Source organism: Actinoplanes sp. NPDC051475 (assembly GCF_040689425.1).
Lineage (GTDB): Bacteria > Actinomycetota > Actinomycetes > Mycobacteriales > Micromonosporaceae > Actinoplanes.
Genome location: NZ_JBFAZZ010000002.1, coordinates 227,542 through 285,212 on the forward strand (window position 1 = coordinate 227,542; position 57,671 = coordinate 285,212).

42 protein-coding genes and 1 tRNA gene (2 of these 43 only partly in view) are annotated in these 57,671 nt (G+C 69.7%); 14 read left to right on the forward strand and 29 right to left on the reverse strand.

Features of this window, described 5'->3' with window-relative positions:
- From AB0368_RS05590 to AB0368_RS05610, 5 genes are all read left to right on the forward strand, one after another.
- On the forward strand, positions 1 to 5,736 hold the 3' portion of the coding sequence (locus tag AB0368_RS05590; RefSeq protein ID WP_366152587.1) for a neuraminidase-like domain-containing protein. 4,602 nt of this gene lie to the left of the window's left edge; only the last 5,736 of its 10,338 coding nucleotides appear in the window; the start codon falls outside the window, past its left edge; its stop codon occupies positions 5,734 to 5,736.
- Positions 5,737 to 5,950: 214 nt separating this feature from the next.
- Entirely contained in the window at positions 5,951 to 13,822 is a 7,872-nt protein-coding gene (locus tag AB0368_RS05595; protein ID WP_366152588.1) for a SpvB/TcaC N-terminal domain-containing protein, read from the forward strand.
- Between the two features lie 34 nt (positions 13,823 to 13,856).
- Entirely contained in the window at positions 13,857 to 14,108 is a 252-nt protein-coding gene (locus tag AB0368_RS05600) for a hypothetical protein (protein ID WP_366152589.1), read from the forward strand.
- 14 nt (positions 14,109 to 14,122) lie between these two features.
- Positions 14,123 to 14,254 carry a hypothetical protein gene (locus AB0368_RS05605; RefSeq protein WP_366152590.1) on the forward strand — a complete coding sequence of 44 codons (132 nt, stop codon included), beginning with the start codon at positions 14,123 to 14,125 and terminating at the stop codon, positions 14,252 to 14,254.
- Positions 14,224 to 14,658, forward strand: a complete 435-nt coding sequence (locus tag AB0368_RS05610) for a hypothetical protein (protein WP_366152591.1) — start codon at positions 14,224 to 14,226, stop codon at positions 14,656 to 14,658. Before AB0368_RS05605 ends, AB0368_RS05610 begins: the two co-directional genes overlap by 31 nt.
- 83 nt (positions 14,659 to 14,741) lie before the next feature.
- Here the strand turns inward: AB0368_RS05610 and AB0368_RS05615 are convergent, their stop codons facing one another.
- Both AB0368_RS05615 and AB0368_RS05620 read right to left on the reverse strand, forming a co-directional pair.
- Positions 14,742 to 15,275 (reverse strand): hypothetical protein, encoded by a 534-nt coding sequence (locus AB0368_RS05615; protein WP_366152592.1) that lies wholly within the window; start codon positions 15,273 to 15,275, stop codon positions 14,742 to 14,744.
- A 10-nt stretch (positions 15,276 to 15,285) separates the two neighbouring features.
- Positions 15,286 to 15,849 (reverse strand): hypothetical protein, encoded by a 564-nt coding sequence (locus AB0368_RS05620; RefSeq protein WP_366152593.1) that lies wholly within the window; start codon positions 15,847 to 15,849, stop codon positions 15,286 to 15,288.
- An 18-nt stretch (positions 15,850 to 15,867) separates the two neighbouring features.
- Here AB0368_RS05620 and AB0368_RS05625 point away from each other — a divergent pair, with 18 nt between their 5' ends.
- Positions 15,868 to 16,833 carry a hypothetical protein gene (locus AB0368_RS05625; protein WP_366152594.1) on the forward strand — a complete coding sequence of 322 codons (966 nt, stop codon included), beginning with the start codon at positions 15,868 to 15,870 and terminating at the stop codon, positions 16,831 to 16,833.
- A 61-nt stretch (positions 16,834 to 16,894) separates the two neighbouring features.
- On the opposite strand, the gene AB0368_RS05630 is transcribed toward AB0368_RS05625, so the two are convergent.
- The 4 genes from AB0368_RS05630 to AB0368_RS05645 all read right to left on the reverse strand — a co-directional run bounded on the left by AB0368_RS05630 (position 16,895) and on the right by AB0368_RS05645 (position 21,211).
- Positions 16,895 to 18,088: a restriction endonuclease gene (locus tag AB0368_RS05630; protein ID WP_366152595.1), complete on the reverse strand. Its 1,194-nt coding sequence runs from the start codon at positions 18,086 to 18,088 to the stop codon at positions 16,895 to 16,897.
- Positions 18,089 to 18,131: 43 nt separating this feature from the next.
- Entirely contained in the window at positions 18,132 to 19,781 is a 1,650-nt protein-coding gene (locus AB0368_RS05635) for a hypothetical protein (protein WP_366152596.1), read from the reverse strand.
- Positions 19,735 to 20,376 carry a hypothetical protein gene (locus AB0368_RS05640; RefSeq protein WP_366152597.1) on the reverse strand — a complete coding sequence of 214 codons (642 nt, stop codon included), beginning with the start codon at positions 20,374 to 20,376 and terminating at the stop codon, positions 19,735 to 19,737. The genes AB0368_RS05635 and AB0368_RS05640 overlap by 47 nt, the downstream gene beginning before the upstream one ends.
- 758 nt (positions 20,377 to 21,134) lie before the next feature.
- Positions 21,135 to 21,211 (reverse strand) — tRNA-Thr (locus AB0368_RS05645).
- A gap of 190 nt (positions 21,212 to 21,401) precedes the next feature.
- Between AB0368_RS05645 and AB0368_RS05650 the strand changes: the two genes are divergently transcribed.
- The gene (locus AB0368_RS05650) at positions 21,402 to 23,105 is read left to right on the forward strand and encodes a metallophosphoesterase (RefSeq protein WP_366152912.1); all 1,704 of its coding nucleotides are present in this window, start codon (positions 21,402 to 21,404) and stop codon (positions 23,103 to 23,105) included.
- A gap of 38 nt (positions 23,106 to 23,143) precedes the next feature.
- Here AB0368_RS05650 and ricT read toward each other — a convergent pair whose 3' ends face one another.
- Entirely contained in the window at positions 23,144 to 23,980 is an 837-nt protein-coding gene (ricT, locus tag AB0368_RS05655) for a regulatory iron-sulfur-containing complex subunit RicT (protein ID WP_366152598.1), read from the reverse strand.
- A gap of 136 nt (positions 23,981 to 24,116) precedes the next feature.
- Here ricT and AB0368_RS05660 point away from each other — a divergent pair, with 136 nt between their 5' ends.
- Entirely contained in the window at positions 24,117 to 25,847 is a 1,731-nt protein-coding gene (locus AB0368_RS05660) for a hypothetical protein (protein WP_366152599.1), read from the forward strand.
- A 95-nt stretch (positions 25,848 to 25,942) separates the two neighbouring features.
- Here the strand turns inward: AB0368_RS05660 and AB0368_RS05665 are convergent, their stop codons facing one another.
- From AB0368_RS05665 to tmk, 5 genes are all read right to left on the reverse strand, one after another.
- Entirely contained in the window at positions 25,943 to 26,557 is a 615-nt protein-coding gene (locus tag AB0368_RS05665; protein WP_366152600.1) for a hypothetical protein, read from the reverse strand.
- Positions 26,557 to 26,853: a type VII secretion target gene (locus AB0368_RS05670; RefSeq protein ID WP_366152601.1), complete on the reverse strand. Its 297-nt coding sequence runs from the start codon at positions 26,851 to 26,853 to the stop codon at positions 26,557 to 26,559. The genes AB0368_RS05665 and AB0368_RS05670 overlap by 1 nt, the downstream gene beginning before the upstream one ends.
- Positions 26,853 to 27,179, reverse strand: coding sequence for a YbaB/EbfC family DNA-binding protein (locus tag AB0368_RS05675; RefSeq protein ID WP_366152602.1), 327 nt, complete (start codon positions 27,177 to 27,179; stop codon positions 26,853 to 26,855). Before AB0368_RS05675 ends, AB0368_RS05670 begins: the two co-directional genes overlap by 1 nt.
- A 107-nt stretch (positions 27,180 to 27,286) precedes the next feature.
- Positions 27,287 to 28,477, reverse strand: a complete 1,191-nt coding sequence (locus AB0368_RS05680) for a DNA polymerase III subunit delta' (protein ID WP_366152603.1) — start codon at positions 28,475 to 28,477, stop codon at positions 27,287 to 27,289.
- Between the two features lie 19 nt (positions 28,478 to 28,496).
- A complete protein-coding gene (gene tmk, locus AB0368_RS05685) occupies positions 28,497 to 30,767 on the reverse strand; it encodes a dTMP kinase (protein ID WP_366152913.1) in 2,271 nt (756 codons plus the stop codon).
- A gap of 243 nt (positions 30,768 to 31,010) precedes the next feature.
- Here tmk and AB0368_RS05690 point away from each other — a divergent pair, with 243 nt between their 5' ends.
- Positions 31,011 to 32,216: an amino acid deaminase/aldolase gene (locus AB0368_RS05690; protein WP_366152604.1), complete on the forward strand. Its 1,206-nt coding sequence runs from the start codon at positions 31,011 to 31,013 to the stop codon at positions 32,214 to 32,216.
- 4 nt (positions 32,217 to 32,220) lie between these two features.
- On the opposite strand, the gene AB0368_RS05695 is transcribed toward AB0368_RS05690, so the two are convergent.
- Positions 32,221 to 32,850 carry a TetR family transcriptional regulator gene (locus tag AB0368_RS05695; RefSeq protein WP_366152605.1) on the reverse strand — a complete coding sequence of 210 codons (630 nt, stop codon included), beginning with the start codon at positions 32,848 to 32,850 and terminating at the stop codon, positions 32,221 to 32,223.
- A gap of 194 nt (positions 32,851 to 33,044) precedes the next feature.
- Between AB0368_RS05695 and AB0368_RS05700 the strand changes: the two genes are divergently transcribed.
- The gene (locus AB0368_RS05700; RefSeq protein WP_366152606.1) at positions 33,045 to 34,358 is read left to right on the forward strand and encodes a D-arabinono-1,4-lactone oxidase; all 1,314 of its coding nucleotides are present in this window, start codon (positions 33,045 to 33,047) and stop codon (positions 34,356 to 34,358) included.
- Positions 34,359 to 34,382: 24 nt separating this feature from the next.
- On the opposite strand, the gene topA is transcribed toward AB0368_RS05700, so the two are convergent.
- The 6 genes from topA to AB0368_RS05730 form a co-directional block, all read right to left on the reverse strand.
- Positions 34,383 to 37,196, reverse strand: coding sequence for a type I DNA topoisomerase (topA, locus tag AB0368_RS05705; protein ID WP_366152607.1), 2,814 nt, complete (start codon positions 37,194 to 37,196; stop codon positions 34,383 to 34,385).
- Positions 37,197 to 37,393: 197 nt separating this feature from the next.
- On the reverse strand, positions 37,394 to 38,092 hold the full coding sequence (locus tag AB0368_RS05710) for a hypothetical protein (RefSeq protein ID WP_366152608.1): 699 nt from the start codon (positions 38,090 to 38,092) through the stop codon (positions 37,394 to 37,396).
- A gap of 116 nt (positions 38,093 to 38,208) precedes the next feature.
- Positions 38,209 to 38,739 (reverse strand): hypothetical protein, encoded by a 531-nt coding sequence (locus AB0368_RS05715; RefSeq protein ID WP_366152609.1) that lies wholly within the window; start codon positions 38,737 to 38,739, stop codon positions 38,209 to 38,211.
- A gap of 74 nt (positions 38,740 to 38,813) precedes the next feature.
- A complete protein-coding gene (locus AB0368_RS05720; protein ID WP_366152610.1) occupies positions 38,814 to 41,180 on the reverse strand; it encodes a sodium-translocating pyrophosphatase in 2,367 nt (788 codons plus the stop codon).
- A 264-nt stretch (positions 41,181 to 41,444) separates the two neighbouring features.
- A complete protein-coding gene (locus tag AB0368_RS05725) occupies positions 41,445 to 41,885 on the reverse strand; it encodes an ATP-binding protein (RefSeq protein ID WP_366152611.1) in 441 nt (146 codons plus the stop codon).
- Complete coding sequence (locus tag AB0368_RS05730) at positions 41,882 to 42,253, reverse strand: STAS domain-containing protein (RefSeq protein WP_366152612.1); 372 nt, start codon at positions 42,251 to 42,253, stop codon at positions 41,882 to 41,884. The genes AB0368_RS05725 and AB0368_RS05730 overlap by 4 nt, the downstream gene beginning before the upstream one ends.
- A 163-nt stretch (positions 42,254 to 42,416) precedes the next feature.
- Here AB0368_RS05730 and AB0368_RS05735 point away from each other — a divergent pair, with 163 nt between their 5' ends.
- Entirely contained in the window at positions 42,417 to 44,711 is a 2,295-nt protein-coding gene (locus AB0368_RS05735) for a DEAD/DEAH box helicase (protein ID WP_366152914.1), read from the forward strand.
- Between the two features lie 26 nt (positions 44,712 to 44,737).
- Here the strand turns inward: AB0368_RS05735 and AB0368_RS05740 are convergent, their stop codons facing one another.
- The 8 genes from AB0368_RS05740 to ssd all read right to left on the reverse strand — a co-directional run bounded on the left by AB0368_RS05740 (position 44,738) and on the right by ssd (position 51,935).
- Positions 44,738 to 45,100 carry an Rv3654c family TadE-like protein gene (locus AB0368_RS05740; RefSeq protein WP_366152613.1) on the reverse strand — a complete coding sequence of 121 codons (363 nt, stop codon included), beginning with the start codon at positions 45,098 to 45,100 and terminating at the stop codon, positions 44,738 to 44,740.
- Positions 45,097 to 45,492 carry a TadE family protein gene (locus AB0368_RS05745; RefSeq protein WP_366152614.1) on the reverse strand — a complete coding sequence of 132 codons (396 nt, stop codon included), beginning with the start codon at positions 45,490 to 45,492 and terminating at the stop codon, positions 45,097 to 45,099. Before AB0368_RS05745 ends, AB0368_RS05740 begins: the two co-directional genes overlap by 4 nt.
- Positions 45,489 to 45,665: a DUF4244 domain-containing protein gene (locus AB0368_RS05750; RefSeq protein WP_366152615.1), complete on the reverse strand. Its 177-nt coding sequence runs from the start codon at positions 45,663 to 45,665 to the stop codon at positions 45,489 to 45,491. Before AB0368_RS05750 ends, AB0368_RS05745 begins: the two co-directional genes overlap by 4 nt.
- Positions 45,666 to 45,750: 85 nt before the next feature.
- Positions 45,751 to 46,341, reverse strand: a complete 591-nt coding sequence (locus AB0368_RS05755) for a type II secretion system F family protein (RefSeq protein ID WP_366152616.1) — start codon at positions 46,339 to 46,341, stop codon at positions 45,751 to 45,753.
- 193 nt (positions 46,342 to 46,534) lie between these two features.
- Positions 46,535 to 47,380, reverse strand: coding sequence for a hypothetical protein (locus AB0368_RS05760; protein WP_366152617.1), 846 nt, complete (start codon positions 47,378 to 47,380; stop codon positions 46,535 to 46,537).
- The gene (locus AB0368_RS05765; protein ID WP_366152915.1) at positions 47,377 to 48,639 is read right to left on the reverse strand and encodes a TadA family conjugal transfer-associated ATPase; all 1,263 of its coding nucleotides are present in this window, start codon (positions 48,637 to 48,639) and stop codon (positions 47,377 to 47,379) included. The genes AB0368_RS05760 and AB0368_RS05765 overlap by 4 nt, the downstream gene beginning before the upstream one ends.
- A gap of 244 nt (positions 48,640 to 48,883) precedes the next feature.
- Positions 48,884 to 50,773: a hypothetical protein gene (locus AB0368_RS05770; protein WP_366152618.1), complete on the reverse strand. Its 1,890-nt coding sequence runs from the start codon at positions 50,771 to 50,773 to the stop codon at positions 48,884 to 48,886.
- A 124-nt stretch (positions 50,774 to 50,897) separates the two neighbouring features.
- On the reverse strand, positions 50,898 to 51,935 hold the full coding sequence (gene ssd / locus AB0368_RS05775) for a septum site-determining protein Ssd (protein WP_366152916.1): 1,038 nt from the start codon (positions 51,933 to 51,935) through the stop codon (positions 50,898 to 50,900).
- A gap of 437 nt (positions 51,936 to 52,372) precedes the next feature.
- Between ssd and AB0368_RS05780 the strand changes: the two genes are divergently transcribed.
- Both AB0368_RS05780 and AB0368_RS05785 read left to right on the forward strand, forming a co-directional pair.
- A complete protein-coding gene (locus AB0368_RS05780) occupies positions 52,373 to 52,729 on the forward strand; it encodes an STAS domain-containing protein (RefSeq protein ID WP_366152619.1) in 357 nt (118 codons plus the stop codon).
- A gap of 439 nt (positions 52,730 to 53,168) precedes the next feature.
- Complete coding sequence (locus tag AB0368_RS05785; protein ID WP_366152620.1) at positions 53,169 to 53,969, forward strand: HAD family hydrolase; 801 nt, start codon at positions 53,169 to 53,171, stop codon at positions 53,967 to 53,969.
- A gap of 296 nt (positions 53,970 to 54,265) precedes the next feature.
- Here the strand turns inward: AB0368_RS05785 and AB0368_RS05790 are convergent, their stop codons facing one another.
- Together AB0368_RS05790 and AB0368_RS05795 are read right to left on the reverse strand one after the other, a co-directional pair.
- The gene (locus AB0368_RS05790) at positions 54,266 to 54,739 is read right to left on the reverse strand and encodes a PH domain-containing protein (RefSeq protein WP_366152621.1); all 474 of its coding nucleotides are present in this window, start codon (positions 54,737 to 54,739) and stop codon (positions 54,266 to 54,268) included.
- 58 nt (positions 54,740 to 54,797) lie between these two features.
- Positions 54,798 to 55,541: an oxidoreductase gene (locus tag AB0368_RS05795; RefSeq protein ID WP_366152622.1), complete on the reverse strand. Its 744-nt coding sequence runs from the start codon at positions 55,539 to 55,541 to the stop codon at positions 54,798 to 54,800.
- Between the two features lie 160 nt (positions 55,542 to 55,701).
- Between AB0368_RS05795 and acs the strand changes: the two genes are divergently transcribed.
- Positions 55,702 to 57,671 carry the 5' portion of an acetate--CoA ligase gene (gene acs, locus AB0368_RS05800; RefSeq protein WP_366152623.1) on the forward strand. Its footprint extends 16 nt past the window's final position, so 1,970 of the gene's 1,986 nt are visible here — the first part of the coding sequence; its start codon is at positions 55,702 to 55,704; the stop codon falls past the right edge of the window.

Here is a 57,671-nt window from a genome sequence, read left to right on the forward strand (position 1 = left end):
CCGGCAGTGACGCGACACCTGGGGACCGACTATTCACCGGCGCTGCTGCACCACCTGACCGGCGCGCTCGCCTCCAGCACCGGCGTCGTGGACCACGCAACCCTGCCGGACGTCTTCGACGCCTGGTATTGGGCCGACCGGGTTGCCACCATCTGGCGCAAGGGCAAGCTGACGCTGACCGAGCTGCGAAGCATCGGCAGCCTCGCCACCGCGGCCAACCTGCTCGACGTCGGCGCGCTGCCGCTGACGGAGGCGGCAGGCGTGGCCTCGCTGGACCGGTTCCTGCGACTCGTCCGGCTGCTCCGGCTCCGCGACACCCTGCCCGAGCCGCGGCTGACTCTCTTGGAACTGCTACTGCGGTTGAAGAACAACGAGTACGGCGCCGAGACCGACGTCACCGGCCTGCCCGCGGGATTCGCCTTCCCACCGGCACTGCCCGTCCGGTACGACGCAGCAAACCAGACACTCCGGCTGACCGGGGTGATGAGCACCGACCAGCGATCCACCCTGCTGACCGATCCCGGCCTGGCCGCCGTGACCGGCATCCCGTCCTACCGCCAGGCCATCGAGTCGCTGTACCACTCGGTGATCGAAGCCTTCACGGCCGACGTCGAGCTGGTGGCCGGCGACTGGACCGCTGAGGACGTCTCGGCGCTGATTCTGCAGCTCGAGCTGCGCTGGCCCGCCGACTACCTTCTGCCCGAATCCTGGGAGAGGTTGGCTGGGGCGCTCACCCTCGCCGGAAATCTCAACGCCGGCGCCGCCACGCTGGCGCATTTCGCCGCGCCGGCGATGGGCCCCGCGGAGGCCCGGTCCATCCAGGAGTTGCTGCGCTCGAAGCTCGGCACGGAGACGTGGCTGACGCTGTGCACGGAGATCCAGGACGCCCTGCGTGAACGCAAGCGAGATGCGCTGGCCGCCTACCTGCTCACCCAGCCCAAGCCCGCGGACGCGCCGACCGGCAAATGGGAGAACACCAACGACCTGTACGCCTACTACCTGCTTGACGTCGAGATGGGCGCCTGCCAGCTCACCAGCCGGATCGTGCAAGCGTCCGGCTCGGTGCAACTGTTCGTACAGCGTTGCTTCATGGGACTCGAGCCGACGATGCCGGTCAGCGAGGACGGTGACAGCGGCGACAGTGCGTGGCGCTGGTGGTCGTGGATGCGCAAGTACCGGGTATGGGAGGCGAACCGGAAGATCTTCCTCTGGCCGGAGAACTGGATCGAGCCGGAGCTACGGTTCGACCGATCTCCGTTCTTCCGCGACCTGGAGAACGAGCTGATCCAGAGCGAGATCAGCCAGGCAGGCGCGGAAACCGCTTTGGGCCACTACCTGGAGAAGCTGGACGGTGTCGCGCACCTCGAGATCGCCGGCTTCTACCAGGAGGACGACGACTTGGACACCGTCGTCCACGTCTTCGCCCGGACGCCCGGCGGCGAGCCCCACGTGTACTACTACCGGCGTTTCGACTATCGCCAATGGACACCGTGGGAGCGGGTCGACCTGGAGATCCAGGGCGACTACCTGATCCCGGCCGTGGTCGGCCGGCGTCTCTTCTTGTTCTGGCCGGTGTTCAAGGAGGTGCCCGACGAGACCGGCAACAGCAAGGTGACACTGCCGGCCGCTCCCGGCACCAACACCAGTCAATTCACGCCCGACAAAACCGCCAAGATCCTGCAGATGCAGATGGCGATGAGCGAGTACCGCGGCGGCCAGTGGACGCCGAAGCGGGTTTCCACGGGCTTCGCCGCGAGCCAGCCGTACAACATGGAGATCGTCAACCACTACTACAGGTTCTCCGCCGTCGATCGCACCGGGACGGACGGCCGCTTCTTCATCAGCTACGAGGGCAACAGCCACGGAAAGACGCCTTACACCGCGGCGGCGCGCCTGAAGGGCGAGGCGGAGATGGCCGGTTGCGGCGTCCCTGACTTCACCTTCACCCCCAAGTTCTACACACAAGCCCCGGTGGTTCCTATGACCTGGCCGGATGAGCTGTCCACCGGGCCGGATCCGGTGGACCTGCGGTGGCAGGAACTGCCGGCACGCAACGACGCGCCGGACAACGATCTCTCGCTCCTGAACTACAGCTTCCCCCTCGAGTACGGCGGCTTCCCGATCAGCACCCCGGTGCTGGGTGAGACGCCCGGGCTGTTCCAGCTCTCGCCGGGCTGGCACCAGTCGTACCTCAATCGGCTGACCGAGAAGACCGGCACCTGGTACCGGGACTCCGCGATCATCATCAACGGCTGGCTACCGTTCTTCTATCGCGACGGCGGGCGCAGCTTCTTCGTCCTCCCCACCACTCAGCGCGGAGCTCCGACCAACCAGCCGGAGGGCCAGTACTACCCCATGGTCAAGGCCGAGATGCGGTCCTGGGAGCGCTACTTCGCCACCCAGATCGACGGCTGGCTGGACGGGTTCCTGTTGATCCTGACGCCGGCCGAACGGACCAACCTGGCCGACTGGCTGGCGAGTCAGCTGCACGTGCCGGTGCCGGTGACGGACGACGAACTGAAGGCCGTCATCCGCACGGACCCGCAGCAGGCGGTGTACTTCTGGATGGTCGGCCTGGCGGATCAGTTCGTCGCCGGGTCACGGTTCCACTTCCGGTCCTTCTACCACCCGCTGGTCTGCGAGTTCGGCAAGCTACTCAACAATCCGCTGAAGGGCGTCCCGGCCCTGATGAGCCGCTCCACGCAACTGACCCAGACGGCGTTCCGATTCAACGACACGTACCAGCCGACGGCGTCGGTGGTGCTGTCCACGAATACCTCGTTCCACCCCCGCGAGGACGTCGACTTCAGCCCGGCCGGGGCGTACGCGCCCTACAACTGGGAACTCTTCTTCCACGTACCCCTGCTCATCGCCAACACGCTCAGCCGCAACCAGCGCTTCGAGGAGGCGAGGGACTGGTACCACTTCATCTTCAATCCCCTCGGCGTGGCGCCCCCGAGGCCCGGCGGCTCGGCGATGAGCAAGTACTGGATCACCAAGCCGTTCTTTGAAACCACCGACGCCCAGTACCTGCAGCAGCGCATCGACAGCCTGCTCCGACTACTCGCCGGCGACCCGAATGCACCCGGCTACCCGAACCTGGTCGGCGCCGTCATCCAAGCCGTCTACGACTGGCGGACCCATCCCTTCGAGCCGCACCGCATCGCCGCGTACCGCACCGTCGCCTACCAGAAGAACGTCGTTCTGAAGTACGTGGAGAACTTGATCGCGTGGGGTGACCAGCTCTTCCGCCAAGACACGATGGAGAGCCTCAACGAGGCGACCCAGCTCTACGTGATGGCGGCGGAAATCCTCGGGCCCAAACCCAAGACCGTGCCTCCGCCGGCCAGACCGGTCGACCAGACGTACAACGAATTGGAGCAGCGGTTCGACGACCTCGCCAACGAGTTGGTTCAGGTGGAGAACCTCGTTCCGCGCCTTGCCGGCAACGGCGGGTCCGGCGCCAACCAACCGCCGATGCCCATGCTCTACTTCTGCATCCCGACGAACGAGAAGATGCTCGAGCACTGGGACACGGTCGCCGACCGTCTCTACAAGATCCGTCACTGCCTGAACATCGAGGGTGTGGCACGGCAGCTCGCCCTCTTCGAACCGCCGATCAACCCGGCGGCGCTGGTCAAGGCAGTGGCCGGCGGGATCGATCTGAGCGCCGCGCTCGCCGATCTGAACGCCCCGCTGCCGCTCTACCGCTTCGCCGTGCTGCTGCAGAAGGCCAACGAAGTCTGCAACGACGTGAAATCGCTCGGCGCCGCTCTGCTCTCGGCCCTGGAGAAGAAGGACGCCGAGGCACTCGGGCTCCTCCGGCAGACGCAGGAGATCCGCACCCTGGAAGCGGTGAAGTCGCTTCGCGAGAAACAGATCGAGGAGGCCAAGGAGAACCTCGAGGGACTCAAGCGCTCCAAGACCGTGGTCGAGACCCGGCGCGACTACTACCGCGACATCGCGCGGCTGAACGCGCAGGAAAAGCTACACCTGGACAAGATGGCCTTGGCGAACCTGGAGGCGCAGATCGCCCAGGGCATCAAGCTGGGCGCATCGATCATCTCGTACCTACCGGCCATCGACCTGGGCGCCTCCGGCTTCGGAGGGTCCCCGATCGCGAAATTCAAGATCGGCGGCCTCGAGCTGGGCCAGGCCGCCAGCCTCGCCAGCGACGTGCTGAGCTTCCTGTCCCAGATCGCGAGCGGCGACGCCGCGATGGCCGCCGCCAAGGGTGGTTTCGACCGCCGCTGGGACGACTGGAAACTGCAGGAAAGCCTGGCAGGCAAAGAGCTGGACCAGCTCGACACCCAGATCGCAGCCGCCGAGATCCGGGTCACGCTGGCGCAGAAGGAACTGGACAACCACCTTCTGCAGATGGAGAACGCCAAGGCCACCGACGCGTTCATGCGCGGCAAATACACCAGCCAGGACCTGTATCAGTGGCAGACCGGCCAGATCTCCGCCGTCTACCTGCAGAGCTACAAGCTGGCGTACGACCTGGCCAAGCGGGCCGAGCGCGGCTACCGATTCGAACTCGGGGTCGCCGACAGCAGCTACATCAGCTTCGGCTACTGGGACAGCCTCAAGAAGGGCCTCCTCGCCGGCGAGCGGCTGCAGCTCGACCTGCGCCGACTGGAAACCGCGTACCTCGAGCAGAACCGGCGGGAGTTCGAGCTGACCAAGCACGTGTCACTGGCGATGCTCGACCCCCTCGCTCTCGTCCAGCTCCGCGAGACCGGGCGCTGCTTCTTCTCTGTGCCGGAGGAGGCGCTCGACCTCGACTATCCCGGACACTACTTCCGGCGCATCAAATCGGTCAGTGTATCCCTGCCGTCGGTCGTAGGCCCGTACACCACGGTGTCCTGCACCCTGCGCCTGGTGGGCAACAGCATTCGCATCAGCACAGCCAAAGGCGACGGCTACGCCCGCAACCGGGACGACCAAGGCCTCCCTGCCGACGACGACCGGTTCATCCAGAACAACATTCCGGTACGCGCCGTGGCCGCAAGCAGCGCCCAGAACGACAGTGGCGTCTTCGAACTGTCCTTCCGCGACGACCGCTACCTCCCCTTCGAGGGCGCCGGGGCGATCAGCCAGTGGTCACTGGAGCTGTTCAGCGACACCCCGTCCAACAATCCCGATCCGGCCAACCCCGACTTCGGGAAGCCGCTGCGGCAGTTCGACTACGGGACGATCACCGACGCCATCGTGCATCTTCGCTACACGGCACGCGAGGACGGCGGCCCGTTCAAGAACGACGCCATCGCCAATCTCCGCGCGTCCCTGGCGGAGGACGGCGCCACACCATCTCTGCGCTTGTTCGATGTACGCCACGAGTTCCCCACCGCCTGGCACCGCTTCCTACGCCCGGCGACACCGACCACCGGGAACCTTCTCGACCTGGAGATGCGGCCGGAACTCTTCCCCTGGCGGGACGGTGGAAAGACCCTGAAGATCCACACGATCTGGTTGCTTGCCCGCTCCGACGAACCTGGAAGCTACACGGCGACGTTGTCGCCCACGGGCTCGGACAACTTCGTCCTCACCCGCGTCAACCACTACGGCGGCCTGCACCTGGCCCGCAAGGACGTCTCGGCGCAGGCTGTGACCCTCTCACCCAACGATCCCCCAACAATCTGGAAGATCCGCATGACCCGCCCCGATGGTGGCGACCTGCGACCTCACGAGCTCACCGACTTGATGATCGTCTTGCGCTACGCATGGGAGTCCTGAATGTCGTCAGCCAAAGTCGCACCACAGCACGGTCCGCACCCTCGTTCTCCCACCCATAGGCAAGCCGGATCGCGGTAAGAACGACGTCGAAGTTTGTGGCCGTTTCGGCGCATCTACTTGCAGCAGTTCCCATCAGCGAGTGCAGACCCACGCCGACATTGGGGTGCAAGAAATGACTCTCCCCGGACGAAGCTCCAAGACCCTGCCTTCTGACGTGGGCGTCTCTACACGGCCGCACGGCGGGCCGACGGCGCCACCGCCGATCACGCTGCCCAGTGGTGGTGGGGCGATCCGCGGGATAGGGGAGAAGTTCGCCACGAACCCGGTGACCGGCACCGCCTCCGTTTCGGTGCCCCTGCCCGCCAGCGCGGGACGGTCCGGATTCGGGCCGCGGCTGAATCTCGCGTACGACTCGGGGACTGGCAAGAGCGCATTCGGCTTCGGCTGGACAGTCGCCCTGCCGGCCATCAGCCGCAAGACCGACAAGGGCCTGCCCACATACGACGACGACCACGAGTCCGACGTGTTCCTGCTCGCCGGTGCCGAGGATCTGGTACCCGTGCTGCGGACCGACGGCATGCCGGACCTCCGGGAGCGCACGATCGGCACCGACAAGTACGAGGTCCGGCGCTATCGGCCCCGGATCGAGGGCACATTCGCGCGCATCGAGCGCTGGACCCACACCCACAGCGGTGACACCCACTGGCGCTCGATCAGCCGGGACAACGTCACCACCCTCTACGGCTGCACGGACGAGTCCCGCGTCTTCGGGCCAGCCGACCCGGCTACGGGCGGCATTAAACAGATCTTCACCTGGCTCGTCAGCGAGAGCTTCGACGACAAGGGCAACGCCGTCGTCTACGGCTACAAGCCCGAGGACGACGCGAACGTCGACCTCGCGCAGGCGCACGAAGGCAACCGTCCCGCCGGGGCCCGCACGGCGAACCGGTATCTGAAGTCGGTCCGGTACGGCAACGTGGCCAGCCGGCTGAATGCCCAGGCGTTCGCCACCACGAAGTGGCTGTTCGAGCTCGTCCTCGACTACGGCGAGCACCACGCCACCCGGCCCCGGCCCGGCGACACCGGCGCGTGGCTGTGCCGGCGCGACCCGTTCTCGTCCTACCGGTCCGGCTTCGAGGTCCGCACCTACCGGCTCTGCCAGCGGATCCTCATGTTCCACCACTTCCCCAAGGAGCCGGACGTCGGCGACGACTGCCTGGTCCGTTCCCTCGACCTGCGTTACCGCCCGCCCGCCCGGCCGAACGACACCCGGCACGGCGACCCGCTCGCGTCGTTCCTCGCCTCCGTCACCCTGACTGGCTACCGCCGCAAGGGCGGTGGCCACCTCGCGCGGTCGCTGCCGCCGCTGGAGTTCGAGTACGCCGTCCCGACCATCGACCGAACGCTGCGGACCGTCGACGACGTGGACAACCTGCCGGTCGGGGCGGACGGCCGGGAGTACCAGCTGGTTGATCTCGACGGCGAGGGGGTGGCCGGCGTCCTCACCCAGCAGGTCGGCGCTTGGTACTACAAGCCCGGCCTCGGCGATGCCCGGTTCGGGCCGCTGCGACCCGTGGCCGCCATGCCGTCGACCGCCGCGCTGGGCCGGCCGCAGCTGCTCGACCTGGCCGGCGACGGCCAGCTCGACCTGGTGGAGTTCGCCGGCCCGACGCCGGGATTCGCGGAACGGACCGACGACGGCGGCTGGGCCAGCCCGGTCCCGTTCCGGTCGCTGCCCAATATCCGCTGGGACGACGGCAACCTCCGCTTCATCGATCTCAACGGCGACGGCCACGCCGACGCGCTGCTCACCGAGAACGAAGCCCTCGTCTGGTACCCCTCGCTCGGCGAGGACGGCTTCGGCGAGGCCCGGAAGGTGCCCCAGAGCCACGACGAGGACACCGGCCCGCGGCTGGTCTTCACCGACGGCACCCAGTCGGTCTACCTGGCGTCGATGTCCGGCGACCTCACCGACCTGGTCCGGATCCGCAACGGCGAGGTGTGCTACTGGCCCAACCTCGGCTACGGCCGGTTCGGGGCCAAGGTCACCATGGACGACGCCCCGCTGTTCGACCGCGTCGACGGCTTCGACCAGCGGCGCGTCCGGCTGGCCGACGTCGACGGCACCGGCTCCGCGGACCTGATCTACCTCGGCGTCGACGGTGTGCGCATCTGGTTCAACCAGTCCGGCAACCGGTGGAGCGCCGCCCACCCGCTCGACCAGGTGCCGGCGGTCGACAACGTCTCCACCGTCGCCACGGCCGACCTGCTCGGCACCGGCACCGCCTGCTTGGTCTGGTCGTCTCCGCTGCCCGCGCACGCGCGGCGGCCGTTGCGGTACATCGACCTGATGGGCGGCACGAAGCCGCACCTGCTCGTCTCGTTCACCAACGACCTGGGCGCCGAGACCCGCATCAGCTATGCCCCCTCCACCCGGTTCTACCTCGCGGACAAGGCGGCCGGCCGGCCGTGGGTGACCCGGCTGCCGTTCCCGGTGCACGTCGTCGAGCGCGTCGTCACCGACGACCGGATCAGCCGGAACCGGTTCGTCACCCGCTACGCGTACCACCACGGATACTTCGACGACGTGGAACGGGAGTTCCGCGGGTTCGGCCTGGTCGAGCAGTTCGACACGGACGAGTTCGGGGCCTTCACGGCGGACGGCGACCTGCTCGCCGCCTCGAACGCCGAGCCCGGCTCGCACGTGCCCCCGGTGCTGACCCGGACGTGGTTTCACACCGGCGCATTCCTGCCGGAGCGCGGCATCTCCCGGCACTACACCGCTGAGTACTACCGGGAGCCCGGCCGCACACCGGCCGAACTGGAGGCCCTGCTGCTCGACGACACGGTCCTGCCGGACACGCTGCTGCGGGCGGACGGCACCCGGGTGCCGTCCGTGCCGACACCGGATGAGCAGCGCGAGGCGTGCCGGGCGCTGAAGGGGACGGTGTTGCGGCGGGAGGTGTATGCGCTCGACGGCGGCGAACGGCAGGAGCAGCCGTTCACGGTCACGGAGAGCAACTACATTGTGGAGGTCCTGCAGGCCCAGCGCGGCCAGCGGCACGGCGTCTTCCTCACCCACCCCCGCGAGTCGATCAGTTACCGCTACGAGCGGACGCTGTACCCGGTCACGGGCGGACAGCCGGTCGCCGATCCGCGGATCGGTCACGACCTAGTGCTCGATGTGGACCCGTTCGGCACGGTGCTGAAGTCGGCGTCGATCGGGTACGGCCGGCGTCGCCCCGACACCTCGCTGGCCCCGGCCGACCGGGCCAACCAGTCCGCCACCCGGGTCACCTACACCGAGAGCGCCGTCACCAACCCGGTCACCGAGGCGGACGAGGTGACCGTCGGGGACGACTACCGGGCCCCGGTGCCCTGCGAGACCCGAATGTACGAGCTCACCGGCTACCCGCCCACCGGGCGGGCCGGACGGTTCCGGGCCGAGGACCTGGTCCGCCGGGACGGGCAGCGGCTCGTGCACGTCTTCGACGGCGACATCCCGTACGAGCAGCAGCAGCCGCCAAACGGCCGGCAGAGGCGGCTCATCGAACGGGTCCGCACCATCCTGCGCAGGGACGACCTGACGGCGCTGCTCGCCGCGGGCGTGCTGCAGGCGCGCGCCATTCCGGGGGAAAGCTACCAGCTCACGTTCACGCCCGGGCTGCTCGCGTCGGTGTTCCAGCGGCCCCGCGCCGGCCAGCCCGCGGAGGCGCTGCTGCCCGACCCGGGGACGGTCCTCGGCGGGCAGGGCGGGGACCGGGGCGGCTACGTCGACCTCGACGGCGACGGGCACTGGTGGATCCCGTCCGGTCGGGTGTTCCTCTCCGCGAACGGGAGCGACACCGCCGCGCAGGAGCTCGGCTACGCCCGCGATCACTTCTTCCTCGGCCTCCGGCACCGGGACGCGTTCGGGCAGACCACGACGGTGGGGTTCGACGACTACGACCTGCTCGTCCGACAGAGCCGCGACCCGGTGGGCAACCGGATGACGGTGGGGCAGCGTAAGGCCAACGGCGACATCGACGCCGCCAGGCCCGGCTACGACTACCGTGTCTTGCAGCCAGCCCTCGTGACCGACGCCAACCGTAACCGCACCGGCTTCGCGTTCGACGCCGCGGGGCTCCTAGTCGGCACGGCGGTGATGGGCAAGCCCGAGGAGAACCGCGGCGACTCGCTGGACAGCTTCGATCCGGACCTGTCCGCCGCGGACGTCCTCGCCGACCCGCGGGGCGCGCTCGCCCGCGCCACCACCCGGCTCTCGTACGACCTGCTGGCCTACGAGTTGACCCGGCAGGACGACCACCCGCAGCCCGCGTCGGCGCACACGCTGGCCCGGGAGGTGCACGACGCCGACCCGGGCGGCGCCCAGACCCCCATCCAGCAGTCGTTCTCCTACTCGGACGGCTTCGGGCGCGAGATCCAGAAGAAGATCCAGGCGGAGCCGGGGCCGGTACCCCGCCGCGACGCGGCCGGCGCGGTGATCCTCGGCGCCGACGGCGAGCCGGAGTTGACGGCCGCGGACGTGAGTCCCCGCTGGGTGGCCAGCGGCTGGACCGTGTTCAACAACAAGGGCCGGGCGGTCCGCCAGTACGCGCCGTTCTTCAGCGACAACCACGGCTTCGAGTTCGGCACCCGCGTGGGCGTCAGCCTGGTCTTCTTCTACGACCCGTTGGACCGGCCGGTCGCCACTCTGCACCCGGACCACACGTACGAGAAGGTCGTCTTCGACGCCTGGCGGCAGGTCGACTACGACCGTAACGACACCGTCGCGGCGCGCGGCGACGAGACTGGCGACCCGCGGTCCGATCCCCACATCCGCGGCTCCGTCGGCGGCTACTTCGCCGCCCAGCCGGCCACCTGGCAGACCTGGTGGTCGCAGCGGCAGGCCGCCGGCACCGACGCCCGGGAGCAGGCGGCCGCGCGGCAGGCCGCCGTGCACGCCGGCACGCCCACCTCCACCCATTTCGACGGGCTTGGCCGGCCGTTCCTTACCCAGGCGCGCAACCGGTTCGAACGCGACGGCGCCACCGTGGCCGAGACCTACGCCAGCCGGGTGGAGCTGGACATCGAGGGGAACCACCGCGCGATCCGGGACGGGGTCGTCCAGGCCGGCGACCCGTTGGGCCGCATCGTCCTGCGCTACGACTACGACCTGCTGGGCAACCGGATCGGGCAGGCCGGCATGGAGGCCGGCCGGCGCTGGACACTCAGCGACGCGGCCGGCAACGCGATCCGGTCCTGGGACAGTCGCGGGCACACCGTCCGCACCGGATACGATCCGCTGCGCCGGCCCGCGCGTGTGTTCGTCACCGGCGCCGACGACCAGGCGCCGACGCGGGAACTGCTGACCGAGCGGCTGGTCTACGGGGAGCAACACCCGGCGGGCGAGGCGCGCAACCTGCGCGGGGCGCTGTACCTGCACGCCGACCAGGCCGGCGTGCTGCGCAACGAGGAACGCGACTTCAAGGGGAACCTGCTGGGGCACTCCCGGCGGCTGGCGGGTGAGTACCGTTCCGCGCTCGACTGGCCGGCCCTGGACGCGGCGCTGCCGGCGCCGGACGCGGCGGGCCCGTTGGATCCCGCCGCCGTGGACGCCGCGCACGCGCCCCTGGTTGAGGCGGACACATTCACCAGCCGCTCCACCTACGACGCGCTGAGCCGGGCCATGACTCTGACCTCGCCGGATGGGAGCGTCGTGCGGCACGGCTACAACGAGGCCAGCCTGCTGGAACGCGTCGACGCGAACCTGCGCGGCGCCACCGCGGGCGGCCAGCCGGTGTGGACGCCGTTCGTCACCGACATCGACTACAACGCCAAGGGCCAGCGCACGCTGATCCGGTACGGCAACGGCGCCGCCACCTCGTACTGCTACGACCGCCGCAGCCTCCGCCTGGTCGCGCTGCTGACGCAGCGGCCGCCGGCCGCTTTCCCGAACGACTGCCCCGATCCGGCGCCCGCCGGCTGGCCGGGGTGCCGGGTGCAGAACCTGCAGTACACCTACGACCCGGTCGGCAACGTCACCCACGTCCGGGACGAGGCCCAGCAGGCCGTGTTCTTCCGCAACCGTCGGGTCGAGCCCAGCGCCAGCTACATCTACGACGCGGTGTACCGGCTGATCGAGGCGACCGGCCGGGAGCACCTGGGCCAGGCCGGCGGTGCCCCGATCCCGCACAGTGCCGGCGACGGCGGCCGCGTCGGCATCGCCTGGGCCGACAACGACGGCGACGCGGTCGGGGCCTACACCGAGTCATACGTGTACGACGCTGCCGGCAACGTTCTCGAGCTGCGCCACCGGGGTAGCGACTCGGCGCAGGCGGGCTGGACCCGCGAGTTCACCTGCGGCGAGGCCAGCCTGCTCGAGGCGGCCAAGACCGGCAACCGGCTCACCAGCACGGCGCTCGCCGGCGGCAACGCCCCCACCGAGCGGTACTGGCACGACGAGCACGGCAACATGACGCGCATGCCTCACCTCGGCGGCAATGACCCGGCACAGAACGTCTACTGGAACGACCGCGACGACGTGCGCCGGGTCGACCTGGGCGGCGGCGGAAACGCTTACTACACCTACGACGCGACCGGCGAGCGCGTCCGCAAGGTGTGGGAGAAGGCGCCCGGGCTGACCGAGGAACGCATCTACCTCGGCGGGTTCGAGCTGTTCCGTCGCCGCAACGGAGCCGGCCAGCTGACCCTGCAGCGGGAGACCCTGCACCTGATGGACGACACGCGGCGCATCGCGCTGGTGGAGACGCGCACCCCGGGCACCGGCGCGAACGACCCGGCGCCGGCACAACTGATCCGCTACCAGCTCGGCGGGCACCTTGGCTCGGTGCTGCTGGAGCTGGATGACCAGGCGCAGATCATCTCGTACGAGGAATACACACCGTACGGCAGCACCACGTACCAGGCGGTGCGCAGCGCGACCGAGACGCCGAAGCGGTACCGGTACACCGGCAAGGAACACGACGAGGAGAGCGGCCTGTCCTACCACGGCGCCCGCTACTACGCGCCGTGGCTGGCCCGCTGGACTAGCTGCGATCCCGCTGCCCCGGAGTCCGGGGTGAACGCGTATGAGTACGTCAGCGACAACCCGATGGTGCTGTTCGACCCGGACGGCCTGGCGGGCGGCGGCAACAACCCCAAGCACGTCGCCGCGTTCGAGACCCGGGAGGCTGCGTTCGAGGCCGGCAAGAAGCTGGGGACCGGCGAGGTCAAGGCCACCAGCGGCGGCAAGGAACTGCCGCCGCCCAAGGGCAAGGTGCTGGAGAAGCTCGTTGGAAACTCCAAACAGGCCAAGGAACTGCGGCTGAAATACAGCGGGGCGCAGGGCATCGAGGGGGGAAAGGCGCTGCGCCGAAACATCACGGAACGGTCGGGCGCCGCGGCCAAGGGCCAAGAGGGGGGACACTTCGGTGAGGCCAGCCGGAAGCTGGTGCCCGAGGTCGGCGTGCACAAGAAGAAAGTCATCAGCGTCGACGTCGAGCCCGGCGGCCAGCCCAAGGGTGCGCGCACCGCTGACATCGGCATCGCCAAGGAGCCGACCTCCCCACCGGAGTGGCAGAAGCTTAAGGGCGAGAACCCCGCCAACGCGTTCGAGGACATGCTCGACCAGAAGATCGGCGAGGGCCGGGTGGCGGACAAGACCGGCTTCCGCAAGCAGTCGGGCGGCGTACCTATCGAGGAGATCCGGCCCAGCAGCAAGCTCGGCGGCGTCGCGAAGGGACTCGGCGGCAAGGCGATCGGCGCGCTCAACTCGGTCGCCCCGATCTGGGACGCGTACAAGATGGCGCGCGACCTGCACATCGCCGAGCAGAGCCCGGGACGGGCCGGCGTCGCTGGCCTCAAGGACGAGTACGGCGAATACACCCTCCAGATCCGCGAGGGCCTGCTGTTCAACGACTACCAGAAGACCTACATCAGCGGGGAGAAGGCCGGCACGGTGCAGGAGCTCGGCTTCTTCGAGTGGATGCGCGAGATCGGCAAGCGGAACGAGAAGTACGGCTACTTCGACTGGAAGGGCGACTTCGTGCCCGGTGAGGTGCCGCCGATCATCCCTCGCGACCCGTACTGGGACAACATCATCTAGCCGTCGGACGGCTCGGACACAGGGAGATAACGCCGTGGACCGCCACCCGCAAGTACGTCAAGGACTTCCTGCCGAAGGAGGCGCACGCCGCCGTCGACGCGGCGAGGCCGTTCCTGTCCGGACCACCACGCCGGCCACGGTCGGCAGCACCGACCCCGCCCCGGTCCGGCTCAAGGACTTCCGGGACATCGATTTCCCCGACGGGAGCTACGACACCAAGACCCGGACGTTCAAGTTCGACCCGAAGACGTTGCCTAAAGACCTGTTGCGGTACTCACCGTTCTAGCGAGGTGGCGAACCATGAACCCGATCACCTTCGACCTTCTGCCGGGCATGTCCGGCCCGGATGTCGTGAACCTGCAGGACGGGCTGCGCCTGATGCTGGAACGCGCTGGTTCGGCGTGCAGGGCCAGGAGCTGGAGTTCTTCGTGACCCGCCTGGCCGCCGAACGGCTGACCGCCAGGTACAACGACGTCACCATTCAGCTCGTGCGCCTCTTCCAGAAGAAGGCCGGCCTCGACACCAGCGGCGAGGTGCGCGACAAGACCGCCACGGCGATGAACAACGAGCTCGACGAACTCGGCGCCTTCCCCGGCGAGCCGCCCCCGCCGCCGCGCGAGTACGTCATCGCGGGCCGAGTGCTCGACCAGTCCGGCACGCCCAGCAGAGGTCTGCGAATCGTCGCCTATCACCACGACAACGACGGGACGGTGCGGCTCGGCGCCGACCAGTCGGACGGCGCGGGCCCCGGCCGCGCGTTCGGGCGGCGGGCGCCGTACGAAGTAGGCCACCGATGGCCCACGCCAGGACGGCCAGTCGGGGTGGGCAGTGCGTGATGCCCGTCCCGGGCTCCGGGCTGTCACACTGAGCGAGCTCTGCATTCGCGCTCCACCCGCGCGGTTTCCATTGCCGAGCGGTGCTACGTCTTGGGCGCGCTGAGATCCAGGAATCGTATGAAGTCTCCGCCCACATCGCTGCACCTGCCTACATCCTCAGGTGCAATCAGTACCCGGTCGCCATCGAGCCGCACTCCGGCTGCGGCGATATACGCCAGTACTGCGTCCCGGTGCTGGGCAAGTTGACGCTCAGTGAGCCGCCCGAGGCCGTGCTCCAGGGCGTTCCGGACCTCCACAAAGCCTAGAACGGCCTGCATGTGGGTGAAGGTAGTTAGTTCCACTCCGCCCTGGTTCTTCCACATCTTGAGGCGGTCGGTCCACTTCATAACCTGGTTGTGGGAAATCGCCGGTCGCAGGTTGAGCAGGCGAGCAACCGTGAAGGATTCCAGGACGGCGACAAGGTCGGTGAGCGCGTTGCCGTGCCGCACAACAGCCGCGTCTCGAAGGTGTCGGCCCCGGTCGCTGCAGGTTTGCTCCTCTGACAATCGCAGCAGCGTGCGGTAGTCGGCGACGCGGACGAGGAGCTGGCCGAGTGCCGCCTCGCCCAGGGCGGTCATGCCGGCCGTGCTAGGCACCGGTGGGCGCCCAGTCGTACACCCACCGGTGCAGCCGGTTGTCGTGGGTGACCGCCTTGCTGATGCGGTTGGTGGGCCTTGTCAAAGCGATGGCAGCGACCAACAACGGGCGGGCTGTAGCACCTGTCCTGTCGTACAGACGAAGTAGCCCTTCAGCGTCGATCTGGCCGTGGCGGGCGAGCGTGAGTGCGGCGTAGGCGCGCGGCGTCGCGGCTTGTCCGGGCGCGTCGAGAGCGGCGCGAACCCACTTGATCCGCCGCGCGGCGCCATCACCGGTCCCGAAGGCCGAGTGGGAGGCGATCGCCGATTGCAGCCACCAAGACTGCCAGCGGTTCAGGTAGGCCCTGGACGTCAGCAGGTTGTCGAAGGCGGCGATCACCGGAGCGGGATCGGTGCGTGTCGCAAGGTACCGGCAGACAGCCGGCGTCATCTGACGGGCGAAGCGCAGCATCCTCATGAGGTGTTTCAGCAGCTCCGGAGCCTCCGGTTCTGGCCGCTCGTCACGCTTTCCCGAGCCGACCCGGACGCAAGATTCGTATCGGCCGGCGGCACGCACGGCCGATACCCTGCGGAGGTGACCCAACGGGTGCGTGCCCACGAGCTGCGCGAGGCGATCGCCGCCGCGCTGTATCACCTGAGGTCGTATCAGCTCCCCCGTGCCTGTACGCGCTACGGTCTCCCCCCGGGCGACACAGATGAGGCGCATGCCAGCAAGAAGTGGTACGTCTTGCGCCGGATCGAAGAATGGGAGATTCCCCAACTACTGACCCTCGCGGTACGGATCTTGGAGGACCACCCCGACGAAGCCCTCCAACAGCTCGTCAACCGCGCTGGCGCGCGAGGCGTCTCGGGCGACTTCAAGAACCTGATCTTCGCGGCGGACGGACCAAAACCGGAACTCGTGCTGCGCGACGCAGTCAACAACGTCATCGAGATCGTCAAGCACGCGGAACACTGCCTCATCTACGACCGTCCCCTGCCGACAGACGGTCTGAGCTGGGCCGATCTGGTGCGCTGGTGGTGCGAAACCCAAAGTATGCCGCCCGGCGACGAACTCGTCTACCCTGCCCGGCTGCTGTTCAAGCGCCTCGCCCGATCGCTGGCATCCGAGCCGGAGCGTCGGTTCTTCCGGGCCTACCACGAGCTGCACGGCCTGCACGACATGGACCGGGTACCCGCGCTGATCCCGCAGGTATACCTGCACTACGACCCCTACACGCAACGCAGTCGCCTGGACAGGCCCGGCCCACTATCGAGACAGCGCATGGACTTCCTCATGCTGCTTCCGCTCGACCAGCGCATCGTGATTGAAATCGATGGCAAGCAGCACTACTCCGACGACACGGGGCAGGCACAGCCGCGGTTGTACGCCAAGATGGTTGCCGAGGACCGCCGCCTTCGCTTGGCCGGATACGAGGTATACCGGTTCGGAGGGTACGAACTCTGCCAGGAGCAGGGCAGCGCCGACGAAGTTGTAGCCTCGTTCTTCGGTGACCTCTTCGGCCGGCACCGCATCGATCCAGCAGCCAAGCCGGCATGACACTCGCCCCGAACCATCACCGCCGATTCGGGAGCACGACAAGCCCGGCATAGGCGCCGGATCAGTCGATCAACCCGAACTCGGCCAGCAGTGACGGCCACCGGCGGAGCAGCACCTCCAACTCCGCCGCAGACCACGCCTCGATGAACGGCCGCCGGCCTCCGGCGTTGTGCTTCTCAATCCACCGAACCGCCTCCTGCGTGAAGGATCCTGAGGTGGCGAAGATCAGGCGACGTACCGGCTCGCCCTCCCATCCCGGCAGCTTGGCGTGCACGAGGTCAGCGACCTCGGTGGCGTTGACACTCCTGCTTGACCAGTGCTTCGCCTGGACGATGGTGCGCTCCCGTGTGGCGGTCAGCAGCCCGTCCGTCACCACCCGGTACGCCTCCAAGTCCCGGCCCGCATCGGTGGAGTTCAACGCCATCAGGCGGTTGATCCCTTCGTAGGAGCCGCTGTGCTCAAGTATTCGGCCCAGTAGTCGCTCGAAGCCGTCGGCATCCAGACGGTCCCAGCGCACCCGGCTAGGCACGGGTGCGGACCCGGCCGTGGCTGCCAGCGCGCCGAGGTCACTGACTTCCACCGGAACCGGTGCCGCGTCGCCGTAAACCGCCTGCTCGATGTGCGGGCGAAGCGTCGGCCAGTCCCACGTGGCGATGTCGTGCGCGTCGTGCGGTTCGCCGAAGCGAAGGTGGCGGCGCAGGTCATGGTGACGAGGGGCATTGTTGAGCGCGTCACCCAACAGCCGCTCTAGTTCATTGAACGCCTCCCGCACCTGATCGAGGACCGGGGTCGCCTGCTCGGGGGGCAGGGCTTCATCGTCCGCGGTGGGCACTGCCGCCAGCGCGGCGTCGATCGTCGCGACCAGTTCTTCAGCACGTTGACGGACAAGCTCCTGGCGCGCACGCATGAGCTTCCGCCTGTAGGTCTTCGCCTGGGCGCCGGGGGCGTGCACCGTTCGGTTGAAGGCTGGAATTGCCGGCGGCTCCGCGATGTCGAGGTAGTCCAGCCGGATCTGTCCGATCGCGGCATAGTCGACGATCTTGGCAGTGATCTGCCACCCGTTGATCGCAGGCAAGCTGCTAGCCAGCTCTTCCCAGGTTTCAGCGAGTTCCTGATAGAGATCCTCATCTGGGCTACCGGCGCCCATGAACGGACCGTCCGGGATGAGCGCGACCATCTGGTCCCACACTCGATCAAGCTTGTCCAAGTTGAGAGCAACGCGGTCGTAGGTCGCGAGCGCATCAGCCAACGCCATGCCGCCATTGTGTCGCATCAGCTCGATCAGGCCCTCGGAGTCATCAGCCTGTGCCGGCGGACGTCGACCTACCTCCTCCCGCAGCGACATCCTCAGCTTGCGGATGTCGCTTCGCTGTCTCGTCAGGCGGGTCCACGCCAACGCGGACCATCTCCAAGACCCTTGGGCGTGGACCGATCGTCCACTGCTCATCCAGCGCGGCCTCGACGGCCTCCCGATTGCCGCGCGCCCAGCCGTCCTGGCTCGTGGCGAGCACAATCACGTCGGCTGTCGTGATTCGGGCCGCCCGAACGAGCTTGCTGGCGGCCTTCTCCAGGGTGAGATCGCCCTTGAGACTGTTGTTGGACTTGCCCTCTCCGACATGGATCTCGCCGTTGATAACGGAACAGATGTCCAGCTCAGCTTCAAAGCCTTCACCTCGAAGGACAATCTCCGGGCACCACAGCAACGATTGGCTTCTGTCAGCGAGCCCATGCACGGCGAGGACGGGAACATCGCCGTGCTGGGCCAACAGGTTCCGAACTACATGGTCGAGGCGGTAGTACCAGTGCGGTTCAGGGTCTTCGGTGTACCAGCGCCCGAACGCGAGCGGGCTGACGTGGTCACAACCCTGACACGTGAAGTTCTGCCCGACGTGACCGGGCAGGTAGAACGCCTCGTAGCGGCATCGTTCGCAGTTAAGCAGGAAGCCCCGTCGCAGAACCTTGAGCTGGGTTAGCCGGTCAGCCAGTGCACGAGCTTGGATCTTGTCGAAACCGGCATGGTCCGTGATGTCCTCAAGAGCCACGAAGCCTCCGCCACGGATTGCGTATCCCCGGGTGTAGTCACCGTCCTTCTTTCCTTTAGGGGGAAGAAAGAGGTCGAGAGCTCTGCGGACCGGCCCACGGAGGTCTGCGGCCATCGCGGGGAGGGAGCCCCATAGGTCCGCGGCGTTTGCTGCTCGACGGCCGGCATCGGACCGCTCGATCGTCACGCCCTCAGCGGCTGCGAGGTCGTGGAAGATCTGTTCAGCATCGGGGAAACGTAGCAGTGGCCGGGCGTGCCGGTTTCCCGGTACTGACAACCCGAAGTTCGTGGACAGGTACGAGATGCCGTCCCGGCTCGCTCGGCAACTCGTGAAGGAACTTGCGCCGGAGAACGCCGTGAGGCTGGAGACTGGAAGCCCTGTCCGTGCCGGAGGTTGGTGCCCATTGAGCGACACGTCGATCACCCAAGAGATCTCCTGACCGAGTTCGGCGGTGATACCGGGCATGGGCGGATCCACAGGAGTGAGGAGGTCGATCCCGTCGCCGATCCGTGCAGTTGGCTGCCCTAGCGCACGGTCGGGAAGATCACTGGAGATCAGCTTCCATCCGCGGCTTGGAGTGAGAGTTGACAGTGCCACCGCCCTGAACGGGCGGCGGGGTGTCGCACGGCGAGCCGGTTCAGCGTCGAATCGCGCCATAATGACTGGTTCGCCGTCCAGCTCATCGGCAAGCACCTGGAGGCTCTCGATCGACTCTGTGGTGCTGACCAACAAGATGGGACGTACCGGCGTCGAGGGAAGTTGCTGCAGGACACGGAGAGCGTTCAGCGCCTCGATCCGGTACGGCGACTCGCCAGCAAGCAGACGCGCTGGAACCCAGGCACCTAGCGTGAAAACTCGATCACACAACATTGCCAGCGCATGATCGTCCGCGCTGTCCCCGACCACGCACACGATCGGCGGCCCCGGGAGTTTGCTCAACTCCGTCGTCTCGGTCCGGGCATGCCTTAGCCGGGACGCGCTTCAGGAACGCCGCAGCGGTGAGCTGATCTCGATCATCGGCTCCGGTTGCGCGGTAGAGGGCGTCCAAGTCCCAAGACGCGCCGCGCAGAGTGCCGGTGATGGCCAGCCTGATCAGCGTCGGGATGTCGTCCTGGCTGACCGGTAGCGCCAGAACGTCGCCGGCCCATCGCGCCACCGGGTCGATGGCGCCGATCCGGCTCTCCACCATGAGCGCGACGTCGACATCCTCGGCGGAGAGATCCAGCGTGATGACCGGGGCGCCCGGTCGGTGATGAACGGTCGGGAGTTCGCGGTTGGAGCCGTTGACACGGTCGTGCAGGACGATGCTCGCCTCGGAGAAGACCTGTTCCGACGCTCCTATCTCCTTGAAGGGTGAGCAATACGCTCCAATTTGCGTCGCCGCCCCGTACGTCGGTTCCTGGTCGACAGGCTCCGTTCGTAACCACTGCCAAGCTTGATCCGGGCCTTCGTGAGCCCGACCGCGAGCTGCGACCACCCGGCCCCGCTCCTCGGGGTCCACGCTGCGCGAGGTCGTCGCGCATGACGATGTGCTGCGCGACCATGTCGGGGTCGTGTAGCCGTAGGAGCTTGAGAACCTCCTCGCCTGCCTGGTCCTGTTCGTCCAACGGCAGGGGCACCCCAGCGCCACCCCACACGGACCAGATGGTCGCGACCACCCGACGGGCGTGGAGCAACCAGTTGTCACCTCGGCGGTATGCCACCGCGAACCGCGGCGGCCGTGCACGCACGCGGATGCCCCGATACTCCACCGAACCCCCAGCTATTCAGCTTGTTCCTTGAGCGACGGTGTGATGCCTCAGCCGATCACTTCTCGCAACCGTGAGGCAGAGGAACCCATACCGGGAACGCTTGGCCGCTCGCCATGTCACGGCTGAGTGGCCAGCGTCACAGTATGCGTGGCGAGCCAGCGATCCTTGTGCCGGTGCGCTGCCCATTGGCCGGTCCACCCGGGTCGGTCCTCGCTCCGGTCAACGATCACCACGGCAGCACCCCGCACGAGCGAGGGCCCCACGTCCACGAGAACGGCATCGCAGAGCACCGTCGCCCCAGACAGTGCAGCCATCGTCGACAGCCCCACCGTCCGGCCGTGCCGCCACCCCAAGCGTCGCCCCACACAGACCCCCGACAGCCACGCGATGCGGGCTGTCGAACCCGGTCGCGCGCCCGCGTTTCTGGGGGGTTTTCGGGGGGCGATTCAAATTCGCATGGCAAAAAGTGAGGCCCTGACCAGCGTTTCCGCTGGTCAGGGCCTCACCGTGGAGCCGCCTGTCGGAATCGAACCGACGACCTACGCATTACGAGTGCGTCGCTCTAGCCGACTGAGCTAAGGCGGCAACGGTCATTGAGTGTACGGCATGCCAGACCCGACTCCCGTCGCGGGTGGGGGCGCGGCGCGCCCGGAACCGGACGATCCTTGTCATACTCCGGGCTAGTCTGCGAAACGTGACCGATCAACAGCCCGCCCGGCAGCCCCGTCCACGGTCCGCCGAGGCCGAGCCCTCCCGGGCGCGCCGGCCGGTGAGCATGGATCCGCAGCAGCTCGGCTTCACGCCGCAGCGGCCGGTGGGGTGGCTGGCGCCGTTGTTGCTGCTCAACACCGGGCTGCGGACGCTGCTGGCGATCCTGTTCGGGGCCTACCTCGACAAGCGGGAGCTGCAGAACGCCCTGTCCGGGGAGTCCTTCGAGCAGCCGGGCATCGACGGCGAGCTCTGGCTGGATTACGTGGCCGACCTCGGCGACGGGTTCAACGCGACCTACTCGGTGGCGTACCTGTTGGCGCAGCCCGGGCTGGAGGTCGGCGGGCGGGTGCTGCCTCGCGGCCAGGTGCTGCTCATGGGCGGCGACCAGGTCTATCCGGTCGCCAACGGCGACGGATACGAGAATCGCACCAAGGGCCCCTACCGGGCCGCCCTCCCCGAGCCTCCCGCCGACGGTCCGCGACCCACGCTCTTCGCCCTGCCGGGCAACCATGATTGGTACGACGGCCTCACCGCGTTCCTACGCCTCTTCGCCCGCCGCAAGGACGGCCACATCGGAGGCTGGCGCACCCACCAACGCCGGTCCTACTTCGCCGTACGGCTGCCCGCGAACTGGTGGCTGTTCGGCATCGACGAGCAGTTCGGCGCGTACATCGACGACCCGCAGCTGCTCTACTTCGAGAAGGCGGCCGGGGCGCTCGGCCCTGACGACCGGATCATCCTCATGACGCCGTCACCGACGTGGGTCAAGGCGGCGAACAAGCCCGAGGCGTACGACTCGGTCGACTACTTCATCCGTACGATCCTGGCGCCGACCGGGGCGCAGGTGCGGGTGCTGGTCTCCGGGGATCTGCACCACTACGCCCGCTACACCGGCGCCGACCGCGAGCTCATCACCTGCGGTGGCGGCGGCGCGTACCTACTGGCGACCCACCAGTTGCCGGACAGCCTCACCGTGCCGCCGAAGGAGACCCTGACCCGCAGTGCGAGCCCCAGCCGGGACTACCAGATCGCGTCCCGCTACCCCAGCGCGGCCGACTCGCGGCGGATGAGCTGGGGCGTCTTCCGCAGGGTCCCGGCTCGCAACCCCGGCTTCGCCAGCATGCTCGGCATCATCCACACGCTGACCATGCTGGCGATGGCGGGCGCGGCCAGCCAGGGCGGCATCCTCCAGCGGCTCTTCAGCATTCCCCTGGTCTTCATGATGGTGGTGATCCTGACCGGCACGGTCATGTTCGCCCAGCCGCCCAGCGCCAACCAGGACAAGCACGCCCGGCACTGGATCCTCGGTCTGGTGCACGGCTTCGCCCAGATCGCACTCGCGGCGGGCGGCACCTGGGTTTGGCTCCAGCTCCCCTTCCACGACTGGACCTGGCCAGGCCCCCTCGTCGTAGCGGCGATCCTGTACGGCCCGGTGATCGCATTCCTGGCCACCCAACTCGTGGCGCTGTATCTGCTGCTCGCCAGCCTCTTCGACGTGAACGTGAACGAGCTGTTCGCCGGACAGGGCATCGAAGACTCAAAGAGCTTCCTGAGGATGCACATCGCGGCGGACGGCACCCTGACGATCTATCCCTTCGGCGTGGACAAGATCTGCCGCAAGTGGCACGCCGAGCCGAACGGTGCGCCCGACAGCCCATGGTTGGTGCCGGACGAGCCGCTGACTGCCCACCTGATCGAGCCGGCCATCATGCTGAACGGCCCCACAGGCGCGCCCGCCCCCGAAAGAGGTGATGTGGCAACCGCCTGACCAAAGCCGATCGCCTGGCCGGCCAGGACGACGCCGCGTCAGTTGTACTGCTCGTCGTGTGCCTGGCGGGGGCCGCAGACCGATGCCCGGCTGCATGAGCAGCGCGATCCGTCCGCGTCCATGCGTACCACCACCGCGTCCTTGGGGACGCTGTGGCCGACCACTCGCCCGTCGCCCTCCGGGGTCGTGACTCTGCTGCCGATGGCCGGCGCCGATGCCTGGAACTTCTGGTACAGCGGGTGCTCGTACTTGAGGCAGCACATCAGCCGGCCGCAGGCGCCCGATATGCGGAGGGGGTTGAGGGGGAGGTCCTGATCCTTTGCCATGCGGATGGTGACCGGTTCGAAGTCGGTCAGGAACGTCGCGCAGCAGAGGTCGCGGCCGCAGGAGCCGATGCCGCCCTGGACTCGGGCCGAGTCGCGGGCCGAGAGCTGGCGCAGCTCCACTCGGCAGTGCAGGGTGGCGCCCAGGTCTCGGACCAGGGATCGGAAGTCGACCCGGTGCGGGGCCGTGAAGTAGATCGTCGTACGCGCGCCGCCCGTGCCGCCCTGTTCGAGGACATGGTCGACCGCGACGACCTTCATCGGCAGCTCGTGGGCCTTGATCAGTTTCTTGGCCGCTACTTTCGCCTCGGCCTTCCGCTTTCTCAGGAGGTCGTCGCGGCGCAGGTCGCGGTCGTCTGCGAGGCCGGCGACCTTGGGGAAACCGTCCGTGTCCTCGCTGACCCATTGCGCCGCCCAGACGCACTCCGCCACCTCGGGCCCGTCGTCGGTCGGGACCAGCACCCGGTCGCCCACCTGCGGCGAGAACTCGCCCGGGTCGAGGTAGTAGAGGCGCCCGTACCGGTTGAAGCTGACCGCGCACAGCATGCCCATGTCCCCACCCTACGGCGACGGACCGGGCGTGCGAAACGCCACAGAACTACATAGATACGCGCAACCCCCCGCATCGAACCTCGTTGTGCAGTCCCGTAGACGCCGCTCGCCGCGGCATCCTTGGGGGAGGACTTTCATGACGCGCGCCGTGCCCGTATCGGATGATCTTGCGCAACCCGCCCGGCCCGCTCGCTCGCTGCGAAGCTGGATGACCGGAGTGCCCGCCATCGTCACGTTTGGTCGGGGGTTGCGGCTCGGCATGCTGGCCGCAAGATCCGGTCGGGCATCGGAAACCGCCGCCGCGAGTCAGGCATCGGAAGCCGCCGCGGCAAGCTGGGCGTCGGAAGGCGCACCTGCGAACCAGGCCGCAGAAGCAACTACTGCGAGCCAGGCGTTCGAAACCGCTGCGATCACCCCGGCCTGCGAGTTCGCCGAGGTTGATCCGGCGGCCGCGATCGCCGAGCCGGCGTCGGCTGCGGCGGCGGGGAGCGGACGGCGGGGGCGGAAGGTGGCTGCCGCGGGCGCAGCGGGTGTGGTCGGCATGCTGATCGTGCCGCTGCCGGCGAGCGCCGCGCCCGCTCCGTGTGAGCAGGCGGAACGGTATTCCGCGCAGTCCGGCAGCCAGATTCTTCGCCTCACTGAACTGCGCGTCGGGCCGAACGCTTCGAAGAAGAGTGGCGCCGCCGGGAAGAGCGGGAACGGTCCGAGCACGGCGTCGGGCGGCACCGAGGAGGTGCATGTCGGCGAGGCGAAGTCGGCGATGGTGGCGCAGGCCTCGATCAGTTCCGCTGCCGTGGCGCGCATGATTGATGCCGGCGGCGATGAGACTCCTGGTGAGCTTTCTGAGGCCGTACAGCAGCAGGCTCCGCCGACCAATGCCGAGGCGGAGCGCCGGTCGACCGGCGCGGCCGATGTCGGGCCGGTGAGCCTCGGTGCCGGGGCGATGACCACCCATGCTCGGTGGGAGGCCGGGATGGCGTGCGGCGCTACGGTCGGCGATGTCACTCGCGCTACGGCTCGGCTGCGGGACGCCGGGATTGGTGCTGATGGTGATACGGCGCTTGTTCGCGTACCCGGGAAGGTGGAAAGCGAGAGCACCACGAAGCTGGAGCGGCGCGGGTCGGCTGCGGCGACGGTGGCCACGGCCGGGTTGCAGGGCGGGGATCTCGAACTGCTCGACGGTGCCGTCGAGGTCAACGTGATCAAGGCACCGTCGCTGCGGGCCAGCATGTCCATTCAGGATGGTGGTGAGGTTCGTTACATCCCGGCGGTGGTCGAGGTGTCCGGGCGGGGGTTCAAGACCGAGCGGCTCAGTACGGCCGGTGACGACATCGTGATCACTTACGACGATTCTGCTCACCGGTCCGCTCCCGAGTCGGCCCCGACCGGACTGCTCGGCAAGCTTCCGGTCGTCGGTGGCCCGCTCAACTCGGGTGACGCGCTGCCGCTCCCCGAGGTACCCGGGCTGCCCGAGGTCGCGCCGCCCAGTTCGGAGGCCGTCCCCGTTGGTGAGCCGGGCACGCGGGTGCGGATCTCGCTGGGTGACGTCCGCCAGGCTTCGCGGGGCCGGGCCATCGCGGCCCGGGCGGCTGCGCTCTCTGTGACGATCACGCACGGTTCGTCGGACGGACGCACCGAGCCCGGGTACGCCGAGAGCGTCGCCTTCGACATGGGCGTGCTGGAGGCGGCCGCCGTGGCCCCGGAGTCAGCGGGTGGCGTGTCGGCGGGTGGCGTGTCCGCGGGTGAGGCCGGCGGCTTGCCGATCACCGGGCCGCGGGTGGATGTGATCGCTCTGAGCGGGGTGGCGCTGCTGATCGCGGGCGCGGCGGCGCTGATCTTTGGGCTGCGGGGTCGGTCCCGCTCCTGACAAGTGGCGGTAAGGCAGGGGTGCGGCGCCGCTTTCGGAACCGGTAAATCCGAGAGCGGCGCCGCAGTCATGCCGGGCCCGCTCTGCGGGTTCGGTCAGCGGCCGGCTGCGAGCGGCTCGGCCAGTTCCGATGAGGTGCGCACCAGGTCGACGGCCTCGTCGTAGGCGTCGGCGACGGCTTCCAGGATCTTCTCCCCCGCATCCGCCGCGGCCATGATCTCCCTGGGTGACGTAATATCCACTTTGTCCGCGGCCAGGACGATCGCCTCGGCGGAGCCCACGATTTCGGCCAGCACCGAGGCCAGCCCGTCCCGGGTGGTTCGCATCCAGCCCGCCAGCGCCTCGGCCAGATCCGCCGACGCCTGCAGGCGTGCCCCCAGGCTGAACTCGCCGCTCAGGCGATCGGCCGTACGCTGCCGGGCATGGTCGTACGCCTCCGCCGCCGTGCCGGACCACTCCCCCGGCGGGGGCAACGACGCGGCCAGCACCGCGCAGGCCCCGGCGTCCGCTCGCAGCTCCGGCCCCGCGTCGCCGAGATCAGCCGGCCGAAGGGCCGCTACCGCGCGCGCCGCGTCGCCGGGCAGCAACCGTACGCGGCGCAGCTGCACCCAGACTCCGTGGCCGGGCGGCGCGCCACCCGCACTCAGTAGTGCGTCGACGCGGCGCAGGAGAGGGCTTGCCGTGTCGAAGAGCTGATCCAACCGGTCCATCAGATGCCCCGTCGTACGCGGCGGCCGGTCTCGTCATCGGTCTCCGCGTATGTCTTCGCTGTCAGTCGGATGTCGGCGGCGAGGTCGAGCAGGTGCTTCGCGGTGTCGGCGGCTTCTTGGGATCGGGCGGCCAGGACCGCACGCCAGTGGTCGTGCAGCTGCTTTCCGACGCGACCGGGGATGCCCTCGTCGTCCGCTCCGAACGCACCGGGCGACGCGACGTGGGCCGGCAGCGAGCGGTCCACGGTCGTGAGGGCGTCGGCTGCGGACTCGAGACTCGTGGCAAGCGGTTCCATCAGCGGTCTCCGAGGCTTCTGAAGGCGCCGAAGATCTCGTCGTGGAGTTTGTCGCGGGCCCAGCGGGCTGCTTCCGTTGCGTTGGTGACCACCGCTTGCACCTCTCGGGCCAGCTCCGTCGCGTTCCGGTGTTGCAGGCTTCCCCGGATGCGGACGTCCGTGATGTCGCACGCCGCCGTGACCAGGACCTCGACCGAGTCGTCCGGGGAGTGGACCGACACGACGTGGGAGGCCACGGCCTTGTCGAATTCCGCCCGCAGGATGTCGAGGCGGCGGTAACGCTCGATGGCTTCGTCGATCCACGCCTCGTCGATCTCGCGGGGCATCGTCGGCTCCTTACCGGGCGTACCGCTTTGATGGCGTTACGGCACCGAACCGTACCCGGTCGGGCGACCCCGGCGCATCCCCTGTGGACGTCCCCTGTGGATAAGCGTCAGCCGCGCCAGAGGCTGAGCATCATCGCTTCTACCGCGATCCTCGGCTTGACGTTCTGCTCGATGGCGTCGCGGCAGGTGAGCACCGCTTCGAGGCGTCGCAGGGTGCTTTCCGGTGACCATTTCGACGCCGCTGCCGACGACTGCGCCGCCGTGTCGGTGTGGACCACGCCTACCGGTGCGCGCAGCGTCGTGATCAGCACGTCGCGGTAGAACCCGGCCAGGTCCACGAGGGCCCGGTCGAGCGCGTCCCGCTGGGAGCGGGTCAGGCGGGACCTCTGGCGCTTCTCGAGCTCCTTGATCTGCCCTGCCGCGCCGCGCATTGCGGTTGCCGCGCCTCTGCCCGTACCCCCGGCTCCCAGGGCTTGTTCGAGGGCTGCGCGTTCGGCGCTGTCGGTTTCGGCGAAGGTTGCGGCCGCTTCCGCCTCTGCCGCCTCGATGAGGGACGACGCGGCGTCGAAGCAGGCGCCCACGCCGGTCAGGCGGCGGGGGACGGTCAGGACCGCTTCGCGGCGGCTGCGGGCGTCGGAGTCCCTGGCCAGGCGCTTGGCGCGGCCCACGTGGCCCTGGGCCGCCGCGGCCGCCCAGGCGGCGACGTCGGCGGTGATGCCGTCCCGGCGTACAAGAACATCTGCGACGGCCTCGGCCGACGGCTGGCGCAACGGTACGACGCGACAGCGCGACCGGATCGTCACCGAGATGTCGTCCGGGTGGGTGGACGGGGTGCAGAGCAGGAACACCGTGCGGGGCGGGGGCTCCTCGATCGCCTTGAGCAGCGCGTTGCCGGCCGCCTCGGTGAGCCGGTCGGCGTCCTCGATCACGACCGCCTGCCAGCGCCCGCCGGACGGGGCGCTGCCGGCGCGCAGCACGAGCGCCCGCATCTCGTTGACGCCGATCGAGAGGCCCTCGGGGACCACGAACCTGATGTCCGCGTGGGTGCCGCCGAGCGCGGTGTGGCAGCCGTGGCACTCGCCGCAGCCGATGCCGTCCCGCTCGCACTGGAGGGCAGCCGCCAAGGCGCGGGCGGCGACGGAACGGCCGGAGCCGGGCGGGCCGGTGAAGATCCAGGCGTGGGTCATGGCACCCTGCGCACCGGTCTCCCCGGCGACGATCCGGGCGGCGGCCGCCGCGGCGCGGCTCAGGGTCTCGACGGCCTCGTCCTGTCCGACCAGGTCGGCGAACACAGTCATGGCGTCGATTCTCGCTCGCTCATCGGCGGTCGCCCACCTGACCGTCGTTGTCGTCGGCGGCTTGGGCGTGATTACCGGTCAATTCTTCCAGCACCTCGATGGGCACCACCTGCGTCTCCTCAGCCGACGAGGACGACAAGGACGACGAAGGAGGCAGCACCTGGGTGGCCTCAGGCGACGAGGAAGGAGGGGTGGACCGGATGACCTGCGTCTGCTCCGGATCGGCCCCGGTGGGCACCACCATCGTGGGTGCCAGATCCGCCGCCGTCAGGTCCGGGGCCGGCGGCACGTCAAGGGACGCCGGGTCCGGGTGGATGTCGTCCCCGGCCGTCAGCAGCGCGTCGACCCGGGCGGCCACCACCGCGGCGATCTCGTCGGCCGGGCGGGCGGCGTCCAGCACCAGATAGCGCTTCGGGTCGGCGGAGGCGAGGTCGAGGAAGGCGTACCGGACCCGTTCGTGGAAGGAGCGGGACTCGCTCTCCAGGCGGTCCGCGCCGAGGCCGCGGCTGTCGACCCGGCCGAGGCCGACCGTGGGGTCGACGTCTAGGAGCACGACCAGGTCGGGCTTCAGCCCGCCGGTCGCCCACGACGACAGCCAGGAGATCTCCTGGACCGGAAGGGTACGGCCGGCGCCCTGGTACGCCAGCGACGAGTCCACGTACCGGTCGCTGACCACCACCGCGCCCCGCTCCAGGGCCGGGCGGACGACGGTGGCGACGTGATGGGCCCGGTCCGCGGCGTAGAGCAGGGCTTCCGCTCGCGGGGACGGCGAGTCGCCCCCGTCGCCGTGGGCCAGCACCAGGCTGCGGATCCGTGCACCCACGTCCGTGGCGCCGGGCTCGCGCGTCACGACGACGTCGTGGCCGGCCGCGGCGAGGGCCTCCGACAGGCGGGAGACCTGGGTGGATTTGCCCGCTCCCTCGCCGCCTTCGAAGACCACGAAGATTCCGGTACGGGCGAACGGCTCGGCCGGCGACAGCGGGCGCCCGCGGATCGCGCCCCACAGGTCGGCGAGGACCGGTACGCCCCGCTTGTCGTCCATCTGGCGGAAGGCGCTGATGCCCGTCCAGACGCCGATGACGCCGGCGACCAGCAGCAGGACCCGGGTCGACGAGATGTCGACGGAGACGCCGCCCACCCGGACCGAACGGGAACTGCCGAGGCCGACCAGGACGCCGGCCAGCGAGATGGCGAGCAGCAGGACGAGCCGGGCACCGATCTGCACGACGGCGAAGACCCGCCCACGAACCTCGTCACCGACCTGGCCGCCGAGGAGTGTGACGCCGGCAAGGAAGGCCATGCCCGCCCCGGCACCGACGAAGAGCGCGCCGAACAGGGCCATGGACAGGTGGAACGCGACCGAGAGGAAGGCGACCGCGCCGCTCGCGAGCACCAGGCTGACGCCGAACCAGCGGCGGCGGGACAGCTCCTTGACGATCGCCGGGCCCAGGCCGATGCCGACCGCGAGCCCGATGAACAGGGTGGCGAACAGCAGGTAGAAGGCCGCGTCACCGGCGCCGAGGGAGGCGGTGAAGAACCGGGCTGTGCCGACGACGATGCCGGCACCAGCGAACGCGCCGAAGATGCCCAGCACAAGGCCGCGGACGAACGGGGTGCTGCCGATGTACTTCCAACCCTCGACGAACTGCCGGAACATGCTCTGCTCGGCGTTCTGCTGCTGGCGCTCACGCCGGCCGGCGCTGATCTCCTTGATGCCGAAGAACACCACCGCGGCCGTCGCCGCCCGCGACAGCGCGTTGATGTAGAGGGCGATCTGGACCGGTGATGCCCAGGTGGGCAGGCCGCCGATCGGGCCGCGGACGACACCGTCGAGGGCGGCCAGGACGAGCGCGGCCAGGATGGGGGTGACGCCGTACGTGGTGATCAGAGTGAGCTGGTTCGACGCCTCGAGGCGGCCCTTGGGGATCAGGTTCGGGACCGCGGCTTCCTTGGCCGGGATCCACATGAGGGTGATCGTCTCGCCGATGAAGGTGGCGATCACCGTCCAGGTCACCGTGAAGGCGCCGGAGTCGCTGATGAGGGCCACGACGGGGATCGACCCGTACACGAAGAAGCGCAGGATGTCGCAGATGACCATGGTGTAGCGCCGGTCGAACCGGTCGGCCATGACGCCCGCGATCGGCCCCAGGATCAGGGCCGGGAGCAGCCGGATCGCGATCGTGCTGCTGAACGCGCTGCCCTGTGCCACGCTGCCGCTGACCTGCTGCGAGGCGAACAGCGCGGTGGCGAGGATGCCGATCCAGTCGCCGAACGAGGCCACGCTGAGCACGAGCCAGAGCCGCCGGAACGGGCGGATCCGCAGGACGGAACGCAGCGCCGCGACGCCGGAGAGGTCCACCGGGGTGGCGTCCTTGCGTGCCGTGCTCGTCTCGGTGTCGATGGCCCTTACCTCCCGGTAGTCACTGCCCGAAGCACTCTAACGGGCGCACGCTGTGAAGCGTGGTGCGCTCGTACGGGTGGCGCATAAATGAGAGTGTTTCGCATTCTTCGATGAGCGGTTAGGTTGCTCCTCGTGACGGCCGAACGCAGCGCCCTGCAGAAACGTCTCGACCGGGCCACCGCGGACCTCGAGACGCCACTCGCCGTGGTCGACCTCGCCGCGTTCGACGCGAACGCCGCCGCGCTCACCGCGCGTTCGGCGGGCAAGCCGATCCGGGTGGCGAGTAAATCGGTACGGGTACGCGCGCTGCTCGACCGCGTGCTGTCCCGCCCCGGCTGGTCCGGCGTCATGGCCTACACACTGCCCGAGGCGATCTGGTTGGTCCGCACGGGTACGAGTGACGACGTGCTGGTCGCGTACCCGACGGTGGACCGCGGCGCGATCGCCGAGCTCACCGCCGACCCGCGGCTGGCGGCGGCCATCACGGTCATGGTGGACAGCACGTCCCACCTGGACCTCGTCGACGCGGTGACGGCCCCGGGCAGCCGCCCCGAGGTACGGATCTGCCTGGAGCTGGACGCGGCGTGGCGCCCCGCCGGCCCGCTGCACATCGGGGTACGCCGTTCGCCGGTGCACTCCGCCGCGCAGGCCGGGGAGCTGGCCCGCCGCCTGGTGGCGCGGCCGGGCTTCAAGCTGGTCGCGATGATGGCGTACGAGGCGCACATCGCCGGGCTGGGCGACGCACCGCCCGGGCAACTCCTGCGCGGCCGGGCCATCCGCCTCATGCAACGCCGCTCGCTCCGGGAGCTGATCGAGCGCCGGACGGCCGCCGTCCGGGCGATCGGTGAGCACGCCGAGCTGGAGTTCGTGAACGGCGGCGGCACCGGCAGCGTGGCAGCGACCGCCGCGGACCCGTCCGTCACCGAGGTCACGGCCGGTTCCGGGCTGTACGGACCCGCCCTGTTCGACACGTACCGGGCGTGGCAGCCCAGCCCGGCGGCGTTCTTCGCGCTGTCGGTGGTCCGGCGACCGGCACCACGGATCGCCACGGTGCTCGGCGGGGGCTGGATCGCCTCGGGGTCCCCCGAGAAGGCCCGGCTGCCGGTGCCGTGGATGCCGGCGGGCCTGCGCCTGCGCCCGGACGAGGGGGCCGGCGAGGTCCAGACACCCCTGATGGGAGCGGCCGCCGACGGGCTCCGCCCCGGGGACCGGGTGTGGTTTCGTCACGCCAAGGCCGGCGAGCTGTGCGAGCACGTCAACGAGGTGCACCTCGTCGACGGCGACACGGCGACGCCGGCCCCGACGTACCGGGGAGAGGGTTATGCGTTCCTCGGGTAACCCATCACGCCGGAACGTGGCGGTGCAGGTACTCGCGGATGAGGGCTTTCGCCTCGATGAGCACGGCCTCGTCGCCGGTCACGTCACGCCGGAACGCGAGCTTGATCAGCGCGTCCGCCGCCTCCACCGCGATCAGCAGCGCGAAGCGCAGCCGTACGCGGTCCATCAGCTGGAACTGGTCGACGAGCAGCTCGGCCAGCCGGTCCCCGATGACCGCGTTGTTGTCCCGCTCGGCGTCGAGCAGGTGCAGGTCCACCACGTCACCGAAGTGCAGCGTCCGGAAGCCCGGCACGCTGCGGTGCATGTGGATGTATGCGTCTATGGCCGCATCGACGCCGTCCCACCAGTGGGCGAACGTCTCGTTCGCGAAGCGCGCGGAGAGACTCTGCAGGTAAGCGTCCATGTTGCGCATGGCGAGCGCCTGGACGATGGCGCGCTTGTCCGGGAAGAACTGGTAGACCGAGCCGATGGCGACCTCGGCCCGTTCGGCCAGCAGGGTGGTGGTCAGGCCCTCGTACCCGACCTCGTCCACCAGCTCCGCGCAGGCGTCGAGCATGCGCTGGACCCGGGCAACGCTTCTGCCCTGCACCGGAACCCGCCGCAGCGGCCCGGTGGTGACGGTTGGTGTCGACACGCGTCGCCACTCCCTCTCAGCAGTGAAGTGAGAATTGTTCGCGACGGCGGCAAAGACCGCATCGCAGGTCGTAAACAACCCTCAAAAAGGAACGTTACTCGGATCAACGAGCGAGACGCATCGACGGGACGCCGGGGGTACGCGGTATCCGCGGTTTTGTGCGACTGTCCGCTCGTCGGGAGGACAGAACCGTTATGACCAGTGACAACGCCGCGCCCGTCACGTCGCTTCGGTGGCGGAACTGGGGTGGCAATCAGCAGGCCGTCGCCGCTGACGTCCTCACCCCTCGAACTGTCGACGAGGTCGCCGCGCGGGTCAAGGAGGCGGCGGCCGCCGGGCACCGGATAAAGGCCGTCGGCAGCGGCCATTCCTTCACCGGCATCGCCGCCGCCGACGACCGGCGGATGCTGCTGCACCGGCTCACCGACCTGGTGTCGGTAGACGGCGAACTGGTCACCGTGCAGGCCGGAATGCCCCTGTACAAGCTGAATGCGGTGCTCGCCGAGCACGGTCTGGCCCTGCCGAGCCTGGGCGACATCGACCGGCAGACGGTCGCCGGCGCGATCTCGACGGGCACCCACGGCAGCGCCCGGGATCACTCGACGCTGGCCTCGTCGGTGGCCGCGGTGACGCTGGTCACGGGCTCGGGCGAGGTCCTGCGCGTCGACTCGTCGTCCGAGCTGTTCCCCGCCGCCCGGCTGGGCCTGGGCGCCCTCGGCGTACTGGTCGAGGTGACGTTGCGCTGCACGCCGGCCTTCGTCCTGCTCGCCGAGGAGCGTCCGCTGCCGCTGGCGGAGGTGCTGGCCGGCCTGGACGAGCAGGTCGCCGGCAACGAGCATCTCGAGTTCTTCTGGTATCCGTACACGGACCGGGCGCAGGTGAAGGTCAACAATCGGGTGCCGGTGGTGGACCGGCCGCTGTCCCGCTTCCGGAGCTGGATGGACGACGACTTCCTGCCCAACACCCTGTTCGAGGGCCTGTGCCGGCTGGGTCGGCGCATCCCCGCGACGGTCCCGGTGATCAGCGCGGTCGCGGCGAGGGCCCTGACGGCCCGGGCCTACACGGACCGGTCCGACCGGGTCTTCTGTACGTCGCGGCGCGTGCGTTTCCTGGAGATGGAGTACGAGATCCCGCGCGAGTGCGTACCCGAGGTGATGGCGGCGCTGCCGAAGATCATCGACGGGTTGCCGTTCAAGGTGCAGTTCCCCGTCGAGGTCCGCTTCACCGGGCCGGACGACGTCTGGCTCTCCCACGGGTACGGCCGGGAGTCCGCGTACGTGGCGGTGCACCAGTTCGCGGGCACACCGTACGAGCCGTACTTCCGGGCGGTCGAGGCGTTGTGCGAGCCGCTGGGCGGGCGCCCGCACTGGGGCAAGATGCATTACCGGGACGCGGAGTCGTTGCGCCGGGCGTACCCGCGATTCGGCGACTTCCTGGCCGTGCGCGAGCAGCTGGACCCGCAGCGGGTCTTCGCCAACCCCTACCTGGAACGGGTCCTGGGACGCTAGTTGTCCACAGGCCCGTCCACAGGGTCACTCGGCGCTGGCCGTCGCCTTCGCCGGGGCGGCCTTCTTCGCCGCCGCCCTCTTTGCCGCCGGTGCTGCGTTCGCCGCCTTGCGAGGGGCCGCCTTCTTGGCCGGAGCCTTCTTGGCGGCCTTCTTCGCGGGCTCGGCGCCGTCGGCGGCCTTCTTCGCGACCGCCTTCTTCGCGACCTTCTTCTTCGGGGCCGGCCCCTTGGCGCGCTTGTCCGCGAGCATCTCGGACGCCTGCTCGACGGTCAGCTCCTCCGGCGTCTGCCCGCTTCGCAGTGAGGCGTTGAACTCGCCGTCGGTGACGTACGGGCCGAACCGACCTTCCTTGATCACCATGGGCTTCTCGGTGGCCGGGTCCGGGCCCATCTCCCGCAGCGGCGGCTTGGCGGCCCCGCGCTGGCGGCTCTTCGGGGCGGCCAGCAGAGCCAGCGCCTCGTCGAGCGTGATCGTGAAGAGCTGGTCCTCGCCCTGCAGCGACCGGGAATCGGTGCCGCGCTGCACGTACGGGCCGAACTTGCCGTTCTTGGCGACGATCTCCGCGCCCTCGGGGTCCTTGCCCACGATCCGCGGCAGGCTCAGCAGCTGCAGCGCCTGGTCCAGGGTCAGCGTCTCCGGCGACTGGGTGCGGAACAGCGACGAGCGCCGCTCCCCGCTCTCCACGTAAGGTCCGAAGCGGCCGGACTTGAGCAGCACCTGGCCGCCCGTCGCCGGGTCCTCGCCGAGGCTCTTCTCCCCGCCGCCGCCGAGGAACAGCTCCCGGACCTTCTCCGGGGTCAGCTCGTCGGGCGCGACGCCCTCCGGGATGGAGACGCGGTCGTTCGGCGACTCCTCGGTCGCCTCCGGGAGCTGGCGCTGGAGGTAGGGCCCGTACCGGCCGACCCGCACGACGACGAGCCGCCCCTCCTCGTCGTCGAAGAGGGGGATCGAGTTGATCGAGCGGGCGTCGATCGCGCTGAGGTTGTCGGTGACCAGCTTGCGCAGGCCGCCGGCCTGGGCGATCGAGCCGTCCGGGTCGGCGGTCTGGGTGCCGAAGTAGAACGCGGTGAGGAAGTCCAGCGAGGCGTTCTCCCCGCCGGCGATGCCGTCGAGGTCGTTCTCCATCGCGGCGGTGAAGTTGTAGTCGACCAGGCGCGGATAGTGCTTCTCCATCAGCCCGATCACCGCGAACGCGATGAAGGTGGGGATCAGCGCCTGGCCGCGCTTCTCCACGTACCCCCGGTCCTGGATGGTCTGCATGATCGAGGAGTACGTCGACGGGCGGCCGATGCCCAGCTCCTCCATGGCCTTGACCAGGGACGCCTCGGTGTAGCGGGCCGGCGGGCTGGTGTGGTGGCCGACCGCGGCGAGCTCGTCGGCCGTCAGCGGCTGGTCCTTGACCAGGTTCGGCAGCCGGCGCTCGGCGTCCTCGGCCTCGGCGTTCTCGTCGTCGGACGACTCGACGTAGGCGCGCAGGAAGCCGGGGTCGGTGATGGTCTTGCCGGTCGCCGCGAAGTCCGCCTCCTCCTTGGTCGTGGAGACCGCCCGGATGCGCACGGAGATCGAGTTGCCGACCGCGTCGGTCATCTGGGATGCGACCGTACGCCGCCAGATCAGCTCGTAGAGCCGGAACTCGTCGCCGGACAGCTCCTTGGCCAGCTCGCCGGGCGCGCGGAACGTGTCACCGGCGGGGCGGATCGCCTCGTGCGCCTCCTGGGCGTTCTTGACCTTGCCGGTGTAGCGGCGGGGCTCCGGCGGGACGCTGCGCTCGCCGTACAGCTCGGCGATCTGCCGGCGGGCGGCCGCGATGGCCGTCTCCGAGAGGTTCACCGAGTCGGTACGCATATACGTGATGAAGCCGTTCTCGTACAGCCGCTGGGCGACCCGCATGGTCTGGGCCGACGACATGCGCAGCTTGCGAGCGGCCTCCTGCTGCAGCGTCGAGGTGATGAACGGCGCGTACGGCCGGCGCCTGTACGGCTTCTCCTCGACCCGGGTGACCTGGAACGGGCGGTCCTCGAGGCGGGCGGCGAGCCCGCGGGCACCGTCGCCGTCGAGGTGCACGACCGCGGCACCCGGCTTGATCCGGCCGGTGGTGGGCTCGAAGTCCTTGCCGGTGGCGATGCGGTCGCCGTTGAGGGCGATCAGCGTCGCGGAGAAGTTCCGTGGCCCCTCGACCTTGCCCTGCACGGCGAGCTGGGCGTTGATGTCCCAGTACTCGGCCGAGCGGAAGGCCATCCGCTGGCGCTCGCGCTCGACCACGATCCGGGTGGCCACGGACTGGACCCGGCCGGCCGAGAGCTTCGGCATGACCTTCTTCCACAGCACCGGGCTGACCTCGTAGCCGTACAGCCGGTCCAGGATGCGCCGGGCCTCCTGAGCGTCGACCAGGTCCTTGTCGATCTCGCGCGGGTTGGCCACCGCGGCCTGGATCGCCAGCCGGGTGATCTCGTGGAAGACCATCCGCCGGACCGGGACCTTGGGCTTGATCGTCTCGACCAGGTGCCAGGCGATGGCCTCGCCCTCGCGGTCCTCATCGGTGGCGAGGAAGATCTCGTCGACCTCCTTCGCCAGCTGCTTCAGCTTGGCGATCTGCTGCTTGCGGTCGGCGGAGACCACGTAGAGCGGATGGAAGCCGTTGTCGACGTCGACTCCGAGCCGCGCCCACGATTCACCCTTGTACTTCTCGGGCACCTCGTCGGCGTTCTTCGGCAGGTCGCGGACATGGCCGAAGGAGGCCTCGACGAAATAGTCGGGCCCCAGGTAACCGGCGATCGTCTTGGCCTTCGACGGGGACTCGACGATGACCAGACGGGTCGTCCTGGCGTTACTCGGCACGGCACTCCCAAACTTCACGCTCATTCGGCGGCCCGTCGCGGACGGCGGACACGCGGACGTTCAACGTAACGCGCCGGACGAGCTCCCATTCCCCGGGCACACAGATGTCGGATGGTAACGGCCCGGCCACCGCACGCGTCCGACGGCGCCACCGTACACCGGGAACATGGCGTCATGTCGCACACAATCCCGGAAGATCACGCATGGGCGCCGCCCGGCCACCACCGCGCGGGCGCCGCGGCGGGTCGTTCGCCGATCAGCTCGGCGAGCCGGGCGAGACGCCTCCGACCTGCGATCACGTACGCCGGACCGGTCTGGATCGTGCCCGCGAGACCGACCCTTGTCAATGCGGCATCCACGGCTTTGTCAAGAGTCCCGTCGGGATCCAGACCGAGGGCGTAGCCCTGGGACACCGGCGCACCGGCGGCCGCCACCCACAGCCGCAGCCTCGGGCCGTTGAGGAACAGCCGTCCGGCCGGCGGCGGCCAGCTCCGGGAGAGGCCGTTCAGGCGGCTGCTGTACGCCGTCCTGACCTCGAACGCCACCGTCTGTTCCCCGTCGTCGCCGGCTTCATCGGGCTCCGGCGCCCGCAGGGCCGGGGCCGGTTCGTCGACGTCCTGATCCACCGGCACCGAGGTGAGTTCCACCACCGGCTCGTCCCGCGGACTCTCGGGGATCGGGTGCCAGTTGACCACGAGGCCCCGGCTGACCAGCTCCTGCACCAGGACGTGCACCCGCCAGGCGGCGTCCACCCGGACGGCGACTCTGGCCGTACCTCCCATCCGGCCCAGCCGGCCCGGACCCGCCAGCAGGCCGGCGAGGTCGGCGAGCGAGGGGTCGACGGCCTCCACCCCGAAGACCGAGAGCTGCCGGCCCGCCGGGGTCGGAGCGGCCATCCTTCCCGGCGCGGCCTTCCTTCCTTCGGCCTCCTTTCGCGGCCGGGAAGGGGCGGGCCGGACCGGCGCGGGCAGCACCTCGCGCGGTATCAGCGGCCACCCGGGCTCGGCCATGGTCAGCGGCACTCCGGAACTTCGTCGAAGGCCTGCTTGAGCTCGACCGAGGACAGGTTGCTGGTGTCGAGCTCGCTCGCCTTGTACTCGACGTTGAGGGTCTGGACCACGGTGCCGACCTTGGCGTAGAAGTCCTTCGACGGGCTGGTGGCCAGCGCCTCGATGCCCGATTTCGCCCGGCCGTAGGCGTCGCGCATCGCGCCCAGCGAGGCGGTGAAGCCCTCCGCCACCTTCTTACCCTGGTCGACGTCGGGCACCCCGGCCTCCTGCACACCGGCGCGCGCCTTCTCGCTCGCCGACTCCGCGCCGCCGAAGAGCCGCATCAGGTTCTCCTTCGCCTGCGCGGGGGTCGTCGCGGCGGTCATCTGCTGCTGGGTACGGGTGGCGAGAGTGCCGATCTCCGTACGCCACGGCGCGAGCACTTTGCACACGGAGGCGACCCAGGCGCGGGGAGCCGGGCCGCTCGAACAGGCACCGAGCGTCACGAGGAGCGAGCAGACGATGAGTAGGGGGATGGTGCGGGCCGTGCGCATGGGTTGCAGCGTACGGCCAACGAACGGCGGAGGGCACCCGGCGAGCGCCGGGTGCCCTCCTTGACCACTTCGGATCAGGCGCTGACGCGCGTGGTGGTGGGCTCCGCGGCCGGAGCCGGCTCACCCATGGAGATCGGCTTGCGCTTGCTCCAGACCACCGCGGCCACGATGACCAGCGCCGCCACCACGGCGATGCCGATCCGCAGCGGGGTGTTCTGGTCGCTGCCGACGCTCCACGCCACGACCGCCGGGGCGATCAGCAGCGAGACCAGGTTCATGACCTTGAGCAGCGGGTTGATGGCCGGGCCGGCGGTGTCCTTGAACGGGTCGCCGACCGTGTCGCCGATGACCGTCGCGGCGTGCGCGTCGGAGCCCTTGCCGCCGTACGCGCCGTCCTCGACCAGCTTCTTGGCGTTGTCCCAGGCACCACCGGAGTTCGCCAGGAAGACCGCCATCAGGGTGCCCGTGCCGATCGCACCGGCCAGGTACGACGCCAGCGCGCCCGCGCCCAGGCCGAAGCCCACCGCGATGGGCGCCATGATCGCCAGCAGGCCCGGGGTGAGCAGCTCACGCTGGGCGTCACGGGTGCAGATGTCGACCACCCGGCCGTACTCGGGCCGCTGGGTGCGGTCCATGATGCCGGGGAACTCGCGGAACTGGCGGCGTACCTCCATCACGACCGCGCCCGCCGAACGGGAGACGGCGTTGATCGCCAGGCCGGAGAAGAGGAAGACCACCGCGGCGCCGATCAGCAAACCGACCAGGTTGCGCGGGTTGGAGATGTTCAGCAGGCCGAGGATCTCGGTGCCGATGCGGTCCGCAGAGATACCCGCGTCGGCCAGCGACGACGACAGCGTGTTCGTGTACGACCCGAACAGAGCCGTCGCGGCGAGCACGGCCGTCGCGATCGCGATGCCCTTGGTGATCGCCTTCGTGGTGTTGCCGACCGCGTCGAGCTCGGTCAGGATCTTGGCGCCGCGCTCGTCGACGTCGCCGGACATCTCGGCGATGCCCTGCGCGTTGTCCGAGATCGGGCCGAAGGTGTCCATGGCGACGATGACACCCACCGTGGTCAGCAGGCCGGTGCCGGCAAGCGCGACCGCGAAGAGCGACAGGGTGATGGACGACCCGCCGAGCAGGAACGCGCCGAACACGCCCGCACCGATGAGCAGCGCCGAGTACACCGCCGACTCGAGGCCGACGCTGATTCCGGCGAGCACGACCGTGGCCGCGCCGGTCTGCGACGACTTGCCGATGTCCTGCACCGGACGGCGCTCCACCTCGGTGAAGTAGCCGGTCAGCGCCTGGATCGCGGCGGCCAGCACGATGCCGATGGCGACCGCGCCGATCGCCACCCACTGCGGGTTGCGGCCGCTGGCGACGACGCCGGCGTCCAGCGACGCGTCCTTGAACCCGGCGAACGAATCCGGCAGGTACATGAAGCTGACGATCGCGACGATGATCGCCGACAGCACGGCGGAGATGTAGAACGCCCGGTTGATGGCGGTAAGACCGTTGCGGTCGGAGGCGCGCAGCCGGGTGATGAAGACGCCGACGATGGCGATGACCACGCCGATCGTCGAGACGATCAGCGGGAAGATCAGGCCGTCCTGGCCGAACGCCGCCTGACCCAGGATCAGGGCCGCGACCAGCGTGACCGCGTACGACTCGAAGAGGTCGGCGGCCATGCCGGCGCAGTCGCCGACGTTGTCGCCCACGTTGTCCGCGATCGTCGCGGCGTTGCGCGGGTCGTCCTCCGGGATGCCCTGCTCGACCTTGCCGACAAGGTCGGCGCCGACGTCGGCGGCCTTGGTGAAGATGCCGCCGCCGACCCGCATGAACATGGCGAGCAGCGCGGCGCCGAAGCCGAAGCCCTCGAGCACTGTGGGGGCGTCACCGCGGTAGATCCACACGACCAGCGCCGCGCCGAAGAGGCCCAGGCCGACGGTGAGGAAGCCGACCACACCGCCCGTACGGAACGCGATGCCCATCGCCTTCTCGCGACCGCCGGACTCGCCGGCCGCGGCGGCCACCCGCAGGTTCGCCCGAGTCGCCAGCGCCATGCCGGCGCCGCCGATGAAGGAGCTGAACACGGCACCCACGATGAAGAACAGCGACCGGCCGATCTTCACGGTGGTCTCGTTGTCGCCGGAGCCGTGCACGGGAAGCAGGAACAGCAGCACGACCGCGATGACGACGAAGATCGCCAGGGTCTTGAACTGCCGGAAGAGGTATGCCGACGCGCCCTCCTGCACGGCGCCGGCGATCTCCTGCATGTTGGTGGTGCCCCGACCGGCCTTCAGCACCGACTGCACGAACATGGCGGCAAAAGCGAGCGCCACCAGCGCGAACACGACCGCGACGATGACGAACGTGACGTTCTGGCCGCTCAGGGACGTCTCGCCGCTCTCCGCGGCAAGGGATATCGAAGTCCCGGACATCAATGTCCTCCTGTACACACCGACCGCACCCGGCAGCGGACGAGACTGCCGGGCGCATCCCCGCTTCCGGGGAGACGACAAACCGGGTCCCGCGGACACGAGACCAGGGAGCAGTAGCTGATTACCGGCGTACTGTAGCGGCCGGACGTGGTAGTGGTCACACCTGGTTCCGGCCGTGTCGTGGTGATGTTTACCGCTGTGTTAGCGGTTGGCATTGATGGGCATCAACCTTTAGGCTCCGGCCCCGACCTGCGCACTTCTTCGTCAGCGACGGTGAACCGGCCACACCATGCGGACCTCGGTGCCCGCCCCCTCGTCCCAGGGACGAACCTGAAGATCGTCCACAAAGCCGGCCAGCAGGGCGAATCCGACACCGGTGGTCAGAGCTTCGTCGGTCAGTGACTCGTCGGCGAGCTCATCGGGAGGAAGCTTCGCAAGACCGATGCTCGCCTCGATCGGCGCGCGGTCGATCACCCGCACCGTATACAGGTCCGAGTCGGACATTTCTACCATAACGAGATCGGGTAGGCCGTACTGGTTGTGCAGGGCCACCGCCCGCGTGCACGCCTCGCCTATCGCCAGCCGTACCTCGTCGAGCAGTTCCTCGGCGACCCCCGCGCGCCGAGCCACCGCCACGCCGACCAGCCGGGCCGTACGGACGTGCACCGGGGCCGGGGAGAACGACAGCCGCACCGTGGCCATCACGCTGTTTCAGTGGTGTCGTCGCGATCGCCTGACGGAGTCGAGGTGGCCGCCTCGACGGAGGGGTATATCGGGAAGACCTGATCGAGCGCGGTGATCCTGAAGATCTTGAGCAGCGGTTCCTTCGAGCACACGAGGCCGAACGTGCCGCTCGCGGCCCGCAGCCGCTTGAGGGCGCCGACCAGGACACCGAGTCCGGTGGAGTCGAGGAAGTCGACCCTGGCGAGATCCACCACCACGTGGCGCGCCCCGCCGTCGACCAGCTCGACCAGGCGTTCCCGCAGCCGCGGGGCGGTATAGACGTCGACCTCACCGCCCACGTCGAGCACCGTGTGCTCGCCGACGGTCCGGGTCGTCAGCGACAGCTCCATCGGTTCTCCTCCCTCCGGGGCAAGCCCTCAGGCAGCCGATCTCCCCAGCGAATCTAACCACCGACCGTCATCCCCCGACGCGTGGGCACCCACCGTCGTACCCGTTTGGGGTTCGGGCCATACCGATGTCAGAGTGCAGGACGTGACCACGACCGTCCCGGGCATTCCGGCCGCGCGCGGCGCATTGGAAGCGCTCGGACCCTCGTTGGACAGCACCCCCATCACTCACATCGAGCGCGTCGAGGCGCGATCGGGGCGGACGGTGCCGTGGCCCGACTGGGTGCCGCGGGAGCTGCGCGACGCCTACGGCTTCGAGCCTTGGGAGCACCAGGCCACCGCTGCGTCGCTCGCTCACGGCGGTCACCACGTCATCGTCGCCACGGGTACGGCGTCCGGCAAGTCCCTCGCGTACCAGCTGCCCGCGCTGACCCGGCTGCTCGACGACCCGCGCGCGACCGTCCTGTACCTGTCACCGACCAAGGCCCTCGCGGCGGACCAGCTCCGGGCGCTGACCCGGCTCGGCCTCGACGGTGTGCGGCCGGCCACATACGACGGTGACACGCCGCGCGAGGAACGCGAGTGGATCCGCCAGCACTCCCGGTTCATCCTGACGAACCCGGACATGCTCCATCACGCACTTCTGCCGGGCCACTCCAGGTGGGCCACCTTCCTGCGCCGTCTCGCGTACGTGGTGATCGACGAGTGCCACACCTACCGGGGAGTGTTCGGCTCCCACGTGTCCCACGTCCTGCGCCGCCTCCGCCGCCTGGCGGCCCAGTACGGCGGCACCCCCACGTTCGTCCTCGCGTCGGCGACCTCGGGCGACCCGGCCGACGCGGCGACCCGGCTGACCGGCCTGCCGGTGACCGCGGTGACCGAGGACGCCTCACCCCGCGGCGCGGTGACCTTCGCGCTGTGGGAGCCGCCGCTGCTGCCGCACGAGGACCCGGACCTCCCCCCGACCCGACGATCGGCACTCTCGGAGACCGCCGACCTGCTGACCGACGCGGTCGTGGCAGGCACCCGAACTCTCGCCTTCGTCCGCTCCCGCCGAGGCGCCGAGGTGGTGGCGACCATGACGCGGCGCTCACTCGACGAGGCGGTGCCGGGCCTGGGCGAGCGCGTGGCGGCGTACCGGGCGGGCTACCTCAAGGAGGACCGCCGGGCGATCGAACGCGCCCTGATGACCGGCGAGCTGCTCGCCCTGGCGTCGACCAACGCCCTCGAACTCGGCGTGGACCTGGTCGGCCTGGACGCGGTGCTGATCTGCGGCTACCCGGGCACCCGCGCATCGCTGTGGCAGCAGGCGGGCCGCGCAGGCCGGGCCGGCGGCGAGGCGCTGGCGGTGCTCGTGGCCCGCGACGATCCGCTGGACACCTATCTGGTGCACCACCCGGACGCACTCTTCGGCCGTCCCGTGGAGGTCACGGTGCTGGACCCGGCCAACCCGTACGTCCTCGGCCCGCAACTGTGCTGCGCGGCCGCCGAGGCGCCGTTACGCCCCGCGGACCTCGCCCTCTTCGGCGGTTCTCCGGCCCAGGAAGCGGTCGACGGCCTCGTCCGGTCGGGAGCCCTGCGAAAACGCCCGACAGGCTGGTACTGGACCCGCCATGGGCGTCCCGAGGTCGACCTGCGCGGCACGGGCGGCGCCCCGGTCGCGGTGGTGGAGTCAGCAACAGGCCGCCTGCTCGGCACGGTGGACCAGGGCTCATCCCACGCCATGCTGCACCCGGGCGCGGTCTACTTGCATCAGGGAATCTCCTATCTGGTAGATGACCTGGATCTCGAGGACGCGGTGGCCCTGGTCCACGCGGCGGAACCGGACTGGTCGACCCACGCGCGCGACGTCACGGACCTGTCGGTGGTCTCGGTCCGCGAGTACGTCGACGCCGGCCCGGTCGGCTTGTTCCTGGGCTCGGTGGACGTGACCAGCCAGGTGGTATCGTACCAGCGCCGCCGGCTGGGCACCGGAGAGGTGCTCGACACCCGCCCGCTGGACCTGCCCGCCCGCGAACTCCGTACCGTCGCGGTCTGGTTCACGATCTCCCCGCAGGCACTCCAGGCCGCTGGGGTGGCACCGGCTGACGTACCGGGTGCGTTGCATGCGGCGGAGCATGCAGGCATCGGCCTCCTGCCGCTGATCGCCACGTGCGACCGCTGGGACATCGGGGGGTTGTCGACGGCGAACCACATGGACACGCAGAGCCCTACGGTGTTCGTCTACGACGGGCATCCGGGTGGGGCGGGCTTCGCGGAGCGGGCGTATGGCACCGCGTCAGCCTGGCTCCGGGCCACGCGCGAGGCTGTGGCGTCGTGTGGGTGCGAGGCGGGGTGCCCATCGTGCGTGCAGTCGCCGAAGTGCGGTAACGGCAACAATCCGCTCGACAAGGCGAAGGCGGTCGCTGTGTTGGATGTGGTGCTGGGTGCCTTGCCGGGGGTCTTGAGCGGCCGTCCCTGAACCGGGCGGGTCCGCCCGGTGGCCCTTTACCGAGCGACTCCCCGTCCCTCCACTGGGCCCGCTCGTGCGGCGGCTTTTGCTTGCATCGTCAGGCCGGGCAGCGGCGTCACCGGCGTCACGACCTCCACGACGATCTCCAGTCCCTCGAGCCGGCAGGAGACCATCCGGCCACCGTTGGCCGATACGAGATCGGCCGCCCGGCCGCAAGCGGGCTGTAGCCCTTCGATCGCCCGCACAGCCCCGGCCAGCGCCCCGAGATCGGCTGCCGTACGCGCGTGGTGCCGTCCCACCCGAGCCGCACCGACAGCCGCGCCGGCCACCCCACCGGCGACCAGGACGAGCCCGACGGCGAGCACGAACACCGACCCGGCGCCACGGTCGTTGTTCACGGGATGCCGGCCGGTTCGCGGGCGGCCACGGCCGTCGCACCTACGGTCATCATCGGTAGGTGCCCACCGAGGACCGGCACTCTCGCGCGTACTTCGACGGTCACGGTTTCTTGACCCTCGACCACCCTCACCTCCGCGCCCGGGGGGCCGATCTGACCGGCATTCTCCGCGCCCGGCCCACCGCGGCCGGCAACGATGGCACCTTCACGGGCAGCGTCGACGCAGCGGCCCTGGGTGGTGACGGCTACGACCGCTGTGAGGCCGGCGAAGAGCAGCAGCATGAGCGCCGGCAGCCCGGCCGCCAGCTCGGCCGTGAAGGATCCCCGATCCCGTCCCTGACACCGGGAGCGCAGGGCGTACCGGCTGCGTCCAGGCTGCCGGCGCGGCGTCACTTCAGGGCCTCGGTGATCACTCTGGTCAGAGACTGCGCGACGCCGGGGCTGGTCAGGACCTTGAGCAGCACCCCCGCGAAGGCTACGGCGGCGAGGGTGCCGACCGCGTACTCCGCCGTGTTCATTCCTTGGTCGGCTTGGGGCCCGGTGAGGCGGGCGATGAGTCGGTGCATGGGGACTCCTAAATGTCGTGTGTTGTCACGGAACGTCGCCGCGAGGGCGACCAGCACCGGTCCACAGACCGGCGAGCTTGGCGATTCACAGCACGTCGCCGAGGACGGCGATGACCACCGGCACCAGGCCGGCGAGCAGGAAGGCCGGCAGGAAGCACACTCCCAGCGGAAGGACGATCAGCACTCCAGCACGGCGAGCGGCCGCCTCAGCCGCGATCGCCCGGTCGGCGCGCAGGTCTTCGGCGAGCCGGGTGAACGCTCCCGCCAGAGCCCCGCCACTCGCGCTGGACCGCACCGCCGCCGCGACCAGCCGCCCGGCGCCCGGTACGCCGGCGATGTGCGCCCATGCCTCCGGCGGGTCGGCGCCCAGCCGTAGGGCCCGCCCGATCCGCGCGAGCCGCTCCCCCAGCGGACCACTCAACGCCTCGGCGACGGCGGACACGGCACGGTCGACCGGCGCCCCGGCGCGCAGAGCTGCCGCCAGAAGGTCAGCGCTGAGCGGCAGGTCCGCCTGAGCCCGGGCGCGCGCGGCTCGAACGGCGGCGGGCTCTTGATTCTTCAACCACCGGCTCATCCCGTACGCGATGAGCAGCGCAGGCGGAACGCCCCACCAATGCCCGACGTACCAGGCGACCGCGGCACCGCAGACACACGCCAGGAGTATGCGGCGGATCATGCGACTCCCTCCCGCGCACGTGACACCGAGGCCGTCAGGGCGCTGAGGTCGGCACGGAGGGGGCAGGGCACGGCCATCGCGGGGTCTGGCGTGCGAGCGGCGTGCAGAAGCGCGACGAGGCAACAAGGCTGGAGCGGGACCTGAACCGGGCCGCCGGTTCGCAGAATCGACTCGGCACCACAGGTCGAGGTACTCATCGGCGCCGCCCGACTCGCTTCGGTGCGGGCTGCTGCCGAGCCGCGAGCATCGACCGTCGGCGACCAGGTTCACTGTGCAGCGCGGACGTTGGCTCGGCAGCGGAACGGGTCGGCGGAGGGCGCCGGTCGGAAGGTCCGTTCGTGAGGCGGTCCGCCCACAGCAAGCCGGCGACCTGTAACCCGACGGCACCGATAGCGCAGGCCGCGCCCGCCGGCGTGTGGAGCAGGACGTGCAGGGGGTCGACGCCGATGCCGTACCCGAGCGCGATGCCGCCGAGTGGCAGCGCCGCCAGCAGGACGGCGGTCGCCTGAGCCCCAGCGGCCTGGGCGGCGGCGGTTGCGGCGGCCCGGTCGGCGGCGCGGGCGTCAGCTTCGATGCGTTCGATGAGGTCAGCCGTCGGAGCGCCCGTACGCTCCGAGAGCCGGCCCGCCGCTGCCGTCAGTTCGCCGAGCCGCCCACCGATCGTCGCCGTTGCCCGCGGAAGGCCGGCGCGCAGGTCAGCAGCCAGCGCGCCGAGCTCGTCCAAGTCCCGTGCCCGAACTTCGGCGGACCGCCGGCGCGCGGCGTGGCGGGCGAGCGCACGGGCGCCCAGCATCGCGTAGGCGAAGGCGATCAACGCGGCGACCGGGCCACCGAGGAGAGCGCCGACGAGCACCGCCGACGTCCCGGTGAAGGCGACGAAGCGTCGCGGCGAGCGAACCATGAACGCACCGGCAGCGGCGAGGTTCACCGGCCGGGACGGCAGGGCGAGCCGACGCAGCCCGCGCCGCGCCGGCCAGACGGCAACCATCGCAGCCGTCGCGAGCAGGACTGCCGCCAAGAACCAGGGCCCAGGCGTCATCGCGGCAACCTCGGCACCGGAGAGACGTGCATGCTCCGATCGGCCGCCGCCGGAGGGACGTGCATGCTGCGATCGGCCGCCACGGGCAGGACGTTCACGCCGCGGACGGCCAGCACGGGCGGGACGTGCATGCCGCGATCGGCCAGGAGGCGGCCGAGGGTCGGCGCGCCCGGGCCGGGTCCTCGGTCTCGCTGCCAAGCCGGGACGACCGTGGCGAGATGGTGCTCCCCCGTCGGAAGCAGCACCCCGATCGAGTCCAGAACGCGCCCGCCCGCTTGTCGCCGTACCTGAAGAATCACCTGCAGGGCGGCGACGACCTGGGCGTGCAAGGCCGCCCTGGGCAGCCCGCCGAGCAGTCCCAGCGCCTCGAGCCGGGCCGGGACGTCGGCCAGCGTGTTGGCATGCAGCGTGCCGGCGCCTCCTTCGTGCCCGGTGTTCAGGGCGCCGAGCAGATCCACGACCTCCGCGCCCCGGCACTCGCCCACGACCAGGCGGTCCGGTCGCATGCGCAGCGCCTGGCGCAGCAGATCGGTGAGGCTGACCGCGCCGGCGCCCTCGACGTTCGATGTCCGCGTCTGCAGGGCCACCAGGTGGGGGTGCGCCGGCCGCAGCTCGGCCGCGTCCTCGACCAGGACGATCCGCTCGGTCGCCGGCACCATGCCCAGCAGCGTGCCGAGCAGGGTCGTCTTTCCGGAGCCCGTACCGCCGACGACCAGGTAAGCCAGCCGCGCCTCCACCACTGCCGCGAGCAGTGGACCGATCTGCGGCGGCACAGTTCCACATCGGACGAGGTCAGCGAGCGTGAACGGCCGCTGCCGAAAGGTACGCAACGACAGGTACGGCCCCGACGTGGCGACCGGCGGCAACACCGCGTGCAGCCTGGTGCCGTCGGGCAGGTACGCGTCCGCGTAGGGCCGGCCATCGTCGAGGCGGCGCCCACAACTGGCGGCGAGCCGCTGAGCCAGCCGGCGAACCTCGTCGGGATGACCGAACGACAAGGACGTGCGGAGCAGCCCCGCGCCACGGTCGACCCACACCTCCGTACCGTTGACGAGCACGTCCGTGACCTCGGCGTCGGCCAGCAACGACGCCAGCGGGCCGGCGCCGACCAGATCGTGGCGTACCCGGTCGGCAAGTCGCCGCACGGCGGTGTCGCCGAGCAGGGAGACCGACGAATCCTCTTTCACCGCGGTCACCACGGCCGCGGCGGTCGGATTCACGCCTTCGACCGCGAACCGGTGCCGCACCTTCTCCGTGATGCCCGGACCCGTCGCCTCAAGCACCGGAGCGCCCGGCGCCGTGCGGATCAAGCACAAGGGACTGTCTTGTCAGGACAGCGAAACAGGCGAACACGGCGACCCCCGGAAGCACGAAGCTGGTGGATAGGTCGCTTACGTTCGCTCGAAGGCCCTCAGCGCCTCAACCGGTCGTGGCCGAGCCTGTGGACAACGAGGACCGCTGTGGAAAACCGACGGCCGCCGTGAGGGTCGTGCGATCCTGTGATCAGCGGAGCAGGCGGAGGCTGCTCAGGGTCTGCGGATGGTCGGACACCACCCGCAGGAAGGCCGGACCGTCGGCCGGCGCCTTCCAAGTCTTCTGCGGGCTCAGCGTGTACGTCGCGGACCCGTGCGGCGGCAGGCTCTGCGGCCCGGCGTCGACCTTCCAATACTCGGCGATCGTGACGTCCGTGGCGACCGCGAAGTGCGGCGTGATCGAGCCGGAGGAGCGGTTGATCACCTGCACCGTCAACGTCCGTACGGGCTGGCTCCGGGAGACCGCGCTCGGGACGCGCAGATCGAGCGGCTGCGGAGTGGCCACGGCGACCGCGACGCATGCGACGGCCGGCAGGAACAGCGCAGCTGTCGCGAGGACGCCGACGATTCGGGCCCGGCCGGCAGGCAGGTTCGCCGCCGACTGTCCGCCCAGCCGCCCCGGAATGCGGAAACGGTGAGCGCCCGCGAAGTCGCTGCGGGTGGTGGTGACCAGCGCGACGATCCACAGCGGCATGGTCAGCACCCAGTAGCCGTCCTGGGAACGGGTGGACACCATGAACACCAGCCAAGGCAAGACCACCGCGGCCGGCCCGAGCGTGCGCAGGTGTACGGCGAATGTGATCAGCAGGGCAACCAGCAGCAACATCGACGCGTGGCCGTAGAAGTCGAGGGCCCCGCTGCCACCGATCACGTACGAGGACAGGCCCATGATCCCCTGCCCGTGCGGAACCGCGTGCTGCAGCATCGGCTCGAGGATGCCGGTCAGCCACGCTTGCGGGGAGGTCGCGATGAACCAGGCGCTGACAAGGACGAACACGCTCAGTGCGACGACCACGTAGCGCGCCACTACCGCGATCGCTGCCCGGAGCGGCATCTCGCCGCGACGCAGCACCACCAGGCCGACCGTGAGGAAGAGCGCGACGAACCATCCGAGCTGGTGGGTGGAGCAGGCCAGGCCGAGGGCGACCGCGCGGAGGATGCCGCCGCGGCCCAGTCGGCCGCCGCGGCCGATCGCGGTCCAGCCCCAGACCGCCAGGCAGAGGAACGGCAGTGCGATCAATGACGGGTATGCGTTGTTCGCGTACGAAGTCAGCGTGCCAAGACCGAGAACGCCCAGGGTGGCCAGCGGCCGCAACGGCGTGGGAGCCGCCAGAAAGATCAGGGCGGCGGTGGCCAGCAGGGCGAGCCACGCGACGACCACGATGCCGGGGACCGAGGGCAGGAGCCGCTGCGCCAGGGCGCCCAGCTCGGCGCCGAACGGCGGATAGCCGAAGTCGTACACGGTGCGCCCGTCCATCAACTGTGTCGGCAGGACGGGGTCGATGCCGGTCCAGGCGCTCAGGTACGGGTTGTGACCGGCCGCCAGACTCCGCGTGGCGCCGTCCATGAGCATGCCCTCGTCGACGGTGATCGCCTTCTCACCGATCAGGCTGGGCCACCCGCCGATCACTTTGACGGCCATGGCGGTGCCGAGGACGGCCACGTCGAGGCGGGCGAGCGACCTGCTGCTGGACAGGCAGAGGGCCAGGATCGCCGCTATCAGCATCACCAGATACGCGCAGGTCAGCGCGAACGCCAGCCCAGGCCGGGTGAGAGCGTGGGCGTTCCAGAAGGCCCGGGTGCCCACGACCAGGCCCATGATCGCGGCCAGGGTGAGGCCCCGATGCAACCACCGGACCATCCCCGCCTCGCCGGCGTCCGGCCTCGCCCGCTCGACGAGCTTTTCAGGCGGCTGGCGCACAGCGCTGGCCGACGGCCCAGCGTCGACCCGCACGCCCGTGCCGACTGGAACGTCGGCATCGACCCGCGCATCAGTGCTGGCCCGTAAGCCAGTCTCGATCGGCAGGTCAGAGTCGGCCGGCATGTCGACCGTGGACCGGCCAGCAACGTCATGAGCCATCGAACGGATGATACTTGTCGCTGACCAGCGAGCTCCCCGCTTGGTGCAGACCAGCCGTAGCCCGCGCTTGATCCAGAACGACTTTTGTCCGCACTTGATCAGAGCCGGCGTACACAGTTGATGATCACGGCGCTGAGTTGAGGCCACTGAGGATGCGGCGGCAGAGGTCCGCCAGGGGGCCGCGGCCTCCCGCGGCGGGTGGCTGGCCCTCCTCGAGCCCTTGGCAGAGCGTTTGCTCGGGCCGCAATGAGCCGGCCAGCGGAAGTCCTAACGATCTGGCCACCTCGCGGGCCCGTAAACGCCCCGGTGCCGGGCCGCGGACCACCACGGAGAGTTGCGGGCAGTGCTGCTGGGCCGCCGCTGCCACCCGTGCCGCCGATGCGGTCGCGCGGAGCTCTGCCGGGACGATCAAGATTGCCTGGTCCGCGGCCGCGAGGGCGATGGTTGCGGCGTCGTCGAGGTGGCGAGGTACGTCCACCACGGTCAGGTCGCGGTTCTCGCGTGCGGCACGCATCGTGACGGCCATGGCCTCGGGCGGCACTCCCGGAAGGCTGTCTCGGGAGAACGACAGGAGAACCAGGTCGCCCTGGTGCGGGAGTGCCTTGAGCAGGGCGGACGGATCGGCGTGAGCGCCCGCCTCGGCAAGCGCAGGCCAGCGCAGACCTTCGACCTGCTCCCACCCCAGCACGAGATCCAGGCCGCCGCCGAGGGGATCCGCATCCAGGAGGAGCGTACGGAGGCCCTCGTGCACCGCGGTGACGGCGAGGCCGCCGGCAAGGGTGCTCGCGCCGGCGCCGCCCCGGCCGCCCAGGACCGCGAGGATGCGGCCGGCCGGGGGCGGCTCGTCGGGGGCGGCGGTGGCGAACCGGTCGACCAGCCAAGGTTCGGCGGCCGGAAGCATGGCCACGTGCTCGGCGCCGAGCGGCTGGGCAACCTCCCATGCCTCGTGCACGATCGGTTCGTGGCCGGCCACGACCACGCGGGGGCGGCGCGGGAGGCGGGCGCGTAGACAGGCGACGGCTTGGTCTGCGCCGATCAGGACCACGGGCGCGCCGAGGTAGCGGTCGCGGGCCGCGATGGGGTCCGCCGCCACGTCGATCTCGGTGCCGCCGGCGGCGGCGAGCCGGACCAGGTCGTCGAGCAGCTCCGGGTCGGCGGTCACGACCAGCGGCAATGAGGTACGGGCGGACATCAGGACTCCAGCGGGACGGGTCGGCGAGCGATGAGGACGGCGGAGGCGGACGGGCCGGCGCGGTGAGGGGGCGAGGAAAGCGGACGCGGACGGGAGGGAGCGGCAGGAGGAGCAGCAGCAGCAGCAGGAGGAGGAGGAGGAGGAGGAGGAGGAGGAGGAGGAGGAGGAGGAGCGGAGACGGGGATGACGGCGGCGGGGGCGGTGGAGGTGGCGTCTACCGTCTCGGTCTGGCTGGGTGGGTTCAAGGGGCGATCGGCGGCCTGTGGACGAGCCACCGGGCTGTGGACAACCCCCTCACCCGGGGCTGATCTGCTACGCGGAGCGCCGGGTGGGGGCGTAGCTGACTTGGGCGAGTGGATGGTGCTGACGTTGGGTATGTTGGTGCCGACACGACCGATGGAGTTGGCATGGAGAACCCGATACGGAGCGAGGTCGGCGAGGACGGCATCGCCCAAGTCACCGTGTACGGGGAGATTGACTTCTCCAATTCCGACGAGGTCGCCCAGGCGATCCGGGACGTGGTCGACGAGGGGTCGCCCCCGGAGATTCGGGTCGAGCTGGCCGAGGCCACGTTCATCGATTCCACCGGGCTCGGTGCACTGATCGAGGGCTATCGGGCGGCGACGCAGGCGGAGTGCCGCTTCGTTGTGATGAACCCGAGCCCCAACTTCCGCCGGGTGCTGTCGGTGACCGGTTTGTGCGAGCTGTTCGGCATACCCGAGGAAGAAGAGTCGGCCGGCCTCAGCCAGGCCACCGGCGCCTGACCCGCCAGCGAGCCCGCCAAGCGAGCCCGAGCGGCCCGCTCAAAAAAGTCACGCCGGACCACCGTCTCAGCCCGGATTGTCGCGTCCCCTCAGAGCGACCCGGCACCGCCTCGCGTGTGCGCGGGCAGCACCCTCCCCACCGCCGTACCGTAAATTCCGCCGGAAGTGAGCAAATAAAGAACGACCCCCGTCGGGGGTGACGGGGGTCGTCCGAGGATTCGGCTCAGGGGGGGCGAGCCGAATCGGCTCGGCGATCGCGGGGGGCGCAACCACCGAGAAACCTTGCGGGAAAGGCGACTGCCAAAGGCAAGCAGACGACAACATGAATCCCAGTCGCAACACAAGCATGCCTCAGTACCGCGCCACCGTCGAGTACCCACCGTCACGAGAAACCCCACAAACCCGGTTCGGGTGCGACTTGCGGCTACACTTTCGGCCCGTGGGCCCGAGCGCCGCGTTCTTCGACCTCGACAAGACCGTCATCGCCAAGTCCAGTGCGCTGGCCTTCGGACGGCCGTTCTACCGCGATGGGCTGATCAGCCGGCGGGACGTCGTGAAGTCGGCCTACGCGCAGCTGATGTTCCGGCTTGGAGGCGCCGACGAGCACACCATGGCGCGCACCCGTGACTATCTGGCCGCGCTCTGCAAGGGGTGGAAGGTCGAGCAGGTTCGGCAGATCGTCGCGGAGACCCTGGAAGAGCTCATCAATCCCTACGTGTACGCCGAAGCCGCCATCCTCATCGGCGAGCATCAGGCGGCCGGCCGGGACGTCGTGCTGGTCTCCGCCTCGGGCGACGAGATGGTGCGTCCGATCGGCGCGCTGCTCGGGGTGACCGACGTGATCGCCACGCGAATGGGGATCGTCGACGGGCGCTACAGCGGCGAGGTGGAGTTCTACGCGGCCGGGCCCAGCAAGGTTGCCGGGGTGCGCGAGCTCGCCGCCGGGCGGGGGTACGACCTTGCGGAGTGTTACGCCTATTCGGATTCGAACAGTGACCTGCCGCTGCTGGAGGCGGTGGGGCATCCGAGTGTGGTGAACCCGGACCGCGCGCTGCGGCGGGTGGCGCTGGAGCGCTCGTGGCCGGTGCTGGAATTCCGCCATCCGGTGCCGCTGGGCCGTCGGCTGCGGGATCGTCCTGCCGTCCCGGTGGCCGCCGCCGCTCTCGGGGTGGGTGTGGGCGTGGCGATCGGGATAGCGCTGTACGGCCGCCACCGCCGCATGCGCGCCGCGCCGGCATAAAGCATAGAGGACTGTCACCGGCAAGGGTCTGACTAATCACCGTTCGTAGCCTTTGCCCTGGTGATCAAGGGCGCGGCGGCGTAGAAAGAACACGCGGGACCGCGAGAAACACCGAAGGGTTCCGTGCACGGCCACCGGGAACCCACGCGCGATCAGCCACGGCAGGCACGTTGCGGCGGGACCCACCAGGTATACCGGCGGGACTGTCGACAACGACCCAGGTGCACGCTTGATAACCCGGTCGGACGCGCAAGCGGCGGCGCCTCATCAGTGAGGCGCCGTCCTTACTTTTCCGCTCAGACCGTCGCGGCCAGGTGGCGGTTGCGAAGCTCGTGATAGACCGCGCGGAACAATTGCGGCCGGCGGTGGAAGTCCACGCCCTGCGCCCACAGCTCGGTGTTGACCGTCGACCCCTCGCGGCGCTCGATCAGGACGGTCATGCCGCCCTGCAGCTCCCAGTGGCCGATCTTGTTGGTGTGCCGGTGCAGGCGGACGTGGGCGATCTCGTCCCAGCGCATCGTGCGCGAGCGCAGGAGGCCGCGGATGCGCAGCGCCTCCGGGCTGACGTAGACGCCCATCTCGAGGATGCGCCAGCCGCCGAGCACCCAGACCACCGCCATGAGCAACGCGAGGATGCGTACGCCGACGCCGGTCAGCTCGAAAAGCCCGATGCTCGCCCAGCCCAGCAGCCCGAATGCCACCGCCTCCCAGCCGATGACCAGCCAGCGGCCGGTTCCCGGCGAGTAGGGGCGAACCCAGTCGTCTCCCACTCGCACGAGTATGCCAACCGAACCAGGGACCAAAGGAACAATCCGCCCGACCGAGGCGTCATTTGCCTGAAGGTGCCAGCACCTCATCGGCCACCCGAACCAACTCGTCCGTGCCGGCCGACACGGCCGCGGCGTAGTGCCGCAGCCACGAGCGGACGCCGTCGGGGGTTCCGGTCGCGTACGCGCCGGCTGAGCCGACGTACTCGGGCTCGCGGTCCAGGTGCCCTTGCTCAACCCCGACCAGGCCGCGGATGTCGAAGCCCCGCGAGACGAGGGTGAGCCGGGCAGCGGCGCGGGCCACCACGCCTGCCGGGCCGGCGAACGGGCGGAGCGTCAGCAGCTCGGCGTGCACGATCGCGGCCAGCAGCAGCGGCGGCGTCCTCTCGTTGCCGGCGACCAGCTTGGCCAGCGCGTCGATCCGCTCGGCCCCGGACACCAGCCGGCCCAGCTCGGCGTCCGCGACGGTTCCGCGTGCCGCCAGCACGTGCAGCCGGGCCAGCACCTGGCGGGGAGCCCGCGGCCAGAGGGCGGCGAGGCCGTCGAGCGCTTCGGAGACCCGCAGCGCGCCCTGCACGACCGGGTCGGTGATCGTGCCCGCCCGGACGGCGGCCAGGTCGTAGCGGTGGTCCTCGAGGGCCGCGCTCGCGACGGCGGCGCGCAGGCCGATCTCCGCGGCCACCTGGCCGCCGTTGCGTCGCAGGGCACGGTGCCGCAGCGCGGTGTCCACGCCGGTGCGGGCGTCGGTGAAGGCCTGCTCGATGTCGGCGAGGGTGAGCAGGGAGGCCAGCGGATCGTTCGTCACGCGCCTAACTTAGCCGGAAAACGGGCCGACCCCTGGGCTGCGCGTACGGGCTCGGAAGTGGCAAGATTCGCGCAGTACCGATCACGCCGCGCGCAATCCTCGCTCGGGACGGTCGTCGGAACTAGTGTTCACCATTAAAGAGAGCAGAGGAGCCGCCCTCATGAGTGAGACGCTGGAGAACCTGTATTCGGAGACGCGGCAGTTCCCGCCGCCGGCCGAGCTCGCCGCCGCGGCGAACATCAAGGCCGAGGCGTACGAGCAGGCCGGCGCGGACCGGCTGGCGTACTGGGAGGAGCAGGCCCGGCGGCTGACCTGGGCCAAGCCCTGGGACCAGGTGCTGGACTGGTCCAACCCGCCGTTCGCCAAGTGGTTCGTCGGCGGCGAGCTCAACATCGCGTACAACTGCGTCGACCGGCACGTCGAGGCCGGCCACGGCGACAAGGTCGCGATCCACTGGGAGGGCGAGCCGGGCGACACCCGCGCGATCACGTACGCCGACCTGCTCAAGAGCGTGAGCCAGGCGGCGAACACGCTGACCGAGCTCGGCGTCACGGCCGGCGACCGGGTAGCGATCTACCTGCCGATGATCCCGGAGGCCGCGGTCGCGATGCTGGCCTGCGCCCGGATCGGCGCGCTGCACAGCGTGGTCTTCGGCGGCTTCTCGGTCGACGCGCTGGCCACCCGCATCCAGGACGCGGACTGCAAGGTGGTGATCACCGCGGACGGCGGTTACCGCCGGGGCAAGCCGTCGGCCCTCAAGCCGACCGTCGACGAGGCCGTCGCGCAGTGCCCGAGCATCGAGCACGTGCTGGTCGTCCGCCGTACGGGCGAGGACGTGGCCTGGGGCGACAAGGACCTGTGGTGGCACGAGACGGTCGAGCAGGCGAGCGACCAGCACGAGCCGCGGGCGTTCGACTCCGAGCACCCGCTGTTCATCCTCTACACCTCGGGCACGACCGGTAAGCCGAAGGGCATCCTGCACACCACCGGCGGCTACCTGACCCAGACGTCGTACACGCACCACGCCGTGTTCGACCTCAAGCCGGAGACCGACGTCTACTGGTGCACCGCCGACATCGGCTGGGTCACCGGGCACTCGTACATCGTCTACGGACCGCTCTCCAACGGCGCCACCCAGATCATGTACGAGGGGACCCCGGACACCCCCCACAAGGGACGGTTCTGGGAGATCGTCGACAAGTACAAGGTGACCATCCTCTACACCGCGCCGACACTCATCCGCACGATGATGAAGTGGGGCGACGACATCCCGGCCAAGTACGACCTGTCCTCGCTGCGCCTGCTCGGCAGCGTGGGTGAGCCGATCAACCCCGAGGCCTGGATGTGGTATCGCGCGAACGTCGGGCGCGAGAAGGCCCCCATCGTGGACACGTGGTGGCAGACCGAGACCGGCGCGATCATGATCTCCCCGCTGCCCGGTGTCACCAGCACCAAGCCCGGCTCCGCGATGACCCCGCTGCCGGGCATCTCCGCGGACGTCGTCGACGACGCGGCGGAGTCGGTGCCCGACGGCGGCGGCGGTTTCCTGGTGCTGCGCGAGCCGTGGCCGTCGATGCTGCGCACGATCTGGGGCGACGACCAGCGCTTCATCGACACGTACTGGTCGCGCTTCGGCAAGGGCGCCGGCTCCGGCGACGACTGGGTCTACTTCGCCGGCGACGGCGCGAAGAAGGACGAGGACGGCGCGCTCTGGCTGCTGGGCCGGGTCGACGACGTGATGCTGGTGTCCGGCCACAACATCTCGACGACGGAGGTCGAATCGGCGCTGGTGTCGCACCCGTCGGTGGCCGAGGCGGCCGTCGTGGGCGCGACCGACGCGACGACCGGGCAGGCGATCGTGGCGTTCACAATCCCGCGGGGCAATGTGGACACGGCGGGCGAGGCGGGCGAGAAGCTCATCCAGGATCTGCGTACCCACGTGGCCAAGAAGCTGGGCCCGATTGCCAAGCCGCGGCAGATCATGCTGGTGGCGGAGCTGCCCAAGACCCGCTCCGGCAAGATCATGCGACGGCTGCTGCGGGACGTGGCCGAGAACCGGTCGCTGGGCGACGTCACGACCCTCCAGGACTCCACGGTGATGGACCTGATCTCCTCCGGAATGCAAGAGGC

Coding starts and splice junctions, on each gene's coding strand:
- AB0368_RS05605 (WP_366152590.1), top strand. CDS start 14,123: ATGAACCCGATCACCTTCGACCTTCTGCCGGGCATGTCCGGCCCGGAT.
- AB0368_RS05615 (WP_366152592.1), bottom strand. CDS start 15,275: ATGACCGCCCTGGGCGAGGCGGCACTCGGCCAGCTCCTCGTCCGCGTC.
- AB0368_RS05630 (WP_366152595.1), bottom strand. CDS start 18,088: ATGGCGTTGGCTGATGCGCTCGCGACCTACGACCGCGTTGCTCTCAAC.
- AB0368_RS05650 (WP_366152912.1), top strand. CDS start 21,402: ATGGATCCGCAGCAGCTCGGCTTCACGCCGCAGCGGCCGGTGGGGTGG.
- ricT (WP_366152598.1), bottom strand. CDS start 23,980: ATGGGCATGCTGTGCGCGGTCAGCTTCAACCGGTACGGGCGCCTCTAC.
- AB0368_RS05660 (WP_366152599.1), top strand. CDS start 24,117: ATGACGCGCGCCGTGCCCGTATCGGATGATCTTGCGCAACCCGCCCGG.
- AB0368_RS05665 (WP_366152600.1), bottom strand. CDS start 26,557: ATGGACCGGTTGGATCAGCTCTTCGACACGGCAAGCCCTCTCCTGCGC.
- AB0368_RS05670 (WP_366152601.1), bottom strand. CDS start 26,853: ATGGAACCGCTTGCCACGAGTCTCGAGTCCGCAGCCGACGCCCTCACG.
- AB0368_RS05675 (WP_366152602.1), bottom strand. CDS start 27,179: ATGCCCCGCGAGATCGACGAGGCGTGGATCGACGAAGCCATCGAGCGT.
- AB0368_RS05680 (WP_366152603.1), bottom strand. CDS start 28,477: ATGACTGTGTTCGCCGACCTGGTCGGACAGGACGAGGCCGTCGAGACC.
- AB0368_RS05700 (WP_366152606.1), top strand. CDS start 33,045: ATGACCAGTGACAACGCCGCGCCCGTCACGTCGCTTCGGTGGCGGAAC.
- AB0368_RS05710 (WP_366152608.1), bottom strand. CDS start 38,092: ATGGCCGCTCCGACCCCGGCGGGCCGGCAGCTCTCGGTCTTCGGGGTG.
- AB0368_RS05715 (WP_366152609.1), bottom strand. CDS start 38,739: ATGCGCACGGCCCGCACCATCCCCCTACTCATCGTCTGCTCGCTCCTC.
- AB0368_RS05720 (WP_366152610.1), bottom strand. CDS start 41,180: ATGTCCGGGACTTCGATATCCCTTGCCGCGGAGAGCGGCGAGACGTCC.
- AB0368_RS05730 (WP_366152612.1), bottom strand. CDS start 42,253: ATGGAGCTGTCGCTGACGACCCGGACCGTCGGCGAGCACACGGTGCTC.
- AB0368_RS05750 (WP_366152615.1), bottom strand. CDS start 45,665: ATGCACCGACTCATCGCCCGCCTCACCGGGCCCCAAGCCGACCAAGGA.
- AB0368_RS05755 (WP_366152616.1), bottom strand. CDS start 46,341: ATGATCCGCCGCATACTCCTGGCGTGTGTCTGCGGTGCCGCGGTCGCC.
- AB0368_RS05760 (WP_366152617.1), bottom strand. CDS start 47,380: ATGACGCCTGGGCCCTGGTTCTTGGCGGCAGTCCTGCTCGCGACGGCT.
- AB0368_RS05770 (WP_366152618.1), bottom strand. CDS start 50,773: ATGGCTCATGACGTTGCTGGCCGGTCCACGGTCGACATGCCGGCCGAC.
- AB0368_RS05780 (WP_366152619.1), top strand. CDS start 52,373: ATGGAGAACCCGATACGGAGCGAGGTCGGCGAGGACGGCATCGCCCAA.